At 64.2% G+C, this 42206-nt stretch carries 47 protein-coding genes, 2 tRNA genes and 1 pseudogene (1 of these 50 only partly in view); 27 read left to right on the top strand and 23 right to left on the bottom strand.

Features of this window, described 5'->3' with window-relative positions; all coding sequences use genetic code 11:
- Positions 1–125: 125 nt before the first annotated feature.
- The 5 genes and pseudogenes from ACQ7JA_RS21670 to ACQ7JA_RS21650 form a co-directional block, all read right to left on the bottom strand.
- Positions 126–1553: pseudogene (locus tag ACQ7JA_RS21670) on the bottom strand (IS1182 family transposase); the annotation flags it as partial.
- A gap of 229 nt (positions 1554–1782) precedes the next feature.
- Positions 1783–1858 (bottom strand) — tRNA-Lys (locus tag ACQ7JA_RS21665).
- Positions 1859–1921: 63 nt separating this feature from the next.
- Positions 1922–3565 carry a GspE/PulE family protein gene (locus tag ACQ7JA_RS21660; RefSeq protein ID WP_430901609.1) on the bottom strand — a complete coding sequence of 548 codons (1644 nt, stop codon included), beginning with the start codon at positions 3563–3565 and terminating at the stop codon, positions 1922–1924.
- Positions 3566–3761: 196 nt separating this feature from the next.
- Positions 3762–4544 (bottom strand): spermidine synthase, encoded by a 783-nt coding sequence (locus ACQ7JA_RS21655; RefSeq protein ID WP_430901601.1) that lies wholly within the window; start codon positions 4542–4544, stop codon positions 3762–3764.
- Positions 4545–4670: 126 nt separating this feature from the next.
- Positions 4671–5192: a glycine zipper 2TM domain-containing protein gene (locus ACQ7JA_RS21650; protein WP_430901599.1), complete on the bottom strand. Its 522-nt coding sequence runs from the start codon at positions 5190–5192 to the stop codon at positions 4671–4673.
- 420 nt (positions 5193–5612) lie between these two features.
- Here ACQ7JA_RS21650 and ACQ7JA_RS21645 point away from each other — a divergent pair, with 420 nt between their 5' ends.
- From ACQ7JA_RS21645 to ACQ7JA_RS21625, 5 genes are all read left to right on the top strand, one after another.
- A complete protein-coding gene (locus ACQ7JA_RS21645; RefSeq protein ID WP_430901597.1) occupies positions 5613–6032 on the top strand; it encodes a barstar family protein in 420 nt (139 codons plus the stop codon).
- A gap of 71 nt (positions 6033–6103) precedes the next feature.
- Positions 6104–6736 (top strand): phosphoribosylglycinamide formyltransferase, encoded by a 633-nt coding sequence (gene purN / locus ACQ7JA_RS21640; protein ID WP_430901595.1) that lies wholly within the window; start codon positions 6104–6106, stop codon positions 6734–6736.
- Positions 6737–6749: 13 nt separating this feature from the next.
- Entirely contained in the window at positions 6750–8069 is a 1320-nt protein-coding gene (locus ACQ7JA_RS21635) for an RsmB/NOP family class I SAM-dependent RNA methyltransferase (RefSeq protein WP_430901593.1), read from the top strand.
- Positions 8070–8078: 9 nt separating this feature from the next.
- Positions 8079–9401: a mechanosensitive ion channel family protein gene (locus ACQ7JA_RS21630; protein WP_430901591.1), complete on the top strand. Its 1323-nt coding sequence runs from the start codon at positions 8079–8081 to the stop codon at positions 9399–9401.
- Positions 9402–9507: 106 nt separating this feature from the next.
- Positions 9508–10722 (top strand): DesA family fatty acid desaturase, encoded by a 1215-nt coding sequence (locus ACQ7JA_RS21625; RefSeq protein ID WP_430901589.1) that lies wholly within the window; start codon positions 9508–9510, stop codon positions 10720–10722.
- Between the two features lie 66 nt (positions 10723–10788).
- Here the strand turns inward: ACQ7JA_RS21625 and ACQ7JA_RS21620 are convergent, their stop codons facing one another.
- From ACQ7JA_RS21620 to rpmB, 3 genes are all read right to left on the bottom strand, one after another.
- Complete coding sequence (locus ACQ7JA_RS21620) at positions 10789–11511, bottom strand: hypothetical protein (RefSeq protein ID WP_430901587.1); 723 nt, start codon at positions 11509–11511, stop codon at positions 10789–10791.
- A gap of 169 nt (positions 11512–11680) precedes the next feature.
- The gene (rpmG, locus tag ACQ7JA_RS21615) at positions 11681–11848 is read right to left on the bottom strand and encodes a 50S ribosomal protein L33 (RefSeq protein ID WP_005665735.1); all 168 of its coding nucleotides are present in this window, start codon (positions 11846–11848) and stop codon (positions 11681–11683) included.
- 13 nt (positions 11849–11861) lie between these two features.
- Positions 11862–12098, bottom strand: coding sequence for a 50S ribosomal protein L28 (gene rpmB, locus ACQ7JA_RS21610; protein ID WP_005665737.1), 237 nt, complete (start codon positions 12096–12098; stop codon positions 11862–11864).
- A 357-nt stretch (positions 12099–12455) separates the two neighbouring features.
- Here rpmB and ACQ7JA_RS21605 point away from each other — a divergent pair, with 357 nt between their 5' ends.
- Positions 12456–12806, top strand: coding sequence for a hypothetical protein (locus tag ACQ7JA_RS21605; protein ID WP_430901584.1), 351 nt, complete (start codon positions 12456–12458; stop codon positions 12804–12806).
- On the opposite strand, the gene radC is transcribed toward ACQ7JA_RS21605, so the two are convergent.
- Positions 12807–13478: a RadC family protein gene (radC, locus tag ACQ7JA_RS21600; protein WP_430901582.1), complete on the bottom strand. Its 672-nt coding sequence runs from the start codon at positions 13476–13478 to the stop codon at positions 12807–12809.
- A gap of 113 nt (positions 13479–13591) precedes the next feature.
- Here radC and ACQ7JA_RS21595 point away from each other — a divergent pair, with 113 nt between their 5' ends.
- The 6 genes from ACQ7JA_RS21595 to ACQ7JA_RS21570 all read left to right on the top strand — a co-directional run bounded on the left by ACQ7JA_RS21595 (position 13592) and on the right by ACQ7JA_RS21570 (position 18811).
- Positions 13592–14041: an FKBP-type peptidyl-prolyl cis-trans isomerase gene (locus tag ACQ7JA_RS21595; RefSeq protein ID WP_430901580.1), complete on the top strand. Its 450-nt coding sequence runs from the start codon at positions 13592–13594 to the stop codon at positions 14039–14041.
- A 17-nt stretch (positions 14042–14058) separates the two neighbouring features.
- Positions 14059–15006: a 4-hydroxy-3-methylbut-2-enyl diphosphate reductase gene (gene ispH, locus ACQ7JA_RS21590; RefSeq protein ID WP_430901578.1), complete on the top strand. Its 948-nt coding sequence runs from the start codon at positions 14059–14061 to the stop codon at positions 15004–15006.
- Between the two features lie 170 nt (positions 15007–15176).
- Positions 15177–16106, top strand: coding sequence for a branched-chain amino acid ABC transporter permease (locus ACQ7JA_RS21585; protein WP_430901607.1), 930 nt, complete (start codon positions 15177–15179; stop codon positions 16104–16106).
- Positions 16107–16122: 16 nt separating this feature from the next.
- Positions 16123–17325, top strand: coding sequence for an ABC transporter permease subunit (locus ACQ7JA_RS21580; RefSeq protein WP_430901576.1), 1203 nt, complete (start codon positions 16123–16125; stop codon positions 17323–17325).
- The gene (locus tag ACQ7JA_RS21575; RefSeq protein WP_430901574.1) at positions 17322–18092 is read left to right on the top strand and encodes an ABC transporter ATP-binding protein; all 771 of its coding nucleotides are present in this window, start codon (positions 17322–17324) and stop codon (positions 18090–18092) included. Before ACQ7JA_RS21580 ends, ACQ7JA_RS21575 begins: the two co-directional genes overlap by 4 nt.
- Positions 18089–18811 carry an ABC transporter ATP-binding protein gene (locus ACQ7JA_RS21570; protein WP_430901572.1) on the top strand — a complete coding sequence of 241 codons (723 nt, stop codon included), beginning with the start codon at positions 18089–18091 and terminating at the stop codon, positions 18809–18811. Before ACQ7JA_RS21575 ends, ACQ7JA_RS21570 begins: the two co-directional genes overlap by 4 nt.
- A 193-nt stretch (positions 18812–19004) precedes the next feature.
- On the opposite strand, the gene ACQ7JA_RS21565 is transcribed toward ACQ7JA_RS21570, so the two are convergent.
- Positions 19005–19589: a phasin family protein gene (locus tag ACQ7JA_RS21565; protein WP_430901570.1), complete on the bottom strand. Its 585-nt coding sequence runs from the start codon at positions 19587–19589 to the stop codon at positions 19005–19007.
- 334 nt (positions 19590–19923) lie between these two features.
- On the opposite strand from ACQ7JA_RS21565, the gene ACQ7JA_RS21560 reads away from it, so the two are divergent.
- The 3 genes from ACQ7JA_RS21560 (at position 19924) to ACQ7JA_RS21550 (ending at position 22850) form a co-directional block, all read left to right on the top strand.
- Complete coding sequence (locus tag ACQ7JA_RS21560; RefSeq protein WP_430901568.1) at positions 19924–20844, top strand: DMT family transporter; 921 nt, start codon at positions 19924–19926, stop codon at positions 20842–20844.
- Positions 20841–21536, top strand: a complete 696-nt coding sequence (locus tag ACQ7JA_RS21555) for a nitroreductase (RefSeq protein ID WP_430901566.1) — start codon at positions 20841–20843, stop codon at positions 21534–21536. Before ACQ7JA_RS21560 ends, ACQ7JA_RS21555 begins: the two co-directional genes overlap by 4 nt.
- A 123-nt stretch (positions 21537–21659) precedes the next feature.
- The gene (locus tag ACQ7JA_RS21550; protein ID WP_430901564.1) at positions 21660–22850 is read left to right on the top strand and encodes a serine hydrolase; all 1191 of its coding nucleotides are present in this window, start codon (positions 21660–21662) and stop codon (positions 22848–22850) included.
- Positions 22851–22895: 45 nt separating this feature from the next.
- Here the strand turns inward: ACQ7JA_RS21550 and ACQ7JA_RS21545 are convergent, their stop codons facing one another.
- Positions 22896–23699 (bottom strand): IclR family transcriptional regulator, encoded by an 804-nt coding sequence (locus ACQ7JA_RS21545; RefSeq protein WP_430901562.1) that lies wholly within the window; start codon positions 23697–23699, stop codon positions 22896–22898.
- Positions 23700–23832: 133 nt separating this feature from the next.
- Here ACQ7JA_RS21545 and ACQ7JA_RS21540 point away from each other — a divergent pair, with 133 nt between their 5' ends.
- The 7 genes from ACQ7JA_RS21540 (at position 23833) to ACQ7JA_RS21510 (ending at position 29741) form a co-directional block, all read left to right on the top strand.
- Positions 23833–24219 (top strand): diacylglycerol kinase, encoded by a 387-nt coding sequence (locus ACQ7JA_RS21540; protein ID WP_430901560.1) that lies wholly within the window; start codon positions 23833–23835, stop codon positions 24217–24219.
- A 125-nt stretch (positions 24220–24344) separates the two neighbouring features.
- Positions 24345–24983 carry a peroxiredoxin gene (locus tag ACQ7JA_RS21535; RefSeq protein ID WP_231056851.1) on the top strand — a complete coding sequence of 213 codons (639 nt, stop codon included), beginning with the start codon at positions 24345–24347 and terminating at the stop codon, positions 24981–24983.
- A 119-nt stretch (positions 24984–25102) separates the two neighbouring features.
- Positions 25103–25876, top strand: coding sequence for a sulfite exporter TauE/SafE family protein (locus ACQ7JA_RS21530; protein WP_430901558.1), 774 nt, complete (start codon positions 25103–25105; stop codon positions 25874–25876).
- A 115-nt stretch (positions 25877–25991) separates the two neighbouring features.
- Positions 25992–26843, top strand: coding sequence for a sulfate ABC transporter permease subunit CysT (gene cysT, locus ACQ7JA_RS21525; protein ID WP_430901556.1), 852 nt, complete (start codon positions 25992–25994; stop codon positions 26841–26843).
- Positions 26840–27754 (top strand): sulfate ABC transporter permease subunit CysW, encoded by a 915-nt coding sequence (gene cysW / locus ACQ7JA_RS21520; RefSeq protein WP_430901554.1) that lies wholly within the window; start codon positions 26840–26842, stop codon positions 27752–27754. Before cysT ends, cysW begins: the two co-directional genes overlap by 4 nt.
- Positions 27751–28815: a sulfate/molybdate ABC transporter ATP-binding protein gene (locus ACQ7JA_RS21515; RefSeq protein ID WP_430901552.1), complete on the top strand. Its 1065-nt coding sequence runs from the start codon at positions 27751–27753 to the stop codon at positions 28813–28815. Before cysW ends, ACQ7JA_RS21515 begins: the two co-directional genes overlap by 4 nt.
- Positions 28812–29741, top strand: a complete 930-nt coding sequence (locus ACQ7JA_RS21510) for a CysB family HTH-type transcriptional regulator (RefSeq protein WP_430901550.1) — start codon at positions 28812–28814, stop codon at positions 29739–29741. Before ACQ7JA_RS21515 ends, ACQ7JA_RS21510 begins: the two co-directional genes overlap by 4 nt.
- Before the next feature lie 40 nt (positions 29742–29781).
- Here ACQ7JA_RS21510 and ACQ7JA_RS21505 read toward each other — a convergent pair whose 3' ends face one another.
- From ACQ7JA_RS21505 to ACQ7JA_RS21485, 5 genes are read right to left on the bottom strand one after another with little or no spacing between them, the layout of a single operon-like run.
- On the bottom strand, positions 29782–30828 hold the full coding sequence (locus ACQ7JA_RS21505) for an aldo/keto reductase (protein WP_430901548.1): 1047 nt from the start codon (positions 30826–30828) through the stop codon (positions 29782–29784).
- A gap of 19 nt (positions 30829–30847) precedes the next feature.
- On the bottom strand, positions 30848–31885 hold the full coding sequence (locus ACQ7JA_RS21500) for a quinone-dependent dihydroorotate dehydrogenase (RefSeq protein ID WP_430901546.1): 1038 nt from the start codon (positions 31883–31885) through the stop codon (positions 30848–30850).
- A gap of 35 nt (positions 31886–31920) precedes the next feature.
- Entirely contained in the window at positions 31921–32649 is a 729-nt protein-coding gene (locus ACQ7JA_RS21495) for an arginyltransferase (RefSeq protein WP_430901544.1), read from the bottom strand.
- A 60-nt stretch (positions 32650–32709) separates the two neighbouring features.
- Complete coding sequence (gene aat, locus ACQ7JA_RS21490) at positions 32710–33432, bottom strand: leucyl/phenylalanyl-tRNA--protein transferase (protein WP_430901542.1); 723 nt, start codon at positions 33430–33432, stop codon at positions 32710–32712.
- 15 nt (positions 33433–33447) lie between these two features.
- Positions 33448–34029: an NUDIX hydrolase gene (locus tag ACQ7JA_RS21485; protein WP_430901540.1), complete on the bottom strand. Its 582-nt coding sequence runs from the start codon at positions 34027–34029 to the stop codon at positions 33448–33450.
- Between the two features lie 183 nt (positions 34030–34212).
- On the opposite strand from ACQ7JA_RS21485, the gene ACQ7JA_RS21480 reads away from it, so the two are divergent.
- The 4 genes from ACQ7JA_RS21480 to ACQ7JA_RS21465 all read left to right on the top strand — a co-directional run bounded on the left by ACQ7JA_RS21480 (position 34213) and on the right by ACQ7JA_RS21465 (position 35673).
- Positions 34213–34289: transfer RNA gene (locus ACQ7JA_RS21480), tRNA-Met, on the top strand.
- A 348-nt stretch (positions 34290–34637) separates the two neighbouring features.
- A complete protein-coding gene (locus ACQ7JA_RS21475) occupies positions 34638–35051 on the top strand; it encodes a DUF1851 domain-containing protein (protein ID WP_258826248.1) in 414 nt (137 codons plus the stop codon).
- A gap of 199 nt (positions 35052–35250) precedes the next feature.
- Positions 35251–35418, top strand: coding sequence for a hypothetical protein (locus ACQ7JA_RS21470; RefSeq protein WP_430901523.1), 168 nt, complete (start codon positions 35251–35253; stop codon positions 35416–35418).
- A 51-nt stretch (positions 35419–35469) separates the two neighbouring features.
- A complete protein-coding gene (locus tag ACQ7JA_RS21465) occupies positions 35470–35673 on the top strand; it encodes a hypothetical protein (RefSeq protein WP_430901518.1) in 204 nt (67 codons plus the stop codon).
- Here ACQ7JA_RS21465 and ACQ7JA_RS21460 read toward each other — a convergent pair whose 3' ends face one another.
- Positions 35674–36120 carry a winged helix-turn-helix transcriptional regulator gene (locus ACQ7JA_RS21460; protein ID WP_430901516.1) on the bottom strand — a complete coding sequence of 149 codons (447 nt, stop codon included), beginning with the start codon at positions 36118–36120 and terminating at the stop codon, positions 35674–35676.
- Between the two features lie 97 nt (positions 36121–36217).
- Here ACQ7JA_RS21460 and ACQ7JA_RS21455 point away from each other — a divergent pair, with 97 nt between their 5' ends.
- Complete coding sequence (locus ACQ7JA_RS21455; RefSeq protein WP_430901514.1) at positions 36218–37447, top strand: MFS transporter; 1230 nt, start codon at positions 36218–36220, stop codon at positions 37445–37447.
- Here the strand turns inward: ACQ7JA_RS21455 and ACQ7JA_RS21450 are convergent.
- The 6 genes from ACQ7JA_RS21450 to coaBC all read right to left on the bottom strand — a co-directional run.
- Positions 37444–38328: a DNA-3-methyladenine glycosylase family protein gene (locus ACQ7JA_RS21450; protein ID WP_430901512.1), complete on the bottom strand. Its 885-nt coding sequence runs from the start codon at positions 38326–38328 to the stop codon at positions 37444–37446. The genes ACQ7JA_RS21455 and ACQ7JA_RS21450 overlap by 4 nt on opposite strands.
- On the bottom strand, positions 38328–39236 hold the full coding sequence (locus ACQ7JA_RS21445; protein WP_430901510.1) for a DMT family transporter: 909 nt from the start codon (positions 39234–39236) through the stop codon (positions 38328–38330). The genes ACQ7JA_RS21450 and ACQ7JA_RS21445 overlap by 1 nt, the downstream gene beginning before the upstream one ends.
- A gap of 96 nt (positions 39237–39332) precedes the next feature.
- Entirely contained in the window at positions 39333–40349 is a 1017-nt protein-coding gene (locus ACQ7JA_RS21440; RefSeq protein WP_430901508.1) for an XdhC family protein, read from the bottom strand.
- Positions 40350–40446: 97 nt separating this feature from the next.
- Positions 40447–41526 (bottom strand): M48 family metalloprotease, encoded by a 1080-nt coding sequence (locus ACQ7JA_RS21435; protein WP_430901506.1) that lies wholly within the window; start codon positions 41524–41526, stop codon positions 40447–40449.
- A 20-nt stretch (positions 41527–41546) separates the two neighbouring features.
- Complete coding sequence (gene dut, locus ACQ7JA_RS21430) at positions 41547–41996, bottom strand: dUTP diphosphatase (protein WP_430901504.1); 450 nt, start codon at positions 41994–41996, stop codon at positions 41547–41549.
- 7 nt (positions 41997–42003) lie between these two features.
- Positions 42004–42206, bottom strand: the end of a protein-coding gene (gene coaBC / locus ACQ7JA_RS21425; protein WP_430901502.1) for a bifunctional phosphopantothenoylcysteine decarboxylase/phosphopantothenate--cysteine ligase CoaBC. The gene runs 1018 nt beyond the window's last position; the window shows 203 of its 1221 coding nt (coding positions 1019–1221); the start codon falls outside the window, past its right edge — the gene reads right to left on this strand; it ends in the stop codon at positions 42004–42006.

Raw genomic sequence — 42206 nt, 5'->3', positions numbered from 1 at the left:
GGCTTCGGTTAATTGTGGAGTGCCAGGAAGGGCTGTGGCGCCTCCTTACCTCTGCCCGACACGTTCGGCAGTTCGAGCAAAGGAAGCCGCCAGAGCAAGCTAAAACACTGCAGAAAACGGGCATAGGCCCGGATCGCAGCCAACATGTCGGTGATACCGAGTACCGCTATCAATCTCCGAAAATTATAGGCGAGCACGTGCAGGCTCATCTCGGTTGCAACGCCCTCCAATCCTTTCGTCAGGAAGTGTGTCGCCCCCATCCAAGATTTGACCGTCCCGTACGGATGCTCGACTGAGGAACGCCGAATTCGCATGGCATCAGGGTTTTGCTCAAGGTGCATCTGCATCTCGTCGAGCACATGCTGGTGCTCCCAGCGGGACACTCGCCGTTGCGTACTCGGCGTGCACTTCTCCTTCAGCTGGCAAGCCTTGCGGTTAGAGCCCCAGTACCGGTCCAGCTTCATGCCTTTTTCGACGCTTGAAAAACGCCATATCAGGGACTCGCCTGCTGGGCAGCGATACTCGTTTTCTAATGGGTCGTAAATGAAGTCGGCCTTGTCGAATCGGCCGTCAGCCTTGGCCCCTGAGGTTTTCGTAGGAGGCACCAAGACTGAGATGCCAGCCTCATGACAGGCAAGGATTTCTTCTCCCTTGAAGTAGCCGCGATCGGCAATTGCCGTCAGTGTTGTCTTGCCAATTGCGGCACGGGCCTTCTTCGCCATGCCTGACAATTGGTCGCGGTCGCTGCCGTTATTGGTCACCTCATGCTCAACGATCAAATGATGCTTGGCGTCGATTGCGGTCTGCACGTTGTAGCCAACAATTCCTGAACCGCGCGTCATCATCGAGCGCGAGTCCGGGTCGGTAAGTGAAATCTGCGTTTCGCCAGTCTCTATCAGCTTCGCTTCAATTTCCTTGAGCGTCGCCATCTGAGATTTCATCGCTGCGATCTTGTCGTTGAGACGAACGCTTTTGCACTGTGCAGTGGCCGGCTCCTGCCGGTCAGCGGTATCGAGTTCTGCCAGATAGCGACCGATGTTCGCTTCGATCTCTGCCATCCTGCGCTTGAGTTTTGCGTCGGTAAAATTCCGATCGCTGCTGTTGACGGCCTTGAATTTGCTGCCGTCGATAGCAACGACTGCATCCGAAAACAGATCCAGCTGCTGGCACAGCACGACGAACTGCCTGCAGACCTTGCCGATCGCTTTGCCGTTATCTTTTCGGAAGTTCGCAATCGTTTTGAAATCGGGCGCTAGGCGCCCGGTAAGCCACATCAGCTCGACATTGCGCTGGGCCTCACGCTCAAGCCGCCGGCTCGATTGAATGCGATTGAGGTAGCCGTAAATGTAGAGCTTGAGCAGAACAGCGGGATGGTAAGCCGGTCGTCCAGTCTTGGCCGGGTGCACGCGCTCGAATCCGAGACTGCAAAGATCAAGTTCTTCGACAAATACATCGACCACACGAACCGCATTATCCTGAGCCACGTAATCGTCCAAAAGTTCAGGGAGCAGTGTCCCTTGCCCACGATTTTCGCCTTCGATAAATCGCTTCATTTGGAACCCCAGTGATGAGATACTTACTCAACGTTTACCGAGCCGAGTTCGTTTACATCGGCCTACGTTTTTACACAGCCTGGGTCGATAGCGGACGTACACCTGCACAACTCGTTCGCTATGAGGTCTGTCGCTTGGCTAGCGCTTATTCGAAGATAATTGCTTTGAAAGCACAAAACAAAAACGGCGTCATGATCGCTCATGACGCCGTTTCTGCTACAACTAATTCTGGTAGGCCGTGCTGGGCTCGAACCAGCGACCAACGGATTAAAAGTCCGCTGCTCTACCAACTGAGCTAACGACCCGAAAGAGGCAGCATTATAGCCGGCAGTTTGGGTTTGCGCTAGTGCTACCTGAGCAATTCGCGATCAGACTAGCGCGGCGGTGACCTTCAGCACCTCATCGGCCGTCGTCACCCCCTCGACAACCTTCATCGCACCGGCAATCCGCAGCGGCTTCATGCCATCCGCCACGCTCTGCTGGCGCAGCTTCTGGATGTCGCCGGACTCGCGCACGATGTGCGCAAACCCTTCGCTCACCGTCAGCAGCTCGTAGATGCCGGTACGGCCCCGGTAGCCCGTCTGCCGGCATTCCGGACAGCCGATGGGCCGGTACACAGTCGCCGGCTTCGGGATATTCCATGCGCCGCCGATGCTCTGCCATACCTCGTCGCTCAGCTCTCCTCCCGGCGCCTTGCAATCGGGGCAGAGCGTACGCACCAGGCGCTGGGCCATAATGCCAATCAGGGTTGCTTCCAGCAGATAATCCGGCACCCCCAGCTCGATCAAACGCACGACCGCCGATGGTGCGTCGTTCGTGTGCAAGGTCGAAAACACCAGGTGCCCGGTCAGCGCCGCCTGGATCGCCATTTCCGCCGTGGGCAGATCGCGAATCTCGCCCACCATGATGATGTCCGGGTCTTGCCGCATCAGCGCGCGCACGCCATCGGCAAACGACAGATCGATCCCCGGCTGCACCTGCATCTGGTTGAACGAGGCCTCGACCATTTCAATCGGGTCTTCCACGGTACAGACATTCACTTCGCTGGTCGCCAAGGCCTTCAGCGTTGTGTACAGCGTCGTCGTCTTGCCCGAACCCGTGGGGCCGGTCACAAGGATGATCCCGTGCGGCCGATTGGTCAGCGCATCCCAGCGCGCTGCATCGTCCGGCGGAAAGCCCAGCTCCGGCAGCGTCTTCACGACCACTTCCGGATCGAAGATACGCATGACGAGCTTTTCGCCAAACGCCGTCGGCAGCGTCGACAGACGCAGTTCCACTTCCTGCCCGCCCGCGGTCCGGGTCTTGATGCGACCATCCTGGGGCCGCCGCTTCTCGATCACGTCCATCCGGCCAAGTAGCTTGATGCGCGCCGTCATGGCGATCATGACGACCGCCGGCACCTGATACACCTGATGCAGCACGCCGTCGATGCGGAAGCGGATCACCGCGAATTCGCGTTTCGGTTCCAGGTGAATATCGGATGCGCGCTGTTCGAAGGCATAACCCCACAGCCAGTCGACAATGTTAACGATGTGCTGGTCATTCGCATCGAACTGCTTGTTCGCCTTGCCCAGCTCGACCAGCTGTTCGAAGTTGTTCCGCATCGCCAGGTCTTGCCCGGTATTGCGGTTGGCGTCGCGGATCGATTTGGCCAGGCTGAAGAACTGCGAAATGTACTGGGCGATATCGAGCGGATTGGCCAGCACCAGTTCGATCTTGCGGCGCGAGATCTTGGCGATTTCCGCTTCCCATTCGGTATTCGCCGGGTCGGCCGTCGCGACGACCAGCGTCGAACCGCTCATTTCCACCGGCAGGATATTGAAGCGCGCCGCATAGCTGGCCGACATCACGTCCGCCACCTTGGTGAAATCGATCTTCAGCGGATCGATGCGGATGAAGGGCAGGCCGACCTTGGTTGCACACCACTCGGTCAGTACGTCCAGGGTCAACAAACGATGCGGTGGCTGGGCGGAGACCAGCTTGCACTGGGCCACAGCCGTCAGCGGATGCATCGAGCCCGCGGCATTCTTCAGGATCCCCTGGGCCTGCGCGAACTGGGCTTTGACGTTTTCCTTGGTGACGATGCCGTCGGCCAGCAGCCACGAGAAAATGGACTGCAGGTCGAGCGTGCGCAGGCGCGGGGCCTTGGCAGCGGTGGCGGGTGGGACGGCATGCGTGTTCACGTTCAGCTCCCGGTGGGATAGAAGTTCAGGCGGCGGCGAGGATGCCCTTGACCCAGGATTTCGCCGGCAATTTCGTCTCGGCGACGATCTGCGCAGCGCGTGCTGCCAGCGCTTCCTTGTCGATCACCGGACGATCACGGAAGCATAGCGCCACCACATTGCCCTCGTGGACTTCCGGCAGGCAGATCACGTGCCCGAAGGCGAACTTCATCGCCTTGATGTTCTTGGCAAAGCTCGGGTGGTCGCCGAACAGGTTGACCGTCATGATGCCGCCGTCGGCCAGGCAGTCCTTGCAGGCCTGGTAGAACTCGGGCGTGTCGAGCACCGGCCCGCGCGCGGTAGCGTCGTACAGGTCGCATTGCAGCACGTCGAAGGCGCCATGGTTGGCGGGATCGAGGACGAAGTCCATCGCATCCATCTCGAGCACGTCCAGGCGTTCATCGAGGGGCGGCAGCTTGAACATCGAATTGCAAATGGCGATGACCGATTCATTGAGCTCGACGGCAGTCACCGTCGATTCCGGGAACTGGCGATAGCAGAACTTGGTCAATGTGGCAGCACCGAGGCCGAGCTGCGCGATGGCCCGCGGCATTTCGATGAACAGCATCCAGGCCATCATCTGCTGCGCGTACTCGAGTTCCGGCCAATCCGGCTTGCGGATGCGCATTGCGCCCTGCACCCACTCGGTGCCGAAATGGAGGTAGCGGACGCCGTCCTGCTCGGACAGCGTGACAGGAGCGAACTTGGGCTTGCGCGCGGGACGGCGCGAGGATTCGGCCTGTTCGATGGATTTGCGTTTGATGAGCATAGGGCGACCTGGTTGAATCGCCCTATTATCGGGGGAGGGGTTCCCGCAGCGCAAGCACGGGCTTGCGCCGCGGTTTCCGTTCACGCCGGGACGCTGGGTCCCGGCGCAAAGAGAAATGGCAAGAGATTAATAAGCGTCGAGCGGCTGCACCGAGACGCGCAGGCGCACGCGGTTGCCCGGGTCGCGGTTCATCAGCGACGTGTAGGTCTGGCCGCGGTACTCGTAGGTCACGTCGTAGCCATTCGTGCGCGACTCGTAGGCGTCGACCACGCGGCACTGGCGCACGGCCTGCTCCTGCACGCCTTGCGGACGGTTGGCGTTCTCCGAGCGGTCGCCGATCATGGCGCCGGCAATCGCGCCGGCCGCCGTCGCGGCGACACGGCCGCTGCCGCTGCCGACCTGGTTGCCCAGCAGGCCGCCGACGACACCGCCGACAATGCCGCCGCCGACGCCGCGTTGCTGCTGCACCGGCACCTGCACATATTCGGTACGGCATTCTTCACGCGGCGTGCGGATCTGTTCGACGCGCGGCTGGACGCGGACGACGCGGCCGAAATCTTCAAATTCAGAGTACGACGTCTGGGCCTGGGCCAACGGCAGGGCGCTGATGCCCAGTGTGGCGATGATCAGTTTGACGTTCAGGTTCATGGTCTACCTCGCAATGGAGTTCGTATCGGGGCGATCTTTTCGTCGTCTGGCGGGGTTGGGAGCCGACCGGACTTTCATGTCTCCTATGGTAATCCCATCTCAGGTAACGCTCGAATCCCGGTGGCAACAAAATGTAACAGGGACGGCCTGCCGGAAGCCGCCTTGCCAGAATGGCAGAGCTGTCGAAAAGGGGCATATCCGGGCCTATGCACCCCTACCAATTCTTACAAATGAGATTCCTGAGATCACATTTGGGTTGCTTCCCATACCACAAAACGTTACCCTTACACACTAAGGGGTTTATTGGCGCGTGGAAACGATAGTCGGGAGAGAAAAGACAGGCGGATGCCAACCGCCACCAGGCGTGGCGCCCGAAAGTTCAGTGCCACATGACATCGAGCTGGTCATCTTGAGGAAAAAATGAGTTTGTTGATGAGAGTGCCGCCCAATCTTGTGCAGTCGATCCGCGCGTTCCGCGTCGCCGAGCTGCAGCAGGAGGCTGCGCGCCTCGGTCATCACTTCCTGTATGCGCATTGCGCAAATACCCTGACCAAACAACAAGTCTGCGCCCGTATCGGCGAAAACTTCTATTTCCCCAAACCTTGCAGCAAGAATTTCGATGCCCTGCGTACCTGCCTGACCGAGACCGTCAGCGAAGCAGGACCGCAGCCGGGTTTCCTCGTCGTCCTCGAACAACTGCCCAGCGCACAGAAATTCGACAAGGAAGCGCGCGAGAACCTGCTCGACGTGTTCCGCGACGCAGCCGAATTCTGGGCCGAGAAGAAAGTCCCCTTCCGCGTATTCTACTCCTTCGCCATTCCCGCGACGGATACCATCTAGGCCGCATCCGGGCAGGCTTCCAGGCCTCGCCGGCGACGATTGCCGACCGGCGATACGGTACAATGCCGGCTATGAAAAACATCGTGATCCTCATTTCCGGCCGTGGCAGCAATATGGAAGCGGTCGTGCGCGCGGCGGAAAGCCAGGGATGGCCGGCCCGCATCGCGGCGGTGATCAGCAATAAACCGGAAGCCAAGGGCCTGGAATTCGCCCGTGCCCGTGGCATCCCGACGGCCGTGGTGGCGAACAAGGAATACTCCTCCCGCGCCGAGTTCGATGCGGCCCTGCAGGAAGCCATCGACCGGTTCGCCCCCGACCTGGTCGTGCTGGCCGGTTTCATGCGCATCCTGACCGCGCCCTTCGTGGAACATTATGAGGGCCGCATGCTGAATATCCACCCTTCGCTGCTGCCGCTGTTCCCGGGCCTCGGCACGCACCAGCAGGCGCTGGACGCCGGCGAGAAGGAACACGGCGCGACCGTCCACTTCGTTACCGCCGAGCTCGACCATGGGCCGGTCGTGGCGCAGGCCCGGGTGCCGGTGCTGCCGGGCGATACCGAGGACACCTTGTCTGCCCGCGTGCTGGTCGAGGAACACAAGCTCTACCCGCATGCGGTGCGCCTCTTCGTCGAAGACAGGCTCAAGATTGAAAACGGTGAAGTGCGCATCCTGGACGATGCGCCCGCCGAAACCACAAGCATTTAAACTAAGGAACACCATGAGATTGCCTCCAGCGATCATCGCCAATACCGAAGAAGTATTGCGCGAGATCCTGCGCTTCACGTCGCCCGCCGACGTCACCCTGTCGCGCTACTTCAAGGACCACCCCCGTTTCGGCGGCCGCGAACGCGGCGTCATCGCCGAGGCCGTGTATGCCGTGCTGCGCAACAAATCCTTCTTCACCGATTTCGCCGGCGCCGGTAATACGCCCTCGATGCGTAAGCTGGCCCTGCTGGGCCTGGCCGAAACCGCCGGCATCGACGCCCTGGGCGGCCTGAGCGAGGACGAGACCCACCTCCTTACCCGTGTCAAGGAAGTCGACCGTTCCCTGCTGCCGCCGCAGACCCAGGCAAACCTGCCGGGCTGGCTGTACGACAAGCTGGTAGCCCAGTTCGGCGAACAGGAAGCGCTGCAACTGGCCGCGGTCCTGAACACCCCGGCGCCGCTGGACCTGCGCGTCAACTCCATCAAGGCCAACCGCGACGATGTGATCGCCGAGCTGGCCAAGGCCCCGATCGCGGCTGAGCCGATGCCGTATGCGCCGCTGGGCCTGCGCGTCCTGAAAAAGCCTGCGCTGCAGAACCTGCCGCTGTTCAAGGAAGGCGCCATCGAGGTGCAGGACGAAGGCAGCCAGGTGCTGGCACAAATCGTCGGTGCGCGCCGCGGCGAGATGGTGGTCGACTTCTGCGCGGGCGCCGGCGGCAAGACCCTGGCGCTGGGAGCGACCATGCGCAACACCGGCCGCCTGTACGCCTTCGACGTCTCGGACAAGCGCCTGGCCAAGCTGAAACCGCGCATGGCGCGTAGCGGCTTGTCGAACGTGCATCCGGTGCTGATCGCGCACGAGCGCGACGCCAAGATCAAGCGCCTGGCCGGCAAGATCGACCGCGTGCTGGTCGACGCGCCCTGCAGCGGCCTGGGCACCCTGCGCCGCAATCCGGACGTCAAGTGGCGCCAGAAGCCGGAAGCCGTTGCCGAGATGCAGGAAAAGCAGGCCTCGATCCTGGACGGCGCCGCGCGCCTGGTGAAAACCGGCGGCCGCCTCGTGTACGCCACCTGCAGCCTGCTGAACGAAGAGAACGACGTCATCGTCGAGCAATTCCTGTCCACCCATCCAGACTTCGAGCTGGTGCCGATGAACCAGGTGCTGGAAGAGCAGAAGATCCCGCTGGAAATGGATCAGTATCTCAAGATGCTGCCGCACAAGCACCAGACCGACGGTTTCTTCGCCGCCGTGCTGCAGCGCAAGGCAAAGGCAAAAGCGCCTGCCGTGGAGTCGCCGGCCGACGCGTCGGAAATCCCGCAAGCAGAGGAATAACGCCGACACATGCCGCTCCAGCAACTGCTGGCCGACCTGCTCGGCGACATCCACCAGCCTGCCATCCTGTGGCAGGCGCTCGCGATCGTCCTGTGCGTGGCGGTCGGCTGGGGCCTGGCGCGGCTGATGCACCGTTCCTGGCTGCATAACCGTGAACACACCGGCCTGATCGGGCTGGGCATGGGGAGCTTCAGCCGCGTGCTGCCGCCGTTGCTGATCTTCGGCCTGCTGGTAACGACGCGCGCCGTGATGGCGCGCTACCAGAGCGTGCACCTGCTCGACGTGGCGGTGCCGCTGTCGTCTTCGCTGGCGGTGATCCGCACCGTCTTCTACCTGCTGCGCCGCGTCTTCGCACGCCGCGGGCAACTGGGCGAAGCACTGCAAACCTTCGAGAAGATCTTCGCGCTCGTGGTCTGGCTGGGCGTGGCGCTTCACATCACGGGCGTGCTGCCGGATGTGATCCGCATCTTCGACAACACCTTCCTCCCGGTCGGGAAGCACAAGATCAGCCTGGCGGACCTCGTGGAAGGCATCGTGTCCATCGTGGTGCTCATGATGCTGGCCATGTGGGCCGGCGCCGCGCTGGAAGAGCGCCTCATGAAGGTCGAGCGCATGCATAGCTCGCTCAAGGTCGTACTGGCGCGCATGAGCCGTGCCGTACTGATCCTTGTTGCCGTGCTGTTCAGCCTCTCGCTGGCAGGGCTCGATCTCACCGTGTTGTCCGTCTTCGGCGGCGCGCTCGGCGTCGGCCTCGGTCTCGGCATGCAGCGTATTGCCAGTAACTATGTTTCCGGGTTCATCATTCTGCTGGAACGCAGCCTGACCATCGGCGACCCGATCACCATCGACAAGTATTCCGGCAAGGTCGCGCGCATCAATACGCGCTACACGGTGCTGCGCAGCACCGACGGCACCCAGACCCTGCTGCCGAACGAAATGCTGATTACCGGCGTCGTGCTGAACCAGTCTTCCACCAACCGCAATGTGCGTGCGGTGACGAAACTGACGGTGTCCTACGACAGCGACCTGTCTGTCGTGATGCCGCTGCTGGAAGCCCAACCCAAGGGCGTGCCGCGCGTGCTCGAGGCGCCGGCCCCGAACGTGCTGCTGAACGCCTTTGCTGCCGACGGCTACGAGCTCGAAGTCGGCTTCTGGCTGGGCGATCCGGAGAACGGGCAGGGCGGGCCGATTTCGGACGTCAACAAGAAAATCTATGCCCTGGTCGAATCCGGTCAGATAAAACTTGGTCATCCGTCTATTGATACGCGCCTACTCGATGCGCATATAACATCAGTTGTGGCGCGTACTCCAAATATGGGCGAATCACAGTGAAATAGGGCACTTGAACATGCCGTGCGTCACTGGAACCGCGTAAAATGATCGGTTGCGGGCCGTCGCCAACGAAACGACGTGCCGACGTACTATCCATGGAGACTGAATGAATTTCTTGAGTAGCGAACCCGTGCAAGCCGTGCTGATCTTCCTGTCCACCGGCCTGCTCGACCTCACCGGCTGGCAAGTCTTCTTTGTCACGCTGGGGCTGACGCACATCACGATCGCAGCCGTGACGATCTACCTGCACCGTCACCAGGCGCACCGCGCGCTCGAGCTGCACGCCATCCCGAGCCATTTCTTCCGGTTCTGGCTGTGGATGACCACCGGCCAGGTTACCAAGGAATGGGCTTCGATCCACCGCAAGCACCACGCCAAGTGCGATACCGAGGAAGACCCGCACAGCCCGCAGACCCGCGGCATCAAGAAGGTGTTTTTCGAGGGCGCCGAACTGTACCGCGCTGAAAGCAAGAACAAGGAGACCATGGAGAAGTATGGCCATGGCACGCCGGATGACTGGATCGAGCGCAATGTCTACTCGAAGCACAGCGCCATGGGCGTGGTGCTGATGCTGCTGATCGACTTCGCGCTGTTCGGCATCGTCGGTATCTCGGTCTGGGCCGTGCAGATGATGTGGATCCCGATCACCGCGGCGGGCATCATCAACGGCATCGGCCACTACTGGGGCTACCGCAACTACGACTGCAGCGATGCGGCCACCAACATCATTCCCTTCGGCATCCTGATCGGTGGCGAAGAACTGCACAACAACCACCACACCTTCGCCACCTCGGCCAAGCTGTCGAGCAAGTGGTACGAGTTCGACCTGGGCTGGGGCTATATCCGTATCCTGGAAACCCTGCGCCTGGCCAAGGTGAAGAAGGTTGCGCCGAAGCCGGAATTCGCCAAGGACAAGCTGGTCGCCGACCTCGAGACCTTGCAGTCGGTGATCGCCAACCGCTACGACGTGATGGCGAAATATGCGAAGTCGGTGCGCCACGCTTTCCGTGAGGAATTCGAGCACCTGAAGCACAAGGCCGAGCTGGAGTCGCGCTTCCTGAAGAGCTCGCGCAAGTTGATGCAGCGCGAGCCGGGCAAGCTGGAACTGTCGCAGAAGCAGCAACTGGTCGAGCTGTTCCAGCACAGCAAGGCACTGGAAACCATGCACCAGATGCGCGTGGAACTGGGCGCGATCTGGGAACGTTCGCACTCCACCCGCGACCAGCTGCTGCAGCAGCTGCAGGACTGGTGCACGCGCGCCGAAGCCTCGGGCATCAAGTCGCTGCAGGACTTCTCGCTGCGCCTGCGCAGCTACGCATAAGCTGCTTTTTAAAGCATAGTGGCGACGGCTCCCTTCGGGGAGCCGTTTTTCATTGTGGTCAAGTAGCTAGATCAGGAGAACTTGCGCATCTTCCGGCAGCACGAGGCGGGCGCGCGGATCGAAGTTTTCGTTGCCGGTGAAGCGGTGGCAGTAGACCGGGGCGTTGGCGTGGTTGCGCGCCGGTTCGCTGGTCGGAAAGCGGGCCAGCACCTGGCCGCCGTCGTGCACCTCGACCTGGGCGAGCGGCGAACCGCTGCAGACGGAGACGCCGAGCCGGCGCGTGAAGGCCCAGGCCAGCAGGCGATGGTGCCAGGGGACGAGCGGCTCCATGGTCGCGCGCACGTCGCGCAGCAGACTCCGCACTTCGCCGATGGTCCAGGCGTCAGGCGGCAGGGTCGGAATCAGGACCAGGTTGGTGCGCAGGTCCCTGGGGTTCTTGTTGATCGAAAAGCTGCCATCCTGCTGGGCGATGCGGTCCTCGACCGGCACCACGTAGAGCCCGTGCTCGCCAGCGCGTACCGGGAGCGATTCGCCGCCGCCTTCGAGCCAGACGGACAGGTCGTCGGTGCGCACGCCGGCGCGGGCGGCGCGCAACTGGACGGCCAGCACGGCGCGGCCCCGCAAGCCCTGCTGGACCGCCTTGGCCATCGGATAGAACAGCTCCTTGTAGGGGACGAGGCGGTGATGGGTGGACTTGACCTCGACGGTCTGCAATCTGTCCGGACTGTCGGGCGGGGCCGCCTGGGCGCACAGGGTGCAGGCGGCGAGAAGGGAGAGGAAGGGGCGCATGCTGCTCGGCGGGAGAGTCGCGACGCCCCATCCTTCCACGGTCCAGCGGGAATTGCAATATATGCACGCGTGCGTGCTGCGTCGCGTCAGGAAGTGTTGCGTTCGCGCCGCCGCAAATAAAAAAGCCGCCAGTCGAGGACGGCGGCTTTTTCGGGAGAAGCAAGATCGATTACTTGATCTTGGTTTCCTTGTAGATCACGTGCTTGCGTGCCTTCGGGTCGAATTTGGTGATTTCCATCTTCGCCGGCATGGTGCGCTTGTTCTTGGTGGTGGTGTAGAAGTGACCGGTACCTGCGGTCGATTCCAGCTTGATTTTGTCGCGGCCAGTTTTTGCCATGATAGCTCCCTAATTAAACTTTTTCGCCACGGGCACGCATGTCGGCCAGCACGGCGTCGATGCCGAGCTTGTCGATCACACGCAGACCGGCGTTGGACAGACGCAGGGAGACCCAGCGGTTTTCCGATTCCACGTAGATGCGGCGGTTCTGCAGGTTCGGCAGGAAACGACGCTTGGTTTTGTTGTTAGCGTGGGAGACGTTGTTGCCAACCATCACTCCCTTGCCGGTAACTTGGCAGACACGTGCCATAGTGCACTCCTTAAGAATATCCAGGATTGGAAAAACGAGAGTATAGCGTGAAAACCGAAAGCAAATCAATCACTTGCGAAAAACAATGGTGTCTTTTAACTGAGGCCAAATTTAACAATTTAGGATGAGCTCGGTTAAGGCTGGTTTTCAGTACTCGCCGCGGTTGTTTACCCTATCGATGTCTTGCCTACCCAAGACGATTAGTCGCTTTCGATGCATGCATGCTACATTCGACTGTCTGCCCATCTTTCTTTGAGTTACTGCATGCGTCTCCTAGTTCCCCTCCTTCTCGGCCTCGCTTTTCTACTGCCGCCGGCGGTCCATGCCCAAGCCACGTCCAATCCCTTGGCTGAGTGTATGAAAGACAATACGACTGGTAAGGACCGCAAGCTCTTGGCCCGCTGGATGTTTATGGCGATGACAGCCCATCCTGAAATGCGCAACCTGAGCGCCGTGACGCCAGAAGTACGCACCGACACCGACAAGCAGTTGGCGGCCCTTGTCTCCCGCCTGATTTCCGTCACCTGTCCCGGACAGGTGCTCGCCGCCGGCCCACAAAACCGGAAGGCGAGGATGGAAGAAGCCTTCGGGGCGCTGGGGGAAGTTGCCATGCTTGAGCTGATGTCGAATCAGGACGTCGCGAGTTCAATCAACAATTACACCCAGTTCCTCGACCTGAGCAAGCTCAAGGATCTGCTTCAGCCCTGATCAAAGCTGTCCGTGCTCGGCAAAGGAATGCACCTGCGTGCCGGCCACCACGAAGTGGTCGAGCACCCGGATGTCGACCAGCGCCAGCGCCTGCGCCAACGCTGACGTCAGCCGCAAATCGGCCTCGCTCGGCTCCGCCACGCCCGAGGGGTGGTTGTGCGCCAGGATCACGCCGGCGGCATTGCAGTGCAGCGCCGCCTTCACCACCTCGCGCGGGTAGACGCTGGTATGGGTCAGCGTCCCGCGAAACATTTCACTGGAACGGATCAGGCGGTTCTTCACGTCGAGGAAGAGCACCACGAAGGATTCGTGGGTCTGCAGGGCGAACTGGTTGCGCAGGTAGTGGCGCACCGCGTCCGGAGAGCAGAGCCCGGTGCGCTGGAATTCCTCGCCTACCGCGCGCCGGGTCAGCTCGATGGCCGCCTGCAGCTGGGCATACTTGGCCGGCCCGAGTCCGTGCAGCCGGCCGAATTCGCTGGAGGAGGCGTGCAGCAGCCGGTGCAGCGAGCCGAAATGCTCGAGCATGTCGCGCGCCAGCGCCACCGCGCTTTTGCCGGCCACGCCGACGCGCAGGAAGATCGCCAGCAGTTCCGTATCCGACAGGGCAGTGGCGCCGGCGCGCAGCAGCCGTTCGCGCGGGCGCTGCTCTTCCGGCCATTCCGTGATTCTCATGTGGGATCCTTGCCAAAAAATGGGTCGGGCTGCGGCGTCGCGGCGCGGCCCCGGCCCAGTAGCGGTAAAATAGCGGTTTGCCTGAATCAGGCCTGCCAGACACCACAAAGAACATGTCCAACGCACCCGTCGTCAACGCATCCTCCTATCTGACCCTGCATTATCGGCTTGCTACCGCCGACGGTACTGATCTCATCACTACCTTCAGCGGCACCCCAGCCACCTTGCTGCTGGGCCAGGGCCAGCTGGCACCGTTCCTCGAGTCGCGCCTGATCGGCCTGCCGGAAGGCGCCCACGAAACTTTCGAGCTGAGCGCGGCGGACGCCTTCGGCGAGCGCAATCCGGAGCTGATCCAGGCGGTCTCGAAGGCGACGCTGGAAGAGAACTCGGTGCCGGACGCCGACTACAAGGTAGGCGAGCTGATCGAATTCAATGCGCCGAAGGGCGGCCGCTTCGCCGGCGTGCTGCTGGAAATGCGCGAGACCACCGCATTGTTCGACTTCAACCACCCGCTGGCCGGCCAGGCCCTGCGTTTCGAAGTGAAACTGATCTCAGTTCTGTAAACAGGAACATGGAACTCATGGAAAACGAAATCCTCCTCGCCCAGCCGCGCGGCTTCTGCGCCGGCGTCGACCGCGCCATCGAGATCGTCGAGCGCGCGCTGCGCCAGTTCGGCGCCCCGATCTATGTGCGCCACGAGATCGTGCACAACGCCTATGTTGTGGAAGACCTGCGCAACAAGGGCGCGATCTTCATCGAGGAACTGGAAGATGTTCCTGCCGGTAATACCCTGGTGTTCTCGGCCCACGGCGTCTCCAAGGCCGTGCGTGCGGACGCCGAGGCGCGCGGCCTCACCATCTTCGATGCCACCTGCCCGCTGGTGACCAAGGTCCACGTGGAAGTGGCGAAGATGCGCAAGCAGGGCTGCGAGATCATCATGATCGGCCACGACGGCCATCCGGAAGTCGAAGGCACCATGGGCCAGGCGGAAGAGGGCATGCACCTGGTCGAGACCGTCGAGGACATCGCCACGCTGGTAGTCAACAATCCGGACCAGCTGGCCTATGTGTCGCAAACCACCCTGTCGGTCGACGATACCGAGGACATCATCGCGGCACTGAAGGCGCGCTTCCCGAACATCATCGAGCCGAAGAAGGGCGACATCTGCTACGCCACCACCAACCGCCAGGAGGCCGTGAAGTTCCTGGCGCCGCAGGTCGAGGTGGTGATCGTGGTCGGCAGCCCGAACAGCTCGAACTCGAACCGCCTGCGCGAAGTGGCCGAGAAGAAGGGTACCCCGGCCTATATGGTCGATAACGCGAGCAAGATCGACCCGGCCTGGATCGAAGGCAAGAAGCGCATCGGCGTCACCGCCGGCGCCTCGGCCCCGGAAGTGCTGGTGCAGGCCGTGATCGACCGCCTGAAGGAACTGGGCGCGGCCAGCGTGCGCGCCCTCGAGGGCGTCGAGGAGCACGTCGTGTTCCCGCTGCCGAAGGGCCTGGACGGCGCGCGCGCGGAAAGCGCCTGAGCTGTCTGTACAAGAAGCAAATTTGCTGGAAGAGCACGTTTTCCGGTATTAGTTTTCCATTTGCCAAGTTATGATGGCGGCCATCGGAACATGAACGCCAGGCCAGAAACGGCACTGCGGGGCGACCCGGCAGTGCCGTTTTCAATTTCGCCGGAGACTAACGCGCAATGCTGGAAACCTTCCTTCAACAAATCCTCAACGGCCTGGTGCTGGGCAGCATGTATGCCCTGATCGCCCTCGGCTATACCATGGTCTACGGGGTGCTCAACCTGATCAACTTCGCCCACGGCGACGTGCTCATGGTCGGCGCCATGATCGGCCTGACCATCCTCAAGCTGCTCGAGACCCATGCGCCCGGCCTGTCCGGCGGGTTGCAGCTGGCCATCGCCATCCTCGGCGCGATTCCCGTGGCCGTGCTGGTGAACATCGTGATCGAGCGGGTCGCCTACCGCCGGCTGCGCAATGCGCCGCGCCTGGCGCCCCTGATCACGGCGATCGGCGTGTCGATCCTGCTGCAGACCTTCGCCATGATGATCTGGGGCCGCAGCCCGCTGCCTTTCCCGCAGCTGCTCTCGCCGGAACCGGTGAACATCGGCGGGGCGCTGATCTCGCACACCCAGATCCTGCTGCTGGTGCTGGCGGCGCTGTCCATGGTCGCCCTGGTCCTGCTGGTCGAACGCACCAGGATGGGCCGGGCGATGCGCGCCGTGGCCGAGAATCCGCGCGTGGCCGGCCTGATGGGCGTCGATTCGAACCGCGTGATCGTGGCCACCTTCGCCATCGGCGCCGCGCTGGCCGCCGTGGCCGGCGTGATGTGGGGCGCCAACTATGCCTCGATCACCTTCACCATGGGCGTGCTGCCGGGGATGAAAGCCTTCTGCGCCGCGGTGCTGGGCGGGATCGGCAACATCTACGGCGCCATGATCGGCGGCATCCTGTTGGGCATCATCGAAGCGCTCGGCGCCGGCTACATCGGCGACCTCACCGGCGGCTTCCTGGGCAGCCACTACCAGGACATCTTCGCCTTCGTCGTGCTGATCCTCGTGCTGACCCTGCGCCCCTCGGGCATCATGGGCGAGCGCGTGGCGGACCGCGCCTGAAGAGGGAGGACACGATATGGCACTCCTGACTTTCGACATCCAGCACAAGCCGCGCCAGGCCTATGCCAGCATGGCGGCGGTGCTGGTCCTGATGCTGGTCTTCCCCTTCGTCGCTTCCCAGTTCGGCGATTCCTGGGTGCGCATCGTCGACCTCGCGCTGCTTTACATCATGCTGGCGCTGGGCCTGAACATCGTGGTCGGCTTCGCCGGCCTGCTCGACCTGGGCTACATCGCCTTCTTCGCGGTCGGCGCCTATCTCGTCGGCCTGTTCTCCTCGCCGCAGTTTGCAAGCCTGCTGGAATCGCTCATCTACTATTCGCCCGCGCTGGGCGAAGCCCTGGTGGCCTTCTTCGGTCCCGAGATCCAGCAGAACGGCATCCACCTGTCGGTGTGGGCGATCGTGCCGCTGGCGGCGGTCGTCGCCGGCCTGTTCGGCGCGCTGCTGGGGGCCCCGACCCTGAAGCTGCGCGGCGACTATCTCGCCATCGTGACGCTGGGCTTCGGCGAGATCATCCGCATCTTCATGACCAACCTGAACGACCCGATCAACTTCACCAACGGGCCGCAGGGCATCAACATGATCGACCCGATCCGCGTGTTCGGCGTCTCGCTGCACGGGGAGGGGGGCGTGGTGCAGATCGGCGGCTATGCCATGCCCTCGGTGAACGCCTATTACTTCCTGTTCCTGCTGCTGACCATCGTCACCATCTTCACGACCTCCCGCCTGCAGCATTCGCGCCTGGGCCGTGCCTGGGTGGCGATCCGCGAGGACGAGATCGCGGCCAAGGCCATGGGCATCAACACCCGCAACGTCAAGCTGCTGGCCTTCGCCATGGGCGCGAGTTTCGGCGGCGTGGCCGGCGCCATGTTCGGCGCCTTCCAGGGCTTCGTGTCGCCCGATTCCTTCGAGCTGAAGGAATCGATCGCCGTGCTGGCCATGGTGGTGCTGGGCGGGATCGGCCACATCCCCGGCGTGGTGCTGGGCGGCGTGCTGCTGGCGGGGCTGCCGGAAGTACTGCGTCACGTGGTCGAACCGGCCCAGCTGGCGCTGTTCGGCGCCGTCGTCATCGAAGCCGAGGTGCTGCGCCAGCTGCTCTACGGCCTGGCGCTGGTCCTGATCATGCTGTTCAATCCGGCCGGCCTGTGGCCGTCGCCGAACCGCGAGGAGCGGCCGAACGCGGCCCTGGCGCGCGAGGAAGAAGAGGAGGTGAAGGCATGAGCGAGCTGCTGCTGAACATCTCCGGCGTCAACAAGCGTTTCGGCGGCCTGCAGGCGCTGACCGACGTCGGCATCCGCATCGCGCGCGGCCAGATCGTCGGCCTGATCGGCCCGAACGGCGCCGGCAAGACCACCTTCTTCAACGTGATCACGGGCCTCTACCAGCCCGACAGCGGCAGCTTCGAGCTGGCCGGCAAACCGTATTCGCCCTCGGCCCCGCACGAAGTGGCCAGGGCCGGCATCGCGCGCACCTTCCAGAACATCCGCCTGTTCGGCGAGATGACGGCGCTCGAGAACGTGATGGTGGGCCGCCACGTGCGCACCCGCCAGGGCGTGTTCGGCGCGATCTTCCGCCACAAGGCTGCGCGCGAGGAAGAGGCGGCGATCCGCCGGCGCGCCCAGGAACTGCTCGATTTCGTCGGCATCGGCCAGTACGCCGGACGCACCGCCAAATACCTTTCCTATGGCGACCAGCGCCGCCTCGAGATCGCCCGCGCGCTGGCGACCGAGCCGCTGCTGCTGGCGCTGGACGAGCCGGCGGCCGGCATGAACGCCACCGAGAAGCTGGCCCTGCGCGAGCTGCTCGTGAAAATCAAAAACGACGGCAAGACCGTGCTGCTGATCGAGCACGACGTCAAGCTCATGATGGGCCTGTGCGACCGCATCACGGTGCTCGAATACGGCAAGCAGATCGCCGAAGGGCTACCCTCCGAGATCCAGAAGAACGAGGCCGTGATCAAGGCCTACCTCGGCGGAGCGCACGAATGACTGACACTATCCTGAAAGTGGCCGGCCTGAAGGTGGCCTATGGCGGCATCAAGGCGGTCAAGGGACTGGACCTGGAAGTGAACCGGGGCGAGCTGGTGACCCTGATCGGCGCCAACGGCGCCGGCAAGACCACCACCCTGAAAGCGATCACCGGCACCCTCCCGCCGTGCAAGGTCGAGGGCGAGATCCTCTACCTCGGCCAGCCCTTGAAGGGCACGCCATCCTTCCGCATGGTGCAGCAGAAGCTTGCCATGGTGCCGGAAGGGCGGGGCGTGTTCACCCGCATGAGCATCCACGAGAACCTGCTCATGGGCGCGTACACGCGCAATGACAAGGCGGGCATCGCGGACGATATCGAGAAGTGGTACGCGGTCTTCCCGCGCCTGAAGGAACGCGCAAGCCAGCTGGCCGGCACGCTCTCGGGCGGCGAGCAGCAGATGCTGGCGATGGCGCGCGCCCTGATGTGCCACCCGACCCTGCTGCTGCTGGACGAGCCCTCCATGGGGCTGTCGCCGATCATGGTCGAGAAGATCTTCGAGGTGATCCGCGATGTGTCGCAGCAGGGCATCACCATCCTGCTGGTCGAGCAGAATGCGAAACTGGCGCTGCAGGCGGCGCACCGGGGTTATGTGATGGAGTCGGGCAGCCTGACCATGACGGGGGATGCGGCGGCGATGCTCAATGATCCGCGCGTCCAGGCGGCGTATCTCGGCGAGTAGGGTGGACGGCTCTGCCGTCCGCGCGTTCAACTACACGATGAACCGCCGATACGTCTGTGCGAATGGGATTTGAACGCGCGGACGGGAGACCCGCCTTTCGTGGCCCGGTCCACCCTACCAACCCAATTAGTCGCCGCAAACGCAAAAAAGCCGGAAGGTCGCCCTTCCGGCTTTTTACTTTACGACGCGCAGCTTAGGCCGCAGCGGCGGCAGTCGCAGCAGTGGCGGTGTTGCTTGCCTTGCGGGCGGTCGCCGAAAACTGGTTCACGGCGGCGTTCAGGTTCGTCTCGATGGCTTCGACGGCCTGCTTGGTGGTCTTGCTGAACTGCTCGTAGCCGGCGTTGGCGTTGCTGATCGCGGTCTTGACGGCGGCGACATAGCTTTCCGAACCGGCCGGGGCGTTCTTGCTCACTTCGTCGACCAGCGAGATCACCTTGCGGTTGGCTTCGACGATCTGGCCTTCGGCGGCCTTCGAGAACTCGGCGCCGGTGCTGGTGGCGATCGAGGCGAGCTGGCGGCTGTAGGACAGGGCGGTCTCGGCGGTCGGCTGGGCCTGCGAAGCGGTCACCGAGAAGAATTCCTGCGGATCCTTGGCGCTCAGCAGCTGGCGAGCGACGTTCGACGAGGTTTCCAGGGTATTGCGGGCAGTGCTGATGTTCAGGTCGACCAGCTTCTCGACGCTTTCGAAGGTCTTGGTGGTCAGCGAGGAAAACAGGGCGAACTGCGATTCCAGGTTGGCTTTGGTGGCGTTCGAGAACTGCTCAGGAATTGCAAACATGTGGATCTCCAAAATTCAATGCGTACAGTGGATGAAATGTTGCTTGGACCGGTGAGGCAGGTTTTTTCCGTCGAATAGCAACGAAACTCTTTATTGTGCACCGCAACAGGGCGAATTTTCACGCAATTGATTGGGGGAGTCAAGCGATTTTGACGCGCCGCACCATAATCGTGTGCATAAATTTCTTGAATGCATTTCTACTAAGAAATTTCAATATCTTGTTATTGATTCAACGCAAGAAATTGTGGCCTGCCGGGCTCCCGGACGAGGGCCATCGCACCGTGCTAGACTAGGCCCTTGTGTTTTCATCAAGCTGCTGTGCAGCATCTTGCCCATGTCGCACGGCACCTCTTCTCCCGCCCATCCAGCCTCCTCAAGCTCCTGGCTGTCGCCGGTGCCGCTGTTCTTCGTCTTCCTGTGGAGCACCGGCTTCATCGTCGCCAAGCTCGGCCTGCCTTATGCGCCGCCGCTGACCTTCCTGATCCTGCGCTGTCTCGGCGCGCTCGCCGTGCTGCTGCCGATGGTGCTGCTGTTCCGCGCCCCCTGGCCGCGCGGGCAGATCCTGCACGTGGCGGTGGCGGGCCTGCTGCTGCAGGCCGGCTACCTGGGCGGCGTCTGGGCCGCGATCAAGCTCGGCATGCCGGCGGGATTGACCGCACTGATCGTCGGCATGCAGCCCATCCTCACGGCCGCCTGCGCGCCCATGATCGGCGAAAGGGTGCGGTCGCGCCAGTGGCTCGGGCTGGTGCTCGGCCTGTCGGGCGTCGCGCTGGTGGTGTACGCCAAGCTGCACCTGGCCGGCTTGAGCGCCGCCGGTATCCTGCTGTGCGTGTTCGCGCTAGTTTGTATTACCGCCGGCACCATGTACCAGAAGCGCTGGTGCCCGTCCTTCGACCTGCGCACCGGCACCGTGATCCAGTTCGGCGCCACCGTCGTGGTCCTGCTGCCGCTGGCGGTATGGTTCGAAGGCCTGGACCCGGCATTTTCCAGCGTGAGCTGGAGCAGGGACTTCATCGTTGCCTGGCTGTGGTCGATCTTCGCGCTATCGATCGGCGCCATCTTTTTACTGTTCACCCTGATCCGCCGCAGCCAGGCCACCGAGGTCACGAGCCTGCTCTACCTGACCCCGCCCACCACCGCCATCATGGCCTGGCTCCTGTTCGGCGAGGCTTTCAGCCCGCTGGCCCTGGCCGGCATGGCGGTGGCGGTACTCGGCGTGGCATTCGTCGTCAAAAAACAAGGAGACCCCCAATGATCACCAGCCCCCAGCAGGAAGCCGTCGACGCGGCGATCACCTCGCGCCGTTCGATCCGCGCCTTCCTCGACCGCGAAGTCGCGCGTGAAGACATCGAACGCATCCTCGACGTGGCGGCCCGTGCGCCCTCGGGCACCAACACCCAGCCGTGGAAGGTCTACGTGTTGACGGGCAAGGCGCGCGAGCGGCTGGTCGATGCTATTGGGCAGGTGAATGCCGACCCCCAGCAGGCGAAGGAGCATACCGAGGAATACGCCTACTATCCGCGCGAATGGATCTCGCCCTACGTCGACCGGCGCCGCAAGGTGGGCTGGGACCTGTATTCCCTGCTGGGCCTGACGCGCGACAACAAGGCCGGCATGGCGGCCCAGCACGCGCGCAACTACCGCTTCTTCGACGCCCCGGTCGGCCTGATCTTCACGATCGACCGCATCATGGAGCAGGGCTCCTGGCTCGACTACGGCATGTTCCTGCAGAACATCATGGTGGCCGCCCGTGCCCGCGGGCTCGACACCTGCCCCCAGGCCGCCTTCACGCAATACCACCGCGTCATTGCCGAGGAGCTGCAACTGCCGGCGAACGAGATGGTCGTGTGCGGCATGGCCCTGGGATGGGCCGATCCGCAGCGCATCGAAAACACCCTGGTTACGGAGCGCGAAGCGGCGCAAGGATTCGCCCGCTTTCTGGAATAATGCAAGACAAGCGCTGTTGTATTTTGCATTGTTGCCGCACGGAATTTACGTTTTGCTTGCGATAGCACGTCGTTCGGCTACACTGCTTTCGTACCTCATCAGTTTGTGCCGAAGGGTTTTCAGATGTTCAAACTTGCATTGGCCGCCGTCGTTTCGCTGTTGTTTGCCTTCCAGCCCGTGCATGCCGCGGGGGCAGGGGCCGGCGCAGGCGCCAGCAAGAGCGAGGCCGTCAAGAAAAAACAGAAGCGCGGCAGCGCCAAGAAGACCGTGCGCAAGAAGAAGGCCGCGCGCGCCAGCCGCAAGGACCTGGCCCACGCCATCGCCGACGACAACCGCCAGCGCATGGTGCGCCGCGTGGAATTGGTGCGTGGCAAACGCAAGGTGAGTTACCACGTCGTGCGCCGCGCAGCGGGCGCCGCCGCCATCGACCCGCGCAGCCTGGGCGACGTCGCCGGCCTGCGCCGCACCACCGACCCGCTTTCGCTGCGCTCCAACGTCGCTTTCGTGCTGGACCAGAACAGTTCGGAAGTGCTGTTCGAGAAGAATGCCAGCGTCGCCCTGCCGATCGCCTCGATCACCAAGCTCATGACCGGGCTCGTCGTGGTGCAGGCCAGGCAGGATCTGGACGAAGTGCTGCGCATCACCGACGCCGACGTCGACCGCCACAAGTACTCGAGCTCGCGCCTGCCGGTGGGCACGCGCATGACGCGCCGCGAATTGCTGCATATCGCCCTGATGAGTTCGGAAAACCGCGCCGCTTCGGCACTGGGCCGCAACTATCCTGGCGGCATCGACGCCTTTGTCGCCGCCATGAACGCCAAGGCTGCCGAGTTGGGCATGAAGGACACCCACTACGTCGATTCGAGCGGCCTGTCGAGCCGCAATGTGTCGAGCGCACGCGACCTGGCGCGCCTGGTCGCCAGCGCCCACGGCGAGCCGCTGCTGCGCGAATACTCGACCACGCCGAACTCGGTGGTCAAGGCAAGCGGGCGCCCGATGCGTTATGCGAACACGAATTACCTGGTCGCGCTGCCTGACTGGAACATCGGCCTGCAGAAGACCGGCTTCATCAACGAAGCGGGGCGCTGCCTGGTAATGCAGGCGGCCATCCATGGCCGCAACGTGATCATGGTCTTCCTGGATTCGAAGGGGAAAATGTCGCGCACCGCCGACGCGGGCCGGGTGCGCCGCTTCCTCGAGGCGCTGGCCCCGGGCAAGCTCGACGTGCTGGCGCCTGGTACCCTGGGCGAAAGCGTGAACGCGCCGGCAATGGGCGCCTTCAGCGCGGCCGCGCCCGCTCCGGCGCTGCACTGAATCACCTTAGTCCCGCTACGCAGGCATTCAGGGTAGTGGTGGGCTTCAGATGGCGGGAGCCGGGCGGTAGCCCAGCGTCGCCGAGATGCTGGACGCCGTCTGCACCAGGTCTTCCAGCCATTCTTCCTGCAGGCGGTCGGCCGGGGCCGAGATCGACAGGCCGGCCACCAGCTTGCCGCTGTCGTCGAAAATGCCGGCGGCCATGCAGCGCACGCCCAGTTCCAGCTCTTCGTTGTCGCGCGCGTAGCCGCGTGCGCGCACCAGGCTCAGCTCGCGCTCGAAGCGTGCGAGATCCGTGATCGAATTCTTGTTGTGGCCGGCGAGACCCGTGCGGGTGGCGTAGGCGCGGATGGTCTTCGCATCGTCGATCGACAGGAACAGCTTGCCGGTCGAGGTCAGGTGCAGCGGCGCGCGGCCGCCGATGGCGCGCACCACCTGCATGCCGGAGCGCTCGGAGTAGGCGCGGTCGATGTAGACGATCTCGTCGCCCTGGCGCACCGACAGGTTGACGGTCTGCTGGGTTTTCTTGTGCAGGGCGCGCATGAAGTCGAGCGCCGCTTCGCGCACCGACAGCCGGCTTTTCACCACATTGCCCAGTTCCAGCAGGCGCATGCCGAGGCGGTAGGTGCCCGGCTCGACGCGGTCGACGAAGCGCGTGACGACCATGTCGTTCAGGATGCGGTGCGCGGTCGACGGGTGCAGGCCGGAAACCTTCGACAGTTCCTTCAGGCTCACGGGGTCGGAATAGTTGGCCAGGGCGTCGAGCAGCGCCATCATGCGCTCGATCACCTGGATCGAGGTCTTGGCCGGGGCAGAACCCGGGGCCGCTTCAAGGGTTTCCATTTTCATGATGTGGTTGGTGCGGTGCAGTATTCACACCTTTATACCATGATGTGAAACGCAAGCGCAAACCGATGGGCTACGGTGTGCAAGCCGCCAAGGGCGGGGCATAATGACAGTCCGGCAATGATATCGAACCACCATGGAACATCCGATCAGCGAATTCAAGACCAAGCGCGGCATCGCGCGCCTGTTGGCGGCCTGCCGCAATACCTGGGACGGGCTGTCCTGGGCCTGGCGCAGCGAAGCCGCCTTCCGCCAGGAGGTGGTGGTGATCGCGATCGCCACCATCGTCGCCCTCCTGTTGCCGGTGTCCAGTTTCCAGAAGCTGGTGCTGGTCGGCGTCCTGGTGCTGGTGCTGATCGTCGAGATCGTCAACTCGGCCATCGAAGCCATCGTCGACCGTATTTCTCTCGACCGTCATCCCCTGTCCAAGGTCGCCAAGGACATGGGCAGCGCCGCCGTCGCCCTGGCCCTGCTGCTGGCGCTGGCGACCTGGCTCGTGGTGCTGTACAACCGCTTCATGTAGCTCATGCACTGGCAGTACAAGCAAATAAGAAAGCTGTCGTTTGATTCATCCCCATGTCCACTTAGACTAGGGCCTGAAGCAACGCTGTCCACCTTAAGCTGTTCCCCCAAAAACGGAGAAATGACATGACCTTACGCCTCGGCGATACCGCGCCCGATTTCGAACAGGAATCCAGCATCGGCAAGATCCGCTTCCACGAGTGGGCGGGCGATTCCTGGGTGGTGCTGTTCTCGCACCCGGCCGACTTCACGCCGGTCTGCACCACCGAGCTGGGCCTGACCGCCAAGCTGAAACCGGAATTCGACAAGCGCAACGTCAAGGCCATCGCCCTGTCGGTCGATCCAGCCGACAAGCACCGCGACTGGATCAAGGACATCGAGGAAACCCAGCAGACCGTGGTCGGCTTCCCGATCATCGCCGACGCCGACAAGACGGTGTCCAATCTGTACGACATGATCCACCCGGAAGCTTCGGCCACCGCCACCGTGCGTTCGCTGTTCATCATCGATCCGGCCAAGAAAGTGCGTCTGATCATTACCTACCCGATGAGCACTGGCCGCAACTTCGACGAGGTGCTGCGCGTCATCGACGCCCTGCAACTGACCGACGGCTACACCGTCGCGACCCCGGGCAACTGGAAGGATGGCGACGACGTCATCATCCCGCTGACCGTGCAGGATCCGGCCGTGATCGAGCAGAAGTATCCGAAGGGCTACACCTCGCCGCGTCCCTACCTGCGCCTGACGCCTCAGCCAAACAAGTAATCACGCTGCGCGCCGGACGGCCATGCCGTCTGGCGCTCTCTGCATAAGCAAATAAGAATCCTGTTGTTTGCTTCACTGCCGAGTCCCCTTACCCTGTGGCTCAACATGAGGGTAAGTGGATGTCGACGACGTATATCATTGCAGGTTTCGCGGTAGGGTTGCTGGTCGGTATGACCGGCGTCGGCGGCGGTTCGCTCATGACGCCGCTGCTCACCCTGATGTTCGGCGTTTCTCCTTCCGTCGCGGTCGGCACCGACCTGGCCTTCGCCTCGATCACCAAGAGCGTCGGCACCATCACCCACCGTTTCAACCGCACCGTGCAGTGGGCCATCGTCGGCCGCCTCTGCCTGGGCGCCTTGCCGGCCGCCCTGCTGGCGACCCTGGCCCTGAACCATTTCGGCACGCTCGACCAGCACATCGGGCAAGTCATCCGCTATTCCATCGCCGTCTCCGTCATGCTGACCGTCGTCGCGCTGCTGCTGCGCGCGCGCATGCTGGCCTGGATCAATACCCATCCCGAACGCCAGCTGCAGGGCAGGGCGCTGGCCGCCGCCACTATTCTCTCGGGCGCCGTGCTGGGCGTGCTGGTCACCGTGTCCTCGATCGGCGCGGGCGCGATCGGCGCTACCCTGCTGGTCCTGCTCTATCCACGCCTCACGCCGGCCGAGGTGGCGGGCACCGACATCGCCTACGCCGTGCCGCTCACCGCGATCGCGGCCATCGGGCACTGGTGGCTGGGTTCGATCGACTGGATGCTGCTGCTGACCCTGCTCATCGGCTCGGTGCCTGGCATCACCCTGGGCGCCATGGCGGCGCGCAAGGTGCCGGAACGCGTGCTGCGCGGCTTGCTGGCCATGACCCTGACCGGCGTCGCCGCCAAGCTGGTGTGGTGATTGTTCAGCAGCTAATAGCTGATCTGTCTATGCAAATGAGGAATGCGTCGTTTGTAATATAAGCCCTGCGTGAGATTATGAAGGCCTGTTAGAAGGATTTGTAATAAGGGCCTCCATGACCTCGCTTTCCTTGCCGCAGCGGAAATCTCCAGGCCGAGTAATACCCGGCTTCGGCATCTCCCTCGGCTTCACGATTTTCTACCTGGCGTTGATCGTCCTGATCCCGCTCTCGGCGGTCTTCCTGAAGACCTTCACGATGAGCTGGGATGCCTTCTGGACCGCCGTCACCTCCGAGCGCGTGGTCGCTTCCTACCGGCTCACCTTCGGCGCCTCGCTGCTGGCCGCCTTCATCAACGTGATCTTCGGCGGCATCGTGGCCTGGGTGCTGGTGCGCTACACCTTCCCCGGCAAGCGCATCATCGACGCCCTGGTCGACCTGCCTTTCGCCCTGCCCACTGCGGTGGCCGGCATCACCCTGACCGCCCTGTATTCGCACAACGGCCTGATCGGCGAACAGCTCGCCAAGGTCGGCATCAAGGTGGCCTTCACCCCGCTGGGCGTGCTGATCGCGCTGACCTTCATCGGCCTGCCTTTCGTGGTGCGCACGGTGCAGCCGGTGCTGGAGGAGGCCGAGCGCGAACTCGAAGAAGCCGCCGCCAGCCTGGGCGCCTCGCCGCTGCAGACCTTCCGGCGCGTGGTACTGCCCTCGATCGTGCCGGCCCTGCTCACCGGCTTCGCGCTGGCCTTCGCCCGCGCCACCGGCGAATACGGTTCCGTGATCTTCATCGCCGGCAACCTGCCGATGGTCTCCGAGATCACGCCGCTCTTCATCATCACCAAACTCGAGCAGTACGACTACGCAGGCGCCACGGCGATCGCGGTGGTCATGCTGATCATCTCCTTCATCCTGCTGCTGACGATTAACCTGCTGCAGGCATGGACACGCAAGCGGGCGGGCAAAAAATGAGCGCAGTCCTCGACAACCTCAAGGTGGCGCCCAGGGCGGCAGCCCCGGCGCGCCGGCCGAAGACCAATGTGCTGGAGCCGGACTGGGTGCGCTACGCCCTGATCGCGGTGGCGCTGGCTTTCCTGACGCTGTTCCTCTTCGTGCCCCTGGCCGCCGTCTTCACCGAGGCGCTCAAGAAGGGCTGGGACGTCTACCTCGAATCGATCCGCGACCCGGATGCGATATCGGCCATCAAGCTCACGCTGATCGCGGCCGCCATCTCGGTGCCCTTGAACCTCGTGTTCGGCGTGGCCGCCGCCTGGGCCATCGCCAAGTTCGAATTCCGTGGCAAGAGTTTTCTCCTGACCCTGATCGACCTGCCGTTCTCGGTCTCGCCCGTGATCGCGGGCCTGATCTACGTGCTGCTGTTCGGCGCCCAGGGCTGGTTCGGCGACTGGCTGGCCGAGCACGACATCAAGATTCTGTTTGCCGTGCCGGGGATTGTGCTGGCGACCGTCTTCATCACCTTCCCGTTTGTTGCGCGCGAGCTGATTCCGCTGATGCAGCAGCAGGGCACCGAAGAGGAAGAAGCGGCGCTGGTGCTGGGCGCCTCGGGCTGGTCGACCTTCTGGCGCGTGACGATCCCGAACATCAAGTGGGGCCTGCTCTACGGCGTCATCCTGTGCAATGCCCGCGCGATGGGCGAGTTCGGCGCCGTCTCGGTGGTGTCGGGCCACATCCGCGGCGAGACCAACACGATGCCGCTGCACGTCGAGATCCTCTACAACGAATACAACTTTACGGCTGCCTTCGCGGTGGCGTCGCTGCTGGCATTGCTGGCGCTGGTGACGCTCGCGGTGAAGAGTTTTGTCGAATGGCGTCTGCACCAGGCACGCAGCGCGGACGCACGCAATTTGGAGCACGCAGAATGACGATCGAAGTCCAGCACATCCGCAAACAGTTCGGCCAGTTCACTGCGCTCGACGATGTTTCGCTCAAGTTCCCCGACGGCCAGCTGACCGCCTTGCTGGGGCCATCCGGCTGCGGCAAGACGACCCTGCTGCGCGTGATCGCGGGCCTCGAACATCCCGACTCGGGCGCCGTGCTGCTCGACGGCGAAGACGCCTCGCACCGCCACGTGCGCGAGCGCCAGGTCGGCTTCGTGTTCCAGCACTATGCCCTGTTCAAGCACATGACGGTGTTCGAGAACGTCGCCTTCGGTTTGCGCGTGAAGCCGCGCAAGGAGCGCCCGTCCGAAGCCCAGATCCGCGACAAGGTGAAGCAGTTGCTGGAGCTCGTGCAGCTCGACTGGATCGCCGACCGCTATCCGCCGCAGCTGTCCGGCGGCCAGCGCCAGCGCATCGCCCTGGCGCGCGCCCTGGCCGTGGAGCCGCGCGTGCTGCTGCTGGACGAACCCTTCGGCGCCCTGGACGCCAAGGTGCGCAAGGAACTGCGCCGCTGGCTGCGCCGCCTGCACGACGAACTCCACGTGACCTCGATCTTCGTGACCCACGACCAGGAAGAGGCGCTCGAAGTGGCCGACCAGGTGGTCCTGATGAACAAGGGCCGCATCGAGCAGCTCGGTTCCCCGAGCGAGGTGTACAACCAGCCGGCTTCGCCCTTCGTGTACGGCTTCCTCGGCAACGTCAATCTCTTCCACGGCCGTGTGCAGGAAGGCGTGCTGGCCAGCGGCGACGTGAAGTTCCAGGCGGCGGGTGCGCGCGACGGCCAGGGCATCGGCTATGTGCGTCCGCACGACCTGGATGTCGAGCGCTACACGCCGGGCGCCGAAGGCGTGGTGGCCAAGCTGCGCCGCGCCCACGCGATCGGCCCGCTGGCCCAGCTCGACCTGGAGCGCGCCGACAACCAGCAGCTCATCGAGGCGGTGATGCCGAACGAACTGTTTGCCCGCCACGGCTTCGTCGAGGGCGACACCCTGGTCGTCAAGCCACGCCGGATCGAAGTCTTCGTGGATGCAGGAGAGGGAATATGAATTTTCAGCAGCTGCGCTCCGTGCGCGAAGCCGCACGGCGCGACTTCAACCTGACCGAGGTCGCCAATGCCTTGTTCACCTCGCAGCCGGGCGTCTCGCGCCAGATCCGCGAGCTCGAGGACGAGCTCGGGGTCGTGATTTTCGAGCGCAACGGCAAGCGCCTGACCGGCCTGACGCCGCCGGGCAAGGGCATCCTCAAGATCGTCGAGCGCCTGCTGGTCGAGGCCGAGAACCTGCAGCAGGCCAGCGCCGAATTCGCGGCCCAGGACAGCGGCACCCTGACCGTCGCCGTCACCCACACCCAGGCCCGCTATGCGCTGCCGCAGGTGGTGCAATCCTTCCGCAACGCCTACCCCGAGGTGCGCATCGCCCTGCAGCAGAGCGCCCCCGAGCACATCGCGGAATGGGTCCTGTCGGGCAAGGCCGACATCGGCATCGCCACCGAAGGCCTGTCGGCCTTCCCGGACCTGGTTTCCTTCCCCTGCTACCGCTGGAGCCACCTGATCGTGGCGCCGGAAGGGCACCCGATTTTTTCTTCCGGCTCGCCGCTGCGCCTGGAAGACCTGGCCGAGTACCCGCTCATCACTTACGACGTCGGCTTCACCGGCCGCAGCCACATCGACGCCGCCTTCCGCGAAGCCGGCCTGGCGCCGGACATCGTGCTGACCGCGATGGACTCGGACGTCATCAAGCAGTACGTGGCGCTGGGCATGGGCGTGGGGATCGTGGCCTCGATGGCTTTCGACCATGGCCGGGACAAGGGGATGCGGGCGATCGAGGCGTCGCACCTGTTCGCGCCGAACGTGACGCGCCTCGCGGTGCGCAAGGGCTCCTACCTGCGCGCCTATGCCTATCACTTCATCGAGCGTTTCGCCCAGGGTTACACGCGCTCGGATATCGAGAAGGCATTGCAGGCCGTCGAGTAAGGGTTTCGTAGGGTGGGCGGAGGACCGCCCACCCTACGATCTACTGCCCCGGATTCGTGTACTTCGCGTGAATCGCATCGATCCCGGCCACCACCTCCGCTGGCAGCACCAGGTCCGCCGCATCGATGTTCTCCTTCAGCTGCTCCAGCTTGGTGGCCCCGATGATGGTCGAACCCACGAACCAGCGCGAGTAGCACCAGGCCAGCGCCATCTGCGCCGGGCTCATTCCATTCTCCCGCGCCAGCGCCGCATATTCCGCGGTGGCCGCCAGCACCGCCGGCCGGACATAGCGCGGACTCCAGTTCTGCGGGAAGATCGTCAGCCGCCCGCGCGCCTGCGGATTGTCCAGGTATTTCGCCGTGAGCTGGCCGAAGGCGAGGGGACTGTAGGCCAGCAGGCTCACGCCCTCGCGGTAGCAGGCCTCGTCCATCAGGCTCGTCTCGAAAGCGCGGGCCGTCAGGTTGTACAGGTTCTGCACGGTGGCGATGCGCGGCAGGCCGTGCATCTCCGCCTGCTTGATGTACTCGCAGACGCCCCAGGCGCTTTCGTTCGACACGCCGACGTAGCGGATGGTCCCCGCCTGCACCATCTCGCTGAGCGCGCCCAGGGTTTCCTCGATCGGCACCGCGGGGCGCTCGGCCTGGGGATTGAAGCTGTTGGCGCCGAAGATCGGCAGGTTGCGGCTCGGCCAGTGGATCTGGTAGAGGTCGATGTAGTCGGTGTGCAGGCGGCGCAGGCTGTCCTCGACGGCGGCGCGCACATTGGTCGCATCCAGGCAGTGGTTGGCGCCGCGGATCCAGGGCATGTTCACGTTCGGGCCGGCGATCTTGGTGGCCAGGATCACGTCGCGGCGCCGCCCGGTCTTCCTGAGCCAGCTGCCGATGAAGCGCTCGGTCGACCCCTGCGTCTCGGCGCGCGCCATCACCGGATACATCTCGGCGGTGTCGATGAAGTTGATGCCGCGCTCGAATGCGTAGTCGAGCTGGCTGTGCGCCTCTTCTTCCGTGTTTTGCTCGCCGAAGGTCATGGTGCCGAGGCAGACCTTTGACACCATCAGATCGGTCAATCCAAGCTGCTTGCATTCCATGCGGAGTCTCCTGCCGCCATTATCGGCGCAAAGCTGCGGCGCAGTCGCGCACCAGGGCGGGGCCGGCGTAGATGAAGCCCGTATAGAGCTGCACCAGCTGGGCGCCGGCGTCGATCTTGGCGCGCGCATCCTCGCCGCGCATGATGCCGCCCACGCCGATGATCGGCAGCGCGTCGCCCAGTTCGGCCTTGAGCAGACGGATCACCGTGTTCGACAGCTCGAACACCGGCGCGCCCGACAGTCCGCCCGCTTCGTCGCCGTGCTGCATGCCCTGCACGGCAGTGCGGCTGAGCGTGGTGTTGGTGGCGATCACGCCGTCGATCTTGTGGCGCAGCAGGGCGCCGGCGATATTGCGCACCTGGTCGCCGTCGATGTCCGGAGCGATCTTCAGCGCCACGGGCACGTAGCGCTTGTGCTGGTCCGCCAGGCGCAGCTGCTCTTCCTTGAGCTGCGCGAGCAGGGCGTCGAGCTCGGACTCGCCCTGCAGCTGGCGCAGGTTCTTGGTGTTCGGCGAGGAGATGTTGACGGTGACGTAGCTGGCATAGGGGTAGACCTTGCGCAGGCAGTGCAGGTAGTCGTCGGCCGCGCGCTCGATCGGGGTGTCGGCGTTCTTGCCGATGTTCAGGCCGAGCACGCCCTGCTTGTCCTGGTAGAAGCGCGAGGCCTGCACATTGGCGACAAAGGCGTCGACGCCGCCGTTGTTGAAACCCATGCGGTTGATGATGCCCTGCGCCTGCGGCAGGCGGAAGATGCGCGGCTTCGGATTGCCGCCCTGGGGGCGAGGCGTGACGGTGCCGATCTCGATCGAACCGAAGCCGAGCGAGGCCAGGCCGTCGATGTAGGCGCCATCCTTGTCCAGGCCGGCGGCCAGGCCGACCGGGTTCGGGAAGGTGATGCCCATGACGGTGCGCGGGTCCGGCGCCGGCTTCTGGGCGAGACCGGTCAGGCCGAGCGCGGCGGCGCGGCGCAGCAGCGGCAGCGCGAGATTGTGGGCTTTTTCGGCGTCGAGCGAGAACAGGATCGGGCGGGCGAGGGAGTACAGGAGCTTGTCGGACATGGGGGACTCGTAGTAATGACTCCCGCCATTCTACTTCAGCGCTCCAGCACGCCCCAGCGGCCGCCGATGCGCGCTTCCAGCGGGCGGAAGTTGATCTTGTAGGCCATCTTCGGACTCTGCTCGATCCAGTAGCCGAGATACACGTAGCTCAGGCCCAGCTCGCGCGCCTGGTTCACCTGCCACATCACGTTGTAGGTGCCGAAGGAGGCGCCCTCGACGTCCGGGTCGAAGAAGGTGTAGACCGAGGACAGCCCGTCCGACAGCACGTCGATGATGGACACCATGCGCAGGGTGCCGTCGGGCTCGCGGAACTCGACCAGGCGGGTGTTCACGCGGCTCTGCAGCAGGAACTGGGCGTACTGGTCGCGGCTGTCCTGGTCCATGCCGCCGCCGACGTGGCGGGTGGTCTGGTAGCGCAGATAGAGGGCGTAGTGCTCGTCCGAGAACGCGAGGTTGGCCACCATGGCGACCAGGTTGCCGTGGCGCTTCCAGGCGCGGCGCTGGGTGCGGTTGGGCGTGAAGTCCTCGCATTTGACGCGCACCGGGATGCAGGCCTGGCAGCCGTCGCAGTAGGGGCGATAGGTGAAGATGCCGCTGCGGCGAAAGCCGTTGCGCACCAGTTCGGAATACACGTCGGCATTGATGAGGTGCGAGGGCGTCGCCACCTGCGAGCGGGCCTGGCGTGCGTCGAGGTAGCTGCACGGGTAGGGCGCGGTGGTGTAGAACTGCAGCGTGGCGAAGGGCAGGTCATTAAGGTGCGTCATGCAAAAAGCTCTCGAGACGACGTGATGGACCTATTCTAGCGAAAACCTGCCCGCGCACCGTTAGTCAAGCAACGGTGGCGCGACTTCCCAGCGGGTGATGGCGGGCTCGCGGATGGCTTCCCGCAGGTGGGCGAGGAAGGCGCTGCGCGGGATCGGCGCGGCGCCAAGCGAGGCCAGGTGGCCGGTCTCCTGCTGGCAGTCGATCATCCTGACACCATTGCGGCGCAGGAAGGACACCAGGTAGGCCAGCGCCACCTTGGATGCGTCCGTCGCGCGCGCGAACATCGATTCGCCGTAGAACATGCGGCCGATGCAGACGCCGTAGGCGCCGCCGACCAGTTCGCCGTCCAGCCAGACCTCGGCCGAGTGGGCATAGCCCATGGCGTGCAGGCCGGTGTAGCCGTCGATGATGTCTTCCGAGATCCAGGTGCCGGGGCCGTCCTTGCGCGGCGCGGCGCAGGCGCGCATCACCTTCTCGAAAGCGCTGTCGAAGCGGACGTCCCACGGACCACCCTCGATCCTGCTGCGCTCGACCTTGCGCAGGGTTTTCTTGAGGCTGTCGCTGACCTTGAACTGGCTGGTCTCCAGCACCATGCGCGGGTCGGTGCTCCACCAGAGGATGGGCTGGCCTTCCGAAAACCAGGGGAAGATGCCGTTCTGGTAGGCGAGCAGCAGGCGCTGCGGCGAGAGGTCGGCGCCGGCCGCGAGCAGGCCCGGCGCATCGATCGTCAGCGCTTCGGACACGTCGGGGAAGGGCGTTGTCGGCTCGAGCCAGGGAATCATGCGGCCCTCGCTGGATCAGTCGGGTTCGCGCGGCGCCTGCATCGGGCGCACGATGTCGCGGCTGTGGAAACCATAGCTGCCGCCTTCGCGCACTTTGACGCGGTCCTCGAAAAAGAGTTCCAGCGTGGTGCGCACGGTCGGGAAGGCGAGTTCGTCCCACGGAATCTCGTCCTGGGTGTAGAGCGCGACTTCCAGGCTTTCCTCGCCCGGCGCGAAGTCCAGGTCGCGCAGGCGCGCGAGGTAGAACAGGTGGACCTGGTGCACGTGGGCGACGTTGAGCAGGGTGAAGAGCTTGCCCAGTTCGACGTTGGCGCCGGCTTCTTCCTCGGTCTCGCGCAGCGCCGCCTGCTCGGTGGTTTCTTCGTTCTCCATGAAGCCCGCCGGCAAGGTCCAGTATCCGTAGCGCGGCTCGATCGCGCGCTTGCACAGCAGCACCTGCAGCTTGCCGTCCTGTTCCCAGACGGGGATCGAGCCGATCACCAGCTTCGGATTCTGGTAATGGATGGTGTGGCAGTGCGGGCAGACATAGCGCGGCCGGTTGTCGCCTTCGGGAATTGCCAGGGCGACGGGATGGGCGCACTCGGAACAGAATTTCATAGGTCAGCGGCAGGTTGAGATTGTGCTTACTTTACACTGAATCGGCCGCGCCATGCCGTCGGCGCGGCGCGGCTCCGCTGTGGCGTCCTGTTATGGATGAGCCATGTTGTGCTGCAATCGCACAAACGGAGAGCATTGCATTTGCCTAATGCGCTGGTTCGGCGTATAATTCATTCCATCAGACGCGGGGTGGAGCAGTCTGGCAGCTCGTCGGGCTCATAACCCGAAGGTCACAGGTTCAAATCCTGTCCCCGCAACCAGATTCGAAGCCGTTGATGTCGCTGACATCAGCGGCTTTTTCATTTCCTGTCTCACATTTTCCGTATCAAACCCGGGTGTCAGGTCTGACATCTGGACACGAGCACAGCAGTTGCGCCGTGCTACGGTTGAGCTTGTGTCCGAATGTCAGACCTGACACCATGGTGTGTTGATGTCGATGACATCAGCGGCTTTTCATTTTCTGCCTTCCATTTTCTCTTTACATCGTCGAGCTCGACGCAGCGCAAGCCCCGTGCGTCTGCCTGCAATCTTGCTGCTTCAGTTCGGTCCAACACGTGAGAGCCGGCGCATGGGCTTCCCTTGCCGCCGGCAATGCAAAGGGACAAGACATGATCAACGTAGACGACATCAACGAGGCCTGGGGCTGGTCCGGTTTGAACGCGGTCGAAGTCCTCGGGGCCAATGCATTCGGCAATCTCATCATCCGCGACGACGAAGGCCGCTTCTGGCGTCTGCGCCCGCAAGACCTGTGCTGCGAGCCGGTGGCCAACAGCCGGGACGCCTTCGACGCGCTGGCCTACAACCAGGATTTCCTGAACGACTGGTATATGCCCGAGGTCGTGAAGCTGGCGGAGCTGACGCTGGGGCCGCTCACGGACGATCGCAAGTATTGCCTCAAGATTCCGAGTGCCCTCGGCGGGCATTACGGCCGCGATAATCTTGCCACGGTGCCCTTGCCTGAGCTGATAAGGTTTTCGGGTGAGGGGGCGCAGCAGTTCGATGACTTGCCGAGGTGGAATTAATCGGCAACGGGAGAGGAAGGGGCATTTGCTGAAGGAGAGGCAATCGAGGGCGTGCTGCATCGGGCAACACAGCGAAGTATGATTCGTCACGACGATCTTGCTGTGCATGCCGAACCTTCCTTCGAAAGCGACTCCCCGTGACACGAAGCCAAAGGCTGTTGGCCATCCTGGAATTCATGCGTGGGCGCTCGCAGCCTACATGAGCAACTGGGATGGCCAGCTGGACGAGGTGCGCCGCAGCGGTATGCTGGTCTCGTTCTTTCCCGGGGATATGCGCGTCCCGATGGTAGCGCCGCGCGACCTCGGCGAGGCTGCCGCACGCCGGCTGCTGTCCGGGCCCGACGATACGGGCGTCGCCTACGTCTAAGGACCGGCGCGCTATGCCCCGAGCGACGTCGCCGCGGCGTTGGCCAGGGCCTTGCGGCGCGAGGTCGAGCTGGCGGTGGTGACCCGTGCGCAGTGGGCGAGTACCTTTCGCTCGCTCGGGTTTTCAGAAGCCGCTGCCGAGGAATACGCACGCATGACCGAGGTGACTGTCGACAGCCTGGATCTTCCCGACGATCCGATCCGCGGGAAAGTCACGATCGACGCCTACATCCGGGAGCTCGTCGGCCGCCGATGATCAGGCCAGCTTGCGCACCGTGGCGTCATGCGCCATGAGCACCTTGCCGTCCCGGGCGCGCGGCAGCATGGGGGCGACCGGCTCGCCAGTTGCCGTCTCGATGAGTTCCGAGTGCGCCTCGCCCGGCGAGAACAGCTGGCGCTCGCCCCACTGGCGCAGCGCCAGCACGAGGGGAAACAGGTCTTCCCCAGCCTCGGTGAGGACGTACTCCTGGTAGGCGCCGCCTTCCCTGGCTGGCTGGACGGCAAGAATCCCCGCGTCGACCAGGCGGCGCAAGCGGTCCGAGAGGATATTCCTTGCCACGCCCAGGCTGCGCTGGAAATCGCTGAACCGGCGCACGCCGTCGAAGGCGTCGCGCACGATGAGCAGTGTCCATCGGTCCCCGATCAGGCTGCTGGCCCGGGCGACGGGGCAGGGTTCATTGCTGGTGTGTGCGGGCTTTGTCATGGGCTTGCCTGATATTGCCAAGATAGTGGTTGCATTTTAAAACCACGTCACCTATCCTTCAACTGGTTTCAATTTAAAACCAGTTGAAGGAGGAAGCATGTCGTCCATTACTCCTGCCGCGTCCGCCAAGAAAACGTGTGGCATCGAGCCTGCCTTGTCGCGCGGCGCCCTTTTCCTGTTTGCGCTCGCGGCGGGCATGAGCGTCGCGAACGTGTACTACGCCCAAGCCTTGCTCGACCGCCTGGCCTCCGACTTCTCGATCTCCCATGCCGCCATCGGCAGCGTGCTGACGGCCACGCAGCTCGGTTGCGCCCTGGCGCTCCTGCTGCTGGTGCCGCTGGGAGACCTGGTCGAGCGCCGCAAGCTCATGCTGGTGCAGATGGTGCTGCTGGTCGGGGCCCTGCTGCTCGTGGGTTTCGCACAATCGGCCGTCATGCTGATGGCGGGCATGCTGCTCACCGGATTGCTCGGCACGGCCATGACGCAGGGCCTGATCGCGTACGCCGCCAGCGCCTCGGCGCCAAGCGAGCGCGGGCGGGCGGTCGGCGCCACCCAGGGTGGCGTCTTCCTCGGTCTGCTTCTGGCGCGCGTGGTGGCGGGCACGATCTCGGACGTGTCCGGCTGGCGCAGCGTCTACCTCGGCGCCGCGGCGGCGATGATCCTGCTCGCCTTCCCGATCGCGAAGCGCCTGCCGCGGCTTCCTGTTGCCCAGCCCGGCATCCCTTACCCAAGCCTGCTGCTGTCGATGTTCGTGCTCGTGCGCCGGCATCGCACACTCCAGATCCGCGGCACCCTTGCTTTACTGATGTTCGCTGCATTCAATGTCTTCTGGAGTGCCCTGGTCCTGGTGCTGAGCGCACCGCCTTACCAGTATTCCCATTCCATGATCGGCGCCTTCGGCCTGGTCGGCGCCCTGGGTGCCCTGGTGGCGACGGGCGCAGGGCGGCTCGCCGACCGGGGGCTCGAGCGGCAGACCAGCCTGCTGGCCTTGCTGCTGCTCCTGCTGGCCTGGCTTCCCCTGTCGATGATGACGCTGTCGCTCTGGATGCTCGTCGCCGGCATCGTGCTGCTCGACGCGGGAGGGCAGGCCATCCATGTGACGAACCAGGGCATGATCTTCCGCTCCGGCGCGGAGGCCCATAGCTGCCTCGTCGGCGCCTACATGCTGTTCTATGCGGTCGGCAGCGGCGCGGGCGCCATCGGCGCGACCATGGTCCACGCGCGCGCAGGATGGATCGGCGTGTGCGGCCTCGGCGCGGGCATCAGCCTCCTGGCCTTGCTGTTCTGGGCGGCCACCTGTCGGCGCGTGCCGCGCAAGGGCCTCTAGGACGGGCTATCGGCCAGGCTGGCCCACAGGTAGGCCGCCGCCATCGTGCGATGGGGCGCGTAGCGCGCCAGCAGCTTTTCCGTCGCCGCGATGCCGGGACGTTCCTCGCCGCCGAGCAAGCGGTGGAAGGCGGTGCGGATCGCGACGTCGCCCTCCAGCGAGCAGTCCGGGTAGCCGTAGCCGCGCAGCAGGGCGTAGTTGACGGTCCAGGGGCCGATGCCCTTGATGGCGAGCAGCTCCTCCACGGCTTCCCCGACCGGACGATCGCGGTCGAGCGCGACCTCGCCGTCGGCCACCAGCCCGGCAAAGCGCAGCAGGGTCTCGGCCTTCGCGCGCGAGAACTTGCGGGAGGTCAGGTCTTCCAGCGTGAGTCGCGCCACGTCCTGCGCTTCCGGATAGCACCACAGGCCGCTCGCATGCGGACGGCCGGCCAGCCCAATGAAGGTGCGGCGCAGCGAGATGGCGAAGGGCAGGTTGATCTGCTGGCCGATGATGGCCCAGGTCAACGCTTCGAAAATCGTCGCCGATTGCACGATGCGCAGGCCGGGCTGGCGCGCCACCACCGGACCGAGCACCGGATCGTCGCACACGAAGGCGGCAAAGGCGGCCGGGTCGATGCGCAGGCCGAGGATATTCAACAGGGCATCGCGTGCCGCGGGCAGCACCTGCGCGACGTCGCCATCGGCATCGACCGTGCAGCGCGCCGCGTCGGCCCCGAATGCCACCTCGAGCACGACCGGCACGCCACCCAGCAGCACGCCCTTGCGCAAGCCGGTCGGGCTGACCTGTTCCGCCAGCCCTTCCGCATCGCGGCCGTGAAAGGCCAGCACGTCCTGGGTGCGGTAGCCGGCCGGCAGGGCCAGGCGCAGTTCGCTCCGCATTACCTGCCCTCTGCGGCGGCCGGGGAGCGCATGAAGGACGGCACGAAGCCCGTCACCAGGGCAGTACCCACCAGCACGATGGCCGAGCCGAGCAGCGTATGCCAGCCGATCACCTCGTGCAGGAAGATCGCGCCCCACAGAATGCCGAACATCGGGTTCAGGAACGTCACCGTCAGCGCCGAGGTGGTGCCGACTTCCTCGATCAGCTTGAAGTAGAGGATGTAGGCGATGCCGCTGCACAGCACGCCGAGCGCGAGCACGGCGGCCATGATGCCCACGGTCGGTTCGCCCGGCGAGGGGAAGAAGGCCAGGGCCGGGATGGTGCAGATGGTCGCGGCCCACATCGAGCCGTGCGCGTTGGCGAAAGGCGCCACCGCCTTGGCGGACTTCGCATATTGGCTGGCGATGCTGTAGCAAAAGGCGGCGACCAGGGCAGCAGCGATCGCGATCGCCGCGCCGGGTCGTTCGGAGACGTGGTCGAAGCCCACCAGCAGGCTCACGCCCACGGTGCCCAGCACCAGGCCCAGGGCCGCGCGGCCGGAGACTTTCTGGCGCGCCCACACGGCGCCCACCAGCGCGCCGAACATGGGCGCGGTGGCGTTCAGCACCGACAGCACGGAGGCGGACAGGGTCCGTGCGGCGAAGGCGAACAGCAGGAAGGGCAGGGCCGAGTTGAAGAAGCCCAGCATCAGGTAGTGCTTCCAGTTGTGGCGCAGGTCGAGCGGCGCGCCTTTTCCGCGGCGCCCCATGACCCAGGCGACGCCCGCCAGGAACAGGGCCGCGAACAGCACCCGGTACTCGATCAGCACCGCCGGCCCGAGTACGGGTGCGGCGATGCGCATGAAGAGAAAGGAGCCGCCCCAGATGGCGGCCAGCGCCACGAGGCGCAGCATATTAACGGTATTCATGCGCGGTGTTGACGGGACGGGCAAGGACAAAAAGACAATCATGATAGCGCGGCTTGGGCTACGCCATCCGAATCTTGCTTTGGAATTGCCTGGAATTCAGGCCGCGAGGACGGAGCAGGCTTGCATGGTGGCCGGCTGCGGCGCGGCGGCATGCGGCACCAGCAGATTCGCCGGCACGCCGTTCTTCACGGCTGTCATCTCGGCCATGATCGAGATCGCGATCTCGGCGGGCGTCTTGCTGCCGATGTAGATGCCGATCGGGCCATGCAGGCGCGCCAGCTGCGCCTCGGTCAGGTCGAACAGTTTCAGGCGTTCGCGCCGCTTCTCGTTGTTCAGGCGCGAGCCGATCGCGCCGACATAGAAGGCATCGGACTTCAGTGCTTCCATCAGCGCCAGGTCGTCCAGCTTGGGATCGTGGGTGAGGGCCACCACCGCGCTGCGGGCATCGAGGCGCGCCTCGATCACGAGGTCGTCCGGCATCGCGTGCACCAGCTCCACGCCTTCCAGGTTCCAGCCACTGCGGTATTCCTCGCGCGGGTCGCAGACGACGACGCGGTAGTCCATGCCGCTCGCCACCTGGGCCAGGAAGCGCGACAGGGGACCGGCGCCGATGATGAACAGGCGCCAGCGTGGGCCGTGAAGGGTGGTGAGGACGCCATCTTCGACCTGCACGACGGCGCCCGCGGAGGCAGGGTTCAGCGCGACCGCGCCGGTGCTCAGGGCGACACGGCGCTCGACCAGTTCGCCGGCGGCGAGGCGGTCCAGCAGTTCGCGGATGCGGCTGTCCGGCGTGAGCGGTTCGATGGCGAGTTCGATGGTGCCGCCGCAGGGCAGGCCGAAGCGGTGCGCCTCGTCGGCGCTGATGCCGTAGCTGACGATCTCGGGCCGGGCGAGGGCGACGCCGCCCGCGCGCACCCGCGCGATCAGGTCATCCTCGATGCAGCCGCCCGACACGGAACCGACCACGCTGCCGTCTTCGCAGACGCCGAGCGTGGCGCCGATCGGGCGTGGGCTCGAGCCCCAGGTCTTGATGACCGTGACCAGCTGGCAGCGCCGCCCGGCGGCGAGCCAGGCGTCACAGGTCTTCAATACGTCGAGGTCGATGCTGTCCATGGGAGTTACGCAGGTGGCGGGGATGGACAATGATACAAAAAACATGGCAGAAGCGTCGGACCGTAGGGGCAGATCGGTCCAGTGGACCGATCTACCCCTACGGTGTCAGAGGCTTGTTGCCCGACTTCTTGGACTTCACTTCGGCCACGGCCTTGTCGATGGCGGCCGTGCGCTGCGCCAGCGCGGGATGGTTTGCCGTATGCCCGTTGAGCACAGTCGCCGGATAAGTGGCGGCGAAGCGCTTCCAGAATGCGCCGGCGTTCTCGATGCGGTAGTCGGCGCGCGCCAGCAGATAGATCGCCAGGCGGTCGGCCGCGACGTCCAGCGACTGCGGCATGGCCTTGATGCCGCTGCTGCCGATCAGCATCGAGGTGTCCGGCGCGATGCGGGTCAGGTTGTCGATGACGCTGCCGATGGTGGCCGCGTTGCGCTGGTTGGCGGCGTGGCCGAGCATATTGTGCGCCATCGTGTGTGCGACCACATAGGCCAGCTCGTCGTCGTTCTGCACGAAGCCCATCATGCCGCGCGTGACCATGATACGCGAGCCGTCGGCATAGGCGTTGACGTTATCGGCGTTGCCCAGCTCGATGGCGAAGGCGCAGGCGCGGGTGACCGGCACGGTGAGGTCGCGTTCGCGGCCATTGCGGGCGATGGTCAGGGGCAGCGAGGCCTGTTTCGTGACGATGGGGCCGAAGACGGCGCCGACCTTGGACAGCGCATCGGGGCCGGTGGGCAGGGGCGTGCCGGCGGCCGCGACCAGTTCGTCGCCCTGGCGCAGGCCGGCCTTGGCGGCGCCGCTGCCGTTCAATACATTGGTCACCTGCAGGCGCTCGCCCATGCCGAGCACGGCGTGGGCGGCGTCGTTGTACTGGCCCGGATAGGTGTAGCGGTTCTTGGCGGTGAAGCCGAGCAGGTTGCGCGCATGGCGCGTGCACAGTTCCGCATTGTCGATCAGGAGGGGGGCGGAGACCTTGTACAGGCGGTCCTGCAAGGTAGCCATCCGGGTGAGGGTTTCGGCTGCCGCCGTCATCTCCGGCGTCACTTGCGGTACTTCCGGCGCCGCCAGCCCCGGCGGGAGCGGCTGGCCCGGTCGCATGGGGCCTTGCGTGGCGCAGGCCGACAGCAGGACGGCGGTGGCGATGCCTATCGCAGCCTGACGCAAATGAATACGGCTCATGTTCCTCCTTGATCGCTTTGTTATTGTTTGCCGGTGCTGCCGAACCCTCCGGCGCCCCGTTCGCTCGATGCGAACTCCTCCACCACGTTGAAGCCCACCTGCAGTACCGGCACGATCACGAGCTGGGCGAGCCGGTCCATCGGCTGCAGCGTGAAGGTCGTGTGGCTGCGGTTCCAGGTCGAGACCATGAGCTGGCCCTGGTAGTCGGAGTCGATCAAGCCTACCAGATTGCCGAGAACGATGCCGTTCTTATGGCCGAGCCCACTGCGCGGAAGGATCATGGCCGCATAGCCCGGGTCGGCGATGTGGATGGCCAGGCCGGTCGGCACCAGCACTGTCTGGCCCGGCTCGATGGTGAGGGGCGCGTCGATGCAGGCGCGCAGATCCAGGCCCGCGCTGCCGGGCGTGCCGTAGGCGGGCAGCAGCTCCTGCATGCGCGCGTCGAGGATCTTGAGGTCGATGTTCTTCATGTTTTTCTTAAGTCAGCAGCGAGCGCCGTTCCAGGCGCTTCGCGATTTCGGAAACCAGCTGGCGGGCCAGCGTCAGCTTGTCGGCGCGGGGAAGCACGGTATGGCCGGTCTCGTCGAAGAGGATGATGGTGTTCTCATCCTGCCCGAAGGTCTGGGGGCCGATATTGCCCACCAACAGGGGGATGCCTTTTTTCTCGCGCTTGGCGGCGC

The sequence above is a fragment of the Massilia sp. BKSP1R2A-1 genome, from assembly GCF_050586525.1.
Lineage (GTDB): Bacteria > Pseudomonadota > Gammaproteobacteria > Burkholderiales > Burkholderiaceae_D > Telluria.
Note: the sequence above shows the minus strand (reverse complement) of the source record. Positions and strands in the feature narration are given on the sequence as shown.

Bases quoted from the DNA above. Each gene is read 5' to 3' on its own strand.
- ACQ7JA_RS21500 (WP_430901546.1), bottom strand. From the start codon at position 31,885: ATGTCCGACAAGCTCCTGTACTCCCTCGCCCGCCCGATCCTGTTCTCG.
- ACQ7JA_RS21635 (WP_430901593.1), top strand. From the start codon at position 6,750: ATGAGATTGCCTCCAGCGATCATCGCCAATACCGAAGAAGTATTGCGC.
- ACQ7JA_RS21575 (WP_430901574.1), top strand. From the start codon at position 17,322: ATGAGCGAGCTGCTGCTGAACATCTCCGGCGTCAACAAGCGTTTCGGC.
- ispH (WP_430901578.1), top strand. From the start codon at position 14,059: ATGGAAAACGAAATCCTCCTCGCCCAGCCGCGCGGCTTCTGCGCCGGC.
- ACQ7JA_RS21565 (WP_430901570.1), bottom strand. From the start codon at position 19,589: ATGTTTGCAATTCCTGAGCAGTTCTCGAACGCCACCAAAGCCAACCTG.
- ACQ7JA_RS21515 (WP_430901552.1), top strand. From the start codon at position 27,751: ATGACGATCGAAGTCCAGCACATCCGCAAACAGTTCGGCCAGTTCACT.
- ACQ7JA_RS21655 (WP_430901601.1), bottom strand. From the start codon at position 4,544: ATGCTCATCAAACGCAAATCCATCGAACAGGCCGAATCCTCGCGCCGT.
- ACQ7JA_RS21595 (WP_430901580.1), top strand. From the start codon at position 13,592: ATGTCCAACGCACCCGTCGTCAACGCATCCTCCTATCTGACCCTGCAT.
- purN (WP_430901595.1), top strand. From the start codon at position 6,104: ATGAAAAACATCGTGATCCTCATTTCCGGCCGTGGCAGCAATATGGAA.
- ACQ7JA_RS21455 (WP_430901514.1), top strand. From the start codon at position 36,218: ATGTCGTCCATTACTCCTGCCGCGTCCGCCAAGAAAACGTGTGGCATC.
- ACQ7JA_RS21540 (WP_430901560.1), top strand. From the start codon at position 23,833: ATGGAACATCCGATCAGCGAATTCAAGACCAAGCGCGGCATCGCGCGC.
- ACQ7JA_RS21580 (WP_430901576.1), top strand. From the start codon at position 16,123: ATGGCACTCCTGACTTTCGACATCCAGCACAAGCCGCGCCAGGCCTAT.
- ACQ7JA_RS21460 (WP_430901516.1), bottom strand. From the start codon at position 36,120: ATGACAAAGCCCGCACACACCAGCAATGAACCCTGCCCCGTCGCCCGG.
- cysT (WP_430901556.1), top strand. From the start codon at position 25,992: ATGACCTCGCTTTCCTTGCCGCAGCGGAAATCTCCAGGCCGAGTAATA.
- ACQ7JA_RS21550 (WP_430901564.1), top strand. From the start codon at position 21,660: ATGTTCAAACTTGCATTGGCCGCCGTCGTTTCGCTGTTGTTTGCCTTC.
- ACQ7JA_RS21650 (WP_430901599.1), bottom strand. From the start codon at position 5,192: ATGAACCTGAACGTCAAACTGATCATCGCCACACTGGGCATCAGCGCC.
- rpmB (WP_005665737.1), bottom strand. From the start codon at position 12,098: ATGGCACGTGTCTGCCAAGTTACCGGCAAGGGAGTGATGGTTGGCAAC.
- ACQ7JA_RS21560 (WP_430901568.1), top strand. From the start codon at position 19,924: ATGTCGCACGGCACCTCTTCTCCCGCCCATCCAGCCTCCTCAAGCTCC.
- dut (WP_430901504.1), bottom strand. From the start codon at position 41,996: ATGAAGAACATCGACCTCAAGATCCTCGACGCGCGCATGCAGGAGCTG.
- ACQ7JA_RS21445 (WP_430901510.1), bottom strand. From the start codon at position 39,236: ATGAATACCGTTAATATGCTGCGCCTCGTGGCGCTGGCCGCCATCTGG.
- ACQ7JA_RS21630 (WP_430901591.1), top strand. From the start codon at position 8,079: ATGCCGCTCCAGCAACTGCTGGCCGACCTGCTCGGCGACATCCACCAG.
- ACQ7JA_RS21660 (WP_430901609.1), bottom strand. From the start codon at position 3,565: ATGCATCCGCTGACGGCTGTGGCCCAGTGCAAGCTGGTCTCCGCCCAG.
- ACQ7JA_RS21645 (WP_430901597.1), top strand. From the start codon at position 5,613: ATGAGTTTGTTGATGAGAGTGCCGCCCAATCTTGTGCAGTCGATCCGC.
- ACQ7JA_RS21545 (WP_430901562.1), bottom strand. From the start codon at position 23,699: ATGAAAATGGAAACCCTTGAAGCGGCCCCGGGTTCTGCCCCGGCCAAG.
- ACQ7JA_RS21470 (WP_430901523.1), top strand. From the start codon at position 35,251: ATGAGCAACTGGGATGGCCAGCTGGACGAGGTGCGCCGCAGCGGTATG.
- ACQ7JA_RS21475 (WP_258826248.1), top strand. From the start codon at position 34,638: ATGATCAACGTAGACGACATCAACGAGGCCTGGGGCTGGTCCGGTTTG.
- rpmG (WP_005665735.1), bottom strand. From the start codon at position 11,848: ATGGCAAAAACTGGCCGCGACAAAATCAAGCTGGAATCGACCGCAGGT.
- ACQ7JA_RS21530 (WP_430901558.1), top strand. From the start codon at position 25,103: ATGTCGACGACGTATATCATTGCAGGTTTCGCGGTAGGGTTGCTGGTC.
- ACQ7JA_RS21505 (WP_430901548.1), bottom strand. From the start codon at position 30,828: ATGGAATGCAAGCAGCTTGGATTGACCGATCTGATGGTGTCAAAGGTC.
- cysW (WP_430901554.1), top strand. From the start codon at position 26,840: ATGAGCGCAGTCCTCGACAACCTCAAGGTGGCGCCCAGGGCGGCAGCC.
- ACQ7JA_RS21450 (WP_430901512.1), bottom strand. From the start codon at position 38,328: ATGCGGAGCGAACTGCGCCTGGCCCTGCCGGCCGGCTACCGCACCCAG.
- aat (WP_430901542.1), bottom strand. From the start codon at position 33,432: ATGATTCCCTGGCTCGAGCCGACAACGCCCTTCCCCGACGTGTCCGAA.
- ACQ7JA_RS21510 (WP_430901550.1), top strand. From the start codon at position 28,812: ATGAATTTTCAGCAGCTGCGCTCCGTGCGCGAAGCCGCACGGCGCGAC.
- ACQ7JA_RS21605 (WP_430901584.1), top strand. From the start codon at position 12,456: ATGAAAGACAATACGACTGGTAAGGACCGCAAGCTCTTGGCCCGCTGG.
- radC (WP_430901582.1), bottom strand. From the start codon at position 13,478: ATGAGAATCACGGAATGGCCGGAAGAGCAGCGCCCGCGCGAACGGCTG.
- ACQ7JA_RS21535 (WP_231056851.1), top strand. From the start codon at position 24,345: ATGACCTTACGCCTCGGCGATACCGCGCCCGATTTCGAACAGGAATCC.
- ACQ7JA_RS21570 (WP_430901572.1), top strand. From the start codon at position 18,089: ATGACTGACACTATCCTGAAAGTGGCCGGCCTGAAGGTGGCCTATGGC.
- ACQ7JA_RS21485 (WP_430901540.1), bottom strand. From the start codon at position 34,029: ATGAAATTCTGTTCCGAGTGCGCCCATCCCGTCGCCCTGGCAATTCCC.
- ACQ7JA_RS21625 (WP_430901589.1), top strand. From the start codon at position 9,508: ATGAATTTCTTGAGTAGCGAACCCGTGCAAGCCGTGCTGATCTTCCTG.
- ACQ7JA_RS21440 (WP_430901508.1), bottom strand. From the start codon at position 40,349: ATGGACAGCATCGACCTCGACGTATTGAAGACCTGTGACGCCTGGCTC.
- ACQ7JA_RS21435 (WP_430901506.1), bottom strand. From the start codon at position 41,526: ATGAGCCGTATTCATTTGCGTCAGGCTGCGATAGGCATCGCCACCGCC.
- ACQ7JA_RS21620 (WP_430901587.1), bottom strand. From the start codon at position 11,511: ATGCGCCCCTTCCTCTCCCTTCTCGCCGCCTGCACCCTGTGCGCCCAG.
- ACQ7JA_RS21555 (WP_430901566.1), top strand. From the start codon at position 20,841: ATGATCACCAGCCCCCAGCAGGAAGCCGTCGACGCGGCGATCACCTCG.
- ACQ7JA_RS21495 (WP_430901544.1), bottom strand. From the start codon at position 32,649: ATGACGCACCTTAATGACCTGCCCTTCGCCACGCTGCAGTTCTACACC.